The sequence below is a fragment of the Corynebacterium sp. c25Ua_47 genome (assembly GCF_039907205.1).
Classification (GTDB): Bacteria; Actinomycetota; Actinomycetes; order Mycobacteriales; family Mycobacteriaceae; genus Corynebacterium; species Corynebacterium hiratae.
In genome coordinates, this window is sequence record NZ_JASBOH010000005.1 from 1 (window position 1) to 56,562 (window position 56,562).

The window sequence follows — 56,562 nt, forward strand, 5'->3', positions numbered from 1 at the left end:
AGCACGCAGCGGCCATCAGGAAATGAGAAACTGGGTCGTCTCGGCTCTCCGCCCAACTTTGCAACAGCACCTATCATATATAGTACATGCCAGCTAAAGGCTTTCATCTTTACACAGCGTTGGATTTGTACTCGCGCAAGGTTGTGGGATGGACTGTCCAACACCGACAGGAAAAGACCATCGCTACACGCCTGATTGAACAAGTCATTGCTGACCAGGAGCTCAACGGTCACAGCGTTGAAGTCGTACACACCGACAACGGCAAAGTCATGACCTCACACATGATGAAGGACATGCTGGATGAACACGGCGTGCAGCTGTCATTAATTCGGCCGAATGTTTCGAATGACAACCCATTTGAAGAGTCATCACATCGCACAATCAAGCATCACCGCTATGCGTTAGAAACCTATGATGATATCCAGCATGCGCAGAAAGTCATCGGCAGGATTATCGACGAATACAATAACCGTGACCGCCACAGCGGGCTGAATGGATACACACCTAGTGAAGTGTATTCAGGCACGTGGCGTGACATCCTTGAGCATCGCCGAGCAAAGGAAACCGTCTACTACGCGACGCACCCGCACCGCAGACCCAGACCCCGGAAATCCGTCTACAAGCCACCACCTAAAACGGTAGAAATCAACAACGGCAAACCCCTAGCGCCCGAGACATCGAGCGCGTAAAGTAACAACCACGTCAAACAGGGGGATGTTCACAACTCAAAGGCAGGCGCCGATCGAGGGCAAAGGGACCAAAGTAAGAGGACCAAACTAGAAGGACCACCAAGCGAGCCTTTCCACATCCCCGGCCGGCTGGTTACTTATAGGCCGAGAAGCCCGTAATCTTCTTGCCCATGATGAGGGACTGCACAGTGTCGGTGCCCTCGTAAGTGTGCATGGCCTCGATGTCCGCGAAATGGCGAGCAATATCATTTTCCAGCAAAATGCCGACACCACCGAGCATGTCACGGGCGTCGGCGGCGATGCGGCGAGCAGCGCGGGTGTTGTGGAGCTTCGCCGCCGAAGCCTGTTCCGGTGCCAACGTGCCAGCATCCTCGCGCTGGGAGACCTCGCGGCAGGTCAGCATCATCTGGCTCAAATCGAGCACCATATTGGCCAAGCGCTGCTGAATAATCTGCGCCTTCGCCAACTCCCGACCAAATTGCACTCGCTCCAGCACATACGAGCGGGCAATCTCGTAGCAGGCCACCGCGGAGCCAAGCGCCATCCAGGACACACCAATGCGAGTCGCAGTCAGAACACGCGACACATCCTTGAAGCTGCGGCAGCCCGGAAGCTGGTTGGCGGCGGGAATGCGGCAATCAGTCAAGGTGATGTGCGCCTGGTGGATGGCGCGCAGGGAAAGCTTTCCCTCAATGACAGTCGCCGAGTAGCCCTCCGTCTCCTGCGGCACGATGAAGCCACCCACGTTGCCATCCTCCATGCGCGCATAGATGATCGTGATGCCGCCGGAAGCGCCGTTGCCGATCCACTTCTTTTCGCCGTTGAGAACCCACTCATCGCCGTCACGCACCGCGGTGGTCTCCAAAGCGATGGAATCCGAACCGTGCGCGGGCTCGGTCAACCCGAAGGCACCCAACAAAGAGCAAGCAGCCATCTGCGGCAAGTACGAAGCCTGCTGTTCCGGAGAACCAAGCATCGAAATTGAGCGCATGGCCAGCCCCGCCTGCACCGCAATCACCGTGCCCATCGAAGCATCGGCACGCGTGACTTCCATGAGCGTCAAGCCAGCGCCAAGCGTGGACATCTGTTCATGGCCTTCCACCGAAAGCCCATCGGTCATCACGTCCAGCTCCCCCAGACGCTGAACCAAGTCCAGCGGATACTCCGCGGCCTGCCAGTGCCGGTTAATCACCGGGTAGGAGTAGTCGCGGAACTGCGCCGCGCGCTTCCACCCCGCAGCATCGGCCTCAGAAAGGCTGTCAAAGACACCCAGGAAATCAGTGGTGGACTCGAAGAGGTTGTGGGACATGGTCAATTCTCCAACTAACAGGCAATACGAATGGCGATTAGCGTTAATTGTGACCTGACTCTCCCCAGGCTGTCAAGTGTCTCATCACAACGCGCGGCACAGCCGGGATTCGGAACGATAACCAGACTTCAGGGCCAGTATCTCCCCCAGCCAACCTTCACCCTGCCCCCGCAGGTATACTAACCGCCATTAGCTCATTGAGGAGGACGCCCGCCATGGCCAACCAGAGACGCCGCGACCAAATCGCCGCCGCCGCACTCGACCTCTTTGACCAGCGCGGTTACCACGCCACCGGCATGGAGGACATCGCCAAAGCCGTCGGCATGCGCGCCTCCAGCCTGTACAACCACTTCTCCTCCAAACAGGAGCTCCTCGCCGAAGTCACCATCACCGCCATGGAGGACCTCCTTCGCGCCAACGCCGCCTGCCTCGCCGGGCTGAAAGACCCCCGCGACAAGCTCGTCGCCACCATGAAAGCCCACGTCATTTACCACGCCACCCACGCCCGGCGCGTCCGCGTGGTCAACAACGAGCTCACCAACCTCGAAGAGCCCCACAAATCCGTCGTCCTGCAACTGCGCCGCGATTATGTCGCCCGCTGGATGGCCGTGGTCAACGAGGGCAACTTCCACGCCGAAAACCTCAAAATCGCCTGCTGGGCGCTCATCGACATGGGCATCGGCGTCGCCCAATGGTTTAGCCCCGACGGTGACTACACCGCCGAGGCTTTAGGTGACATGTACGGCCAGTTCGCCCTGCGCCAACTTACCTAAGAACTCACCTAGGGCGCGCAGCCAATCTGCTGCTCTTCCTCGCGCCCATCCGGGTACTGCACGCGCACGCGGGAGTACACCTCAGCGTGGTAGCCACAGGCCACGCGCTTGTCGACGACCACCTTCACCCGATCCTCATTGAACGTGCCTTCCGCGCAATTGGGGTCACAGTCATTCTCGACGGCCACGCCGTCTGCCTCCGCGGAATCGTCTCCCCAGCGCTGCCAGTCCAACTCGTTGACCAGGTAGTTATTATCCGCACAGGCCAGCGAGATACGGTCCGGGCCCTCCAGCCCCGTCACGGACACGCAGTCCAAGATGGCGGTGGCGTCGATGGTGGTTTCCACGTCCGGCCCTACCAGGCCGACTACGCGCACGAGCTGGCCGGTGGCGGGCAGGACGGAGAAGGAGACGCGGTCGGAATCGCGAATCACGGTCACCAGCTGGTCCTCGCCTTCGCCCTCGACGGTGCCGACCTCGTTGCCGTCGGCTTCCGCCAGCATGTCATAGGCAATCTTTTGCTGCTCGCTGCTCAAGCCCGGCTGGAGCAGCAGCTCCAGCGCGCCCAGCGCGCGGTTCGGGAAGGAATCCGCCAGCTTCTCCAGCCCGGCGCGGTCGGACGCGATGACGAGGTCCTCCGGATTAATGGAAGGCTGCGGGTCAAAACCCGGCACTTCGCCCTGCGAGGAGACCTCCACGGCTCCCCCGGCATCCACCGCGTACTCGGTGATTGCCGTGGCATCGCCGAGCGTATCGACGCGCTTCATGTATTCCTTCGCGGTCACGCCCTTATCCACGGCATCGGGCTGGGTTGCGGCTGCCTCGCCGGCCTGGGTCAGAATCTCCGCGGCCGAGGCCACGGGTTCCGAATTATTGAGCAGCGGGAAGGCACCACCGATGAGCGCAAGCACCGCGACGGAAGCCGCCGCTATTGTCCACGTGGGCCGGCCCTTCGTTATCTTTGCGAGGGTCTCTTCGGAGCGGGCGAGGGAGGCGTCGTCAAGCGCTGTGTCAGGAACGGGGTTGGCGGCGCGGAGCATATCGAGAGAGCTAGGCATCGGTTTCTCCTGTGAGTTCGGAAAGGTGGGTACGCGCGCGGTGCAGGCGAACGCGCACGTTATTGCGGGAAATGCCGAGGACCTCGGCGATATCGGGGTGGTCGAGTCCCTCCCAGGCGTGGAGCGTGAGAATCTCGCGCTCCGCGTGCGGAAGCTGCATCAGCGCGCGAGTGATGTCGAGGTTGGCATCGACGGCGTCATAGCCGGCATAGGATTCCAGCTCATGATCATCGAGGTTCTCCGTCTCCCGCCGGGTGCGGTAAAACTCGCGCATCACGTTGCGGGCGATGCCATAGAGCCACGGCAGCGGCATGCCGCGCAAGGAGTCGAAGCCGGACCAGGCCCGCTCGAAGACGTCGGCAGCCAGCTCTTCGGCGTGGCTCGGTGGGACGCGGCGGCGCAGATACGCCAGCACCGCCGGGTAATGCTCGCGAAACAGGCGGGAAAACTCCCGCTTGCGCGAACCAGGCAAGGTAAGGACAGACACTAATAAAACTCCAGAATGCTAATGGGCTCACTGAGTATGTTGCACTAGACGCCCGAGCGTTACAGGGAAGCGGTGAAATGGTTTACTAAAGGGGATGGAACCACTCGAGCTCTCCGCCCTGACGGGCACGCAATCGCGCACCTACGGCACGCGCAAGATCACCAAAGACATGATCTCAGCACCCGTGCATGTGGCTATTGCGCTGTGGGATGAGCGCTGGGATTCCGCCGAAAACGGTACTGTCGACGGCTGGGTCATCGCCGTCAACACCAAGAAGACGCGCTTCGTGCGCAAGGGCCAGATTAAAAAGGGCGACATCGTTGAGGTGGCCGTCCGCGAATTCGAAAAGGCCACCAAGAATATCCGGGGCCGCAAGTGGATAGTCACCGGCCGCCGGCAAGCGGCGCTGCGGGCGGCGCTGGAAAAGCGCGGCTATACCGTGACGGGGAGTTTTGCGGAGGAGAATAGGGCGTCGAAAAGCGCCAGCTCCGTGCGGCGCAAGCAGGCCGGGATCACCGCGCGCCGCGCGAAGAAGGAAGGCGAGGCCCCACGCAAAAAGCAAGTAGTAAAGGTGGAGACGCCGAAGGCGCACTGGTGGCCGAACTTCTCGACGGCCTCCTCGTGGCCCGAAGGCGCCACCGTGCGCATCGCCACGGATGCCTCCTCGGACACGGTGTTTAAGGGCTCCATGTGCTTCGTGGCCAGCAACGGTGACTACCGGCTGCGCACGCGCAAGACGACAGCCAGCACCGACGAGCTTGAGCTCGAATCCTTAACGCTCGCACTGAAGTACCTGCTCAAAGTCGGCGCAACCAAGGCGATCATCGAGTCAGACTCCGTCGCCGCATTGGAGGCAGTGGAGCAGATCCGGAAGAAGGGCTCGAAGGCAGTGCGCTCCCGCGGCGTGTGGCGGGGGCTGTCTTCCGGCTCGCGCTCGCGCTTCCAGCAGGCGTGGCATGACGTGGAAGGAGTCTGCGAGGTGACCATCCGCCGCGTGTTGGGGCATGCGGGCGACCCGCTGAACCGGGCTGCGGATCAGATTGCGTACATGGGCCTGCGGGCGATTGCGCATCCAATGAAGCAATCCCAGGCAACGCTCAAGGAAGGAGTCACGAAGGCGTTGGCCAAGCTCTAATTCGGGCTTTGGTTCACTGGTGACATAGGCTAAGCCACATGAGCAATCCCTTTGACTCCAACCCTTTTGAGGAGCCGGACAAGCCTCTCCCCGGCCGTGGGTCGAATCCTTTCGCGGAACCCGCGCGCGAGTCAGACGCGAAGCCTTCGGCGAACCCTTTCGTTGACTCGTATGAGGATCCGAGTGTGGAGCCCTTTGCTGAACCTATCGCAGAGCCCTTTGCCGAGCCGGAGCGCGCCTACACCCCAGCTCCCCTGCCTGACCATGCCCCTGCGCAACAGCCAATGGAAGGCACGATCCACAGCTTCTCCTTTTTCAAGGGGCTGTTGAGTCTGTTCTCGCTCCTCGTAGGCTTCACCGGAATTACTGACGGCGATGTAGCAATGGGCATCGGCTTCGCCCTGCCCGGCGCCTGGTACTTCCTCAAGTCACTACAGCAGAAGGCCAACCCAACCACGCCGCAAAAGCGCCACTGGTTTGTCATTTGGCTAATCGCCATCGTGCTCATGTTCTTCGGCGCCTAAGCCACAAGCCGCCACCGCGCAACCACCCGCCGCCACACGATGCGCAGCAGCGAATGCGGAGTCGCCACCACCTCGCGCAGGTAATTCCATGGGCGGTCTTTCCGCGGGGTGCCAACACTATGCATGCGGACCCGTATCCCCAGGTGCCAGGCCCACAGGCGGGTGCGCAGCACGTGGAAGTCATTGGTCACGACGCGGAAATAATCATAGTCCGGGCACAGCGCGTGGGCGCGCTCAAGGTTTTCGTTAGTGCTGGTAGCCAGCGGCTCCACACGAATCCGCTCCGGGTCCACGCCCCGCTCGATGAGGTAGCGCGCCATCGGCTCCGCCTCCCCGTAACCGGACACGATGATCGGCTCCTCCGGCAGCACGCGCGCCAGCACCACCGCGCGGTCCAAGCGGCTGCGCAGCAACGAGCCGGGCTCGCCACCCTCCACGCGCGCGCCCAACACCAGAAGCGGAAACTGCATGCCCGCTAGCTTAGCGTGCATACTGGTCAGCATGAGCATGTGCGTAGTCGGTTCCATCAACGCTGACCTCGTGGTCCACACCGCGCGGCACCCGCAGCCGGGCGAGACTCTGCTGGGCAGCGGCGGCACCATCACCGCGGGCGGCAAGGGAGCGAACCAGGCGGTCGCTGCCGCCCGTCTGGGTGCTCAGGTCAGCTTCGTCGGCGCGGTGGGCAGCGATGCCTACGCCACGCCCGCGATGCACTACTTGCAGGCCAGCGGCGTGGACCTCACGCACGTCGAAGCCAGCGAGGAGGTGACGGGCTTGGCGGTCATCACCGTGGATAAGCAGGGAGAAAACACCATCATCGTGGTGCCGGGGGCCAATGCGCTTGTCGACGCTCCCTTCGTCACCACCCACTCCTCCCCCATCACCGAATCGGAACTCATTCTGCTCCAAGGCGAGGTTCCGGCGGAGGGTTGTGCCAAGGCTATCGAGCTGGCGAAGGGGCGGGTCGTGGTCAACCTCGCGCCGGTCATCGAGGTTGAAAAGGAAGCGCTCCTGCGTGCCGATCCGCTGCTAGCCAACGAGCACGAGGCCGGGCTCATCCTGGAGCAGTTGGGATTGAGCAGCGAGGGCGCGCCGGAGGAGCTGGCGCGGCGCCTCACGGAGGCCGGCTTTGCCTCGGTGGTCCTCACGCTGGGTGCGCGGGGAGCGCTCGTGGCCGAAGGCGCTGAGCTTGTCAACGTCCCCTCCCCGCAGGTCACCGCCATCGATACGACCGGCGCGGGTGACGCCTTCGCCGGCGCGCTGTGCGCGAGACTACTCCACGGCGACGACCTCGTGGAGGCCGCCACCTTTGCCGCACGAGTTGGGGCTTACGCCGTCACCGGAGAAGGCGCGCAGGCCTCCTACCCCGATCTCAAGAGCAAGCTTCCCAGCTAATTACTCCCCGAGGAGCTGGGAGCGCAGGTTCTCGTCCTTCTTCTCCACCTCGGCGGCCATGTTCTCTTGGTAGGCCACCATCTTGTCCACCAGTGCCGGGTCACCCGCGGAGAGAATGCGCACGGCAAGCAGGCCGGCATTCTTCGCTCCCCCGATGGAGACGGTGGCCACCGGCACGCCGCCCGGCATCTGCACGATGGAGAGCAGCGAATCGAGCCCATCAAGATCCTTCAACGCGCGCGGGATGCCGATCACCGGAAGCGGCGTGGCCGCGGCGACCATGCCCGGCAGGTGAGCTGCGCCACCGGCGCAGGCGATGATGGCCTTGAGGCCGCGCTCGTGCGCGGACTTGGCATAAGCCAGCATCTTTTCCGGGGTGCGGTGCGCGCTGACAACGCCTACCTCGAAGGGCACGCCGAACTCGGCGAGCACCTCTGCGGCGGGCTTGACGGTGGGCCAATCGGAATCAGAGCCCATGATCAGGCCGACGAGTGGTTCCATAAAACTCTCCTTAGTAAATAGGTTTCAAGCTCGCTGCGGGCTTAAGCCCACTGCGCGTGGACGAGGAAGTGGGCGGCATCGTGGGCGATGCGGCGGGTTTCCGCCACATCCACACCGACAACATTGACGTGGCCAATCTTGCGGCCCGGCTTGTGGTCCTTTCCATAGAGGTGGACCTTCGCCTCTGGGTAGCGCTCCATCACTTCGCGAACGCGCTGCGGCATGGGCATCTGCGGATCTTCTTCGGCGCCCAGCACATTAGCCATCACCGTGACCGGAGCCAGGGCTGCGGTAGAGCCCAGCGGCAAGTCCAGCACGGCACGCAGGTGCTGCTCAAACTGGGAGGTCACGCAGCCATCCTGAGTCCAGTGGCCGGTATTGTGCGGGCGCATGGCCAGCTCGTTGACGGCGATATCCTCCTCAACAACCGCGCCCGGCGCGCCGGAGGCGGAAGCAATGATGGAGCCGGCGTCTTGCTGCGTGGCGAAGGCAAAGAGCTCCACCGCCAGCACGCCGGTAACGCCAAGTTCGGTGGCCGCCTTGATGCCCACCTGCATGGCGCGCTCGGTCAACTCCGGCGAAAGGTTCGGGGCGGGAGCAAAAGCCTCGGCACAGATGCCGTCCCGCTGCACGGACTCGGTGACCGGCCAGACCTTCACCTCGCCGGAGGGACGGCGGGCGACGAGCACGGACAGCTCGCGGGTGAGGTTGACCTTTTCTTCGGCCATGAGCGGGGTATCGGCCGCAAGCAGCTTAGCGACGAGCGGCTCCAGCTCCTCCGCGGACGGGAACCACACACCATGGCCGTCGTAGCCGCCGCGGCGGGCTTTGAGGCACACGGAACCGTCGACAAGCGCGGCGAAATCCCGCGCATCCTCCACCGATTCGATGGCGGCAAAGCGCGGCACTGGGGCGCCCAGCTCGGCCAGTTTCTGGCGCATGAGCAGCTTGTCCTGCGCGTAGAGGAGGGCGGAAGGCTGGGGCTGGACGTTGCGGCCGTCGGCGATGAGCGCCTGCACGTGCTCGGTGGGAACGTGCTCGTGCTCAAAGGTGATTGCATCCGCGCCGTCTGCGGCGGCGGTGAGCACATCGAGATCGTGATAGTCACCGAGAACGACGTCCGGAATCACCTGGGCGGCGGACTTATCCGGCGCGGAGGCTAGCACGCGCAGGTGGATGTCGAGCTCGGCGGCGGCCGGCTGCATCATGCGCGCAAGCTGGCCGTCTCCATAAACAGTAACGAGGGGTTTGTGTTGTTCACTCACTCTTCCAATACTAGCCTTGGGGCCATGATCGTCCGGCATACCATCTTTCAGAACTCCCTCATGACCGCCCTGTTGGATGGCATTTACGACGGCGAAATGACCATCGGTGAGCTCTTGGGCAAGGGCAATTTCGGTATTGGAACCTTCGATGCGCTGGACGGAGAGATGATCATCCTCGACGGGGTGTGCTACCAGCTGCGCGGCGATGGCACCGCAACGGTCGCTGACCTAGACCAGGGCACGCCCTTTGCGGTGGCCACTAACTTTGTCCCCCGTATTAAGGTGGCCGCGCCCAAGGGTCTGAGGCGCGAGGAGCTTTCGGCATTCATCGATGAGGTGGAGCCTTCCGCCAACTTCATGTACGCGGTGCGCATCTCTGGGCGGTTCAGCAACGTGGTGACCCGCACGGTGGTCAAGCAGAGCAAGCCCTACCCGCCGATGGCGCAGGCGGTGGGCGGTGACAAGGAGCTGCGCTTTGACGACGTCGAGGGCGTCATCGGCGGTTTCCGCACGCCGGTCTTTGAGAAGGGAATCTCCGTTCCCGGCTGCCACGTGCACTTCATCGACGCTGCGCGTACTTCCGGAGGGCACGTGCTGGACTACACGGTGGATGAGGCCACCATTGAGCTCTGCCCCGGCACGGACCTCGATCTGCGTCTGCCGCTGACCCACGAGTTCCGCTCCGCCAACTTGGCGCCCGAGGATTTGGACCAGCAGCTGCATACGACGGAGATTAAGGACTAGCCCCAGACCGGTTGCTCGTTGAGGATGTCCTCGACTCGTTTGGCTTTGGGGATGGAGGGGAAATACATCGGCTTGTCATAGCCGTGAAGTGCCAGCGAGAGCCCACCGCGGCGGCGGCGCGCACCGCGGATATCGGTGAGCGGGATCGAATCAACGCGCTTGCCTTCGCGGGCGATGACGCGCAGGTTGGTCACTATGAAACGCTTGCGGCGGGCTTTGATGAGGGGCAGGACAAAGCGCCAGACGGCAAGCAAGGCCCATATAGCTACCAGGCCATTGCGAAGCGCTAGGTCAATGCCGTTGTAGTCACACCAGCCGATGGCGATCCAGCACACCCCAGTAATCACGACGAGCTCTAGAAAAGGAAAGAGCAGCGTGCGAAACGGGGCGGTCATGTCAGCGCGAACAACTTCGCCGCGGCCCATCTGCATGAGGTTCATGGGGCTCATGGTACCTTCCTGCTCTCGCTGCCCAGCTGAGAAGACGTCACGTCCCAGGCCTTGCAAGCCCAGCCAAGGCTTCGCACATGGCATTTCCTAAAAGGCGTCAGTCAAAAGGCGTCTTTGCCCCCGAAAACGCCATGTGGAGGCGTCCAAAAGGTGTCTTTGACCCCAAAGACGCCTTTTGACTAATGCCTTCTGACAGATGCCTTTTGAATAGCGCCATGTGTCGAGCACGGCGCCTTCTATGAAGGCCTCGCCGGTCGACGCTTGGATGTCCCAGCGCGGGCGATTATTTATCAGCCGGGCGCAGGTGGATGACATCACCGGCGGAGTAGTACTCGCCGCCGACGTTGATGCGGCCGTCGTCAGCCACGCCCTCGACGGTGCCGATCACATCGCCCGTCGGGGCTTCGAGGCGAACCTCTTGGCCAATGGAAGAACACACCTTGCGGTAATCAGCCATGAGCTGTGGGTCCTGCTGCTCCCACTGGGTGATGCGGCGGCGCAGGTTCTTCAGAACGGTGATGGCCAGCTCAGTGCGGTCGGTATCAAGGCCTTCGAGCGCAAGCGAAGTCGCGGCCTCGATGGGCAGTTCCTCGCGGGTCAGGGTGACATTGATGCCCATGCCCACGACCACGCGTGCTGAAGGCGGGTTAGCGGCTTGAGTCTTGGGCGCGACCTCAGCCTTATTGATCTCGGCCTTGTTGATTTCCGCTTTGTTGATCTCGGCCTTGTTGATTTCGGCCTTGTTGACCTCCGCCTTCGAGACTTCAGTCTTCGGAGCGGACTTGAAAGCCTCCCCCACCGGGCCGGCTTCCGCGAGGATGCCACACAGCTTCTTGCCATCGATGTGCACGTCATTGGGCCACTTGAGCACCGCTCCCTCGACAGAGTCGGTCACGGACAAGCCGGCAGCCAGGGGCAGGGTGCCAAGGTGCTCTAGCGACTCCGGGAGGATCAGTGCGGAGAAGATTAGCTGCGACCCCGCCGGGCTCACCCACTGGCGGCCCAAGCGGCCCTTGCCGGCCACCTGTTCGTCGGCAAGCAGTACGGTGCCATCAGCCACCTTCTCCGCCTGCATGAGATCGGTATTGGTGGAGCCAGTGGACTCGGTGTAATCGATGACAGCGAAGTCTTCACGTAGCGCCTCGCGGATGCGGTCCATATCAAGTGCAGTCATGCACCCTAGGTTACCCGCCGGGCAGTGGCCTTCTAGACGTAACTAAAAGTAATCCGGATTGGCCAGAATTGTGTGTGCGGTGGCCTCGTCGAGACAGGTGGTCAAGACCGCTTGCGGCAAAGCATGGGTTACCTGTTCAGGCGTAACGGAGATCTGCCGAGAATCCGCTAGGAAGGACACAGTGTCCTCAACCAGCTTGTCGTAATCTGCGCGTTCCTTCGCGCCGAGGCTATCTGGTTTACCTTCAGTCGCCAGCACGTAGCGGATCTCCGGGGCAACCCACTTACACACCCACTCGCCGTATTCTTGCGCTTCCGAATCCGAGAGGTCCAACCCCATCCGTTTCATGCTGGCACGCATGGTGGCGCGATCAACCTTGCCGTTGTCCACCAGTTGTGAGCGGACCTTTGATGAGTCCACGGTGTCGGCGAAAATAGCGCGGAACACGGTATCGCGCTGGGCCGCGGAAGGCGAAGTGGACTGCGTCGAAGACGCGTCAGCGGTCCCAGTGGAAACAGTTGTTAGCGGCGTGAAAGTCTCTGCGGATTCCGTACTAGAGCAACCAACCAAGAGCACTGCGAGGAGTGGGGCGAACTTCTTCATAGCGAATTCCAGCCTAATCCACGTGCCGCTGGGTGCTAGTGTGTGTCCATGGCAAAGGTCACTTTTGAGAACGTCGGCATCACCTATCCCCGCGCCGAGAACCCCACGGTCAAAGACCTCAATCTCGAGATTGCGGATGGCGAGTTTCTAGTCCTCGTTGGACCGTCCGGCTGCGGTAAGTCCACCACCCTGCGCGCCCTCGCGGGACTCGAGCCGGTCTCCAGCGGCCGCATCCTCATCGACGGCAAAGACGTCACGGGGCTGGAGCCCGGCGAGCGCGATATCGCCATGGTCTTCCAGAATTATGCGCTTTACCCGCACCTCACCGTGGCCCAGAACATGGGTTTTTCCCTCAAGCTGGCCAAGATGCCCAAGGCAGACATCAAAGCCAAGGTCGAGGAAGCCGCCAAGACCCTCGGGCTCACGGAGTACCTGCAGCGCAAGCCCAAGGACCTGTCCGGTGGTCAGCGCCAGCGCGTGGCCATGGGCCGCGCCATCGTGCGCGAGCCGAAGGCCTTCCTCATGGATGAGCCCCTGTCCAACCTCGATGCCAAGCTGCGCGTACAAACCCGCGCGGAGCTGGCCAGCCTCCAGCAGCGCCTCGGCACCACCACCGTCTACGTCACCCACGACCAGGTCGAGGCCATGACCATGGGAGACCGCGTCGCCGTGCTCAAAGACGGCGAACTGCAGCAGGTCGCCCCACCGCGCGAGCTTTACGACGCCCCCGCTAACGAGTTCGTCGCCGGCTTCATCGGCTCCCCCTCGATGAATATCTTTGACTACAACGGCGGACGCGTCGGCGTTCGCCCCGAGAAGCTATTCATTAATAAGGGGCCGGTGGGCTTCCAAGGAACAGTGGAGTTCGTGGAGGAGCTGGGCTCGGAATCCTTCGTCTACGTCATGGTGGGTGAGCAGCGCTTCGTTGCCCGCGCCAGCGATAACGTTCCGCAGCGCGGCGACACCGTCGTCCTCACCTTCAACCCCCGCGAGGCCCACCACTTCGATCCGGAAACCGGCCAGCGCATCGAGGCTTAGGCAGTAGCGTTAACAGGGGTAGCTTCACCCCCGTTTGAAGTGAATTAAAAGCCAAAACCACGTGCCTTGTGGGGATGATCCCCTATTTTGAAGTCATCAGAAGTTTTCCGAAAGGTGAATACTCCATGAAGAAGCCGTTTCTCCCTAGCTCGCTGCGTTCTGTCCGCCGCGGCGTAGTCGTCACCACCGCTGCCCTCGCGTTAACCTTGGCAGGTTGCTCGTCGGGCGACGAGGGGTCGTCGTCAAGCGCTGGCTCCGATGCCTCCTCAACCGATGGTGGCGGCCGCGGGCCCATCACCTTTGCCATGGGCAAGAACGACACCGACAAGATCACCCCCATCATCGAGGCATGGAACGCCGAGCACCCGGACGAGAAGGTCGAGCTCAAGGAGCTCGCCGGCGAGGCCGACGCTCAGCGCGAAACCCTCGTGCAGTCCCTGCAGGCGGGCAACTCCGACTACGATGTCATGGCGCTCGACGTGGTCTGGACCGCGGACTTTGCTGCAAACCAGTGGCTGGCACCGCTGACCGGTGACCTGGAGGTTGATACCTCTGGCCTGCTGGAGCCCACCGTGGAGTCCGCGACCTACAACGACACCCTCTACGCCCTGCCGCAGAACACCAACGGCCAGCTGCTCTTCCGCAACACCGAGTTGGCGGATAAGGCTCCGGAGAAGTTCGAGGACATCGCGTCTGCCTGCGAGGCCATCAAGGACGATAGCTCCTGCCTGACCACCCAGCTCAAGCAGTACGAGGGCCTCACCGTCAACACCGCCGGCTTCATCGAGGGCTGGGGCGGCTCCATCTTGGATGACGAGGGCAACGTGACCGTTGACGCGGACAAGTCCAAGGAAGGCCTGCAGGCGCTTGTCGACGCCTACGAAGACGGCACCATCTCCAAGGACTCCACCGCCACGACGGAGGAGGAGACCAACTTGGCCTTCACCGAGGGCAAGACCGCATTCGCCATCAACTGGCCGTACATGTACACCAATGCCGAAGAGGCTGGCGTCAAGTTCGAGGTCCAGCCGCTGGTGGGCAAGGACGGCGTCGGTGTCTCCACGCTCGGCGGCTACAACAACGGCATCAACATCAATTCCGAGCACAAGGCTACGGCCCTGGACTTCATGAAGTTCATCATCAACGAGGAGAACCAGAAGTCCTTCGCTGAGGCTTCCTTCCCGCCGGTGCTGGCTTCCATCTACGACGATGAGTCCCTGGTGGAGGAGTTCCCCTACCTCCCGGCCCTGAAGGAATCTCTGGAGAACGCCGCACCGCGTCCGGTTTCCCCGTTCTACACCGCCATCTCCAAGGCCGTGCAGGATAACGCTTACGCGGCATTGACCGCGGGCAAGTCCGTCGACGACGCAACGAAGGACATGAAGGCAGCCATCGAGGCAGCCGCGCAGGGTTAATGCTCCCAGCGTGAATGGGGCGCGAGTAAGTCCACGAGACTTGCCCGCGCCTCTTTCTTTGATCTGGGTCTCGTGCACAGAGGATGTCTCAGCCACCCGCTATGATTTTCCCCAACCCCCGATAAACCCCTCTCCCCTATTAATCAGAAAGGCAGGCACCGCATGGCTGGAGCACCGGCTACCGCGCAGCCCCGCAGACAGTATCTGCGCGTCGCTGCGCTCATCGCACCGGCGCTGATAGCGCTGGCCGTGGTCATCGGCTATCCCATCGTGCGCGCTGTGATGTTGTCCTTCCAGGGCAACAAGCGGCTTAACCCGACCACGGGTGTATTCGAGGAAGGCTCATTCGCAGGCCTCGAGAACTACCTGTACTGGCTCACCAATAAATGCATGTCTGCCACCGGCCAGGCCACCACATGCCCGGACGGCGTCATCGCCACTGATTTCTGGCCGGCGCTCAAGATCACGCTCTTCTTCACCGTGGTCACGGTGGCACTGGAGACGATCTTGGGCATGTTCATGGCGCTGGTGATGAACGGCGAGTACCGCGGGCGCGGCCTCGTGCGCGCGGCCGTGCTGGTGCCTTGGGCCATTCCCACCGCGGTGACGGCGAAGCTGTGGCAGTTCATGTTCGCGCCGGACGGCATCATCAACGCGCTCATCGGCTCGAACATCGCGTGGACCACGGACCCGTTTTATGCCCGCCTCGCGGTCATCATCGCCGATGTGTGGAAGACCGCCCCGTTCATGGCGCTGCTCATCCTGGCCGGTCTGCAGATGATTCCGCGCGATGTCTATGACGCCGCCCGCGTCGACGGCGCCTCGCGCATCCAAACCTTCTTCACCATTACCCTGCCGCTGGTACGCCCAGCGCTCATGGTGGCCATCCTCTTCCGCACGCTGGACGCGCTGCGCATGTACGACCTGCCGGTCATCATGATCTCCGCCTCCTCCAACTCCCCGACGGCCACCATTTCCCAGTTGGTGGTGGAGGACATGCGCCAGGGCCACTTCAACTCTGCCTCCGCGCTATCCACCCTCATCTTCCTGCTCATCTTCACCGTCGCGTTCATCCTCGTTCGCTTCCTCGGCGCTGATGTGTCCGGTACTGCTCGCCAGAAGAAGGAGAAGAAGTCATGAAAAAGATCGGACACTACCTTGGCATCCTCTTCATCATGTTCTGGGGGCTCGCGCCCTTCTACTGGATGGTCGTCACCGCCCTGCGGCACAAGTCCCATACTTTCGACACCACCCCGTGGCCCACGCACGTAACCCTGGATAACTTCCGGGACGCCCTAGCCACGGACAAGGGCAATGACTTCCTCAATGCGCTGGGGAACTCTTTGATCATTTCCTTGGTCACGACCGCGGTGGCGGTCCTTATCGGTGTGTTTACCGCCTACGCCTTGGCACGCTACGACTTCCCCGGCAAAGGTATTGTCACCGGCATCATTCTGGCTGCCTCGATGTTCCCGGCCATCGCGTTGGTGACCCCGCTGTTCCAGCTCTTTGGAAACCTCGAATGGATCGGCACCTACCGCGCGATGATCATCCCGAACATCTCCTTCGCGCTACCGCTGACGGTCTATACGCTGCTGAGCTTCTTCCGCCAGCTTCCCTGGGAGTTGGAGGAGGCCGCCCGCGTGGACGGTGCTTCCCGCGGCCAGGCCTTCCGCCTCGTGCTCCTGCCCTTGGCCGCGCCGGCGCTGTTTACCACCGCCATCATCGCCTTCATCACGACGTGGAACGAATTCATGTTGGCCAAGCAGCTATCCACCACCGCTACTGAGCCGGTGACCGTGGCCATCGCGCGCTTCTCGGGCCCCTCGGCCTTCGAGTACCCCTACGCCGCCACCATGGCCGCGGGCGCGCTGGTGACGATTCCGCTGATCATCATGGTGCTCATCTTCCAGCACCGCATCGTTGCCGGCCTCACCGCCGGCGGTGTTAAGGCCTAATGCGCCGCGCTCTGCTGTGGGACACCGCGCTGGGATTCGTTGGTTTCTTTGCGTTCCTGGCGCTGGTGCAGGCAGTCCTCAACCTTTTTCACCCCTCCCCCGCAATCTGGCCGGGGCTCCTCGCAGGCACGCTGTGCCTGGCCGAGTTTCTGCTGTGGCGGGCTAAACGGAAGGATCTCCGATGACCTGGCACGATAACGCCATTTTCTACCAGGCCCTCGTGGGCTCGTACAAGGACACCCGCGGCGAAGGCGTCGGCACGCTGCGCGGCGTTATTGAGAAGTTGGATTACCTCAAGTGGCTCGGCGTGGACTGCCTGTGGCTTTCCCCGTTTTATGCCTCCCCGCTGCGCGATGATGGCTATGACATTGCCGATTACTACTCCATCCACCCGGATTACGGCACGATGGAGGACTTCGAGGAGCTCGTCGCCGAGCTCCACGCGCGCGGCATGAGGCTGATGACGGACTTGGCGTTCAACCACACTTCCACCGATCACCCGTGGTTCCAGGCCTCGCGCACCGATCCGGAAGGGCCGTACGGTGATTACTACGTGTGGGGCGATGATCCCCTGCGCTACCCAGAGATCCGCATCATTTTCACCGATACGGAAACCTCGAATTGGGCGTGGGATCCGGAGCGCAAGCAGTACTACTTCCACCGCTTTTACTCGCACCAGCCGGACCTGAACTATGACAACCCGAAGGTCCACGAGGAAGTGTTCAAGATCCTCTCCTTCTGGCTGGACAAGGGCGTGGACGGCTTCCGCCTCGATGCCATTGCATACCTCTACGAGCGCGATGGGCTGGGCGGCGAGTCCCTGCCGGAAACAGTCGAGTTTGTGGAAAGAATCCGCGCTTTCATTGACGAGAACTATCCCGAGGCCATCATGATCGCGGAGGCCAACCAGCCGCCGCAAGACACCATGGAGTTCTACGGCACGGGCAATCGCTTCCACATGGTGTTCAACTTCCCCGTCATGCCGCGGCTCTACCAGGCCCTTGCACTGGGTGACGCCACACCGGTCTACGAGATCATGGCGGAGCTTCCGGAGCTGCCCCAGGGATGCCAGTGGGGCACCTTCCTGCGCAATCACGACGAGCTAACGCTGGAGATGGTCAACGAGGACCAGCGCGCCATCATGTACGAGCACTTTCTGCCGGATGATCAGATGCGCGCTCACGTGGGTATCGCGCGGCGGCTCGCCCCGCTGTTGGGCAACGACTACCGCAAGATTGAGCTCTTCTATTCCCTCCTCATGACGCTACCGGGCGCGCCTTTCTTGTATTACGGCGATGAGATTGGCATGAACGACGCCCCCGAGCTGCCCGACCGCGATGCTGTCCGCACCCCTATGCAGTGGGAGCCGGGCGAGGGCGCAGGTTTCAGTACATCCGCTCAGACGCGCCGCCCCATCGTTGGCGGGATTGGTATTTCGGTGGAGGAGCAGCTTGCCGACGACTCCTCGATCCTCCACCGCATTCGCAGCCTCATCCAGCAACGCAAGGCGCATCCGGAACTCGGCACCGCGCCTTTCGAGGCGGTGGAGACCGGCCACGCGGGCGTGCTGGGATTCCAGCGCGGTGAATTATTGTGCTTGCACAACTTCACCGAAGAAGCCGTAGACTTAGGACCAGTCGAACTGGGACCCTTCGGTTATGCCTGGCTTCCGGTGGAGGCTTAACGGTCTTTTAACGAAAACGGTAAACAGAACATGAACAGTCGATGTATTGTGCTGTAACTTTTGAGGTTTTTTAGCGTTTTATGACCAATTAAAGATACATAATGCCTGTTTGCCGAGGTCACCGGCCTTTAGCGCACAATTGGCACCATTACCTTTCGGGACTATCGTCAACCGCGGTTAGCTCGCAGTCGTCGCGCCACCCCTTTGGCCCCGACACGCTGACCCCTCTTTGCAGATTATTGCCCTAGTCCTGAAAGGGATCACGCTCGTGTCAGCGACTCTTATCATCTTGGCCATCGTGGTCATCACGGCACTGGCCTTCGACTTCACCAACGGTTTCCACGACACAGCCAACGCTATGGCGACGTCGATTGCCACCGGCGCACTGAAGCCGTTCACCGCCGTTGCCATTTCCGCCCTCCTCAACCTCATCGGCGCATTCCTCTCCGTCAATGTGGCCGCCACCGTGGCCAAGGGAATCGTCAACCTTGACCAGTACGATGTCTCCGTCCCCGCCGACGGCGACGCCCTGCTCATGGTCGTCTTCACCGGCCTCATCGGCGGCATCACCTGGAACCTATTTACCTGGCTCCTTGGTATGCCGTCTTCATCCTCCCACGCCCTCTTTGGTGGCCTCATCGGCGCTGCCTTCGCAGCCCTGGGCACCGGCGGCGTGGCGTGGTCCTCCATTGCCGGCAAGATCATCATCCCGGCTATTGCCTCCCCACTCATCGCCGCTCTGGTTTCCGCCTGCGGTACCGCCCTGGTGTACTGGGTGACCAACACCATCCCGAGCAAGGTCAAAAACGAGCACTTCCGCCACGGCCAGATCGTGACCGCCTGCCTCGTATCCCTGGCCCACGGCACCGGTGACGCACAGAAGACGATGGGCGTTATCTTCCTTGCCCTCGTTGCCGCTGGCGAGGCCAACTCCGATTCCCGCATCCCGACCTGGGTCATCGTGGCCTGTGCCGTCGCGATTGCCGCCGGCACCATGTCGGGCGGCTGGCGCGTCATCCGCACCCTGGGCAAGGGGCTGGTTGAGATTGAGTCCCCGCAGGGCATGGCCGCTGAGGCCACCTCCGCCGCCATCATCCTAACCTCCGCCACCGGCGGTATGGCGCTGTCCACCACCCACGTGTCCACCGGTTCCATCCTGGGTACCGGCCTGGGCCGCAAGGGGGCGAAGGTTCGCTGGGGCGTCGCCATGCGCATGGTGGCCGCGTGGCTCATCACCCTTCCGTGCGCCGCCTTCGTCGGCTTCGTTACATGGTGGATTGCCAACGGCGTTGGCGCAGCCACCAACACCATGGTGGGTGCCATCGTTGACCTGATCATCCTGCTGGGAATGGTCGCCCTCATCCTCCTGCGCGCTCGCCGCAACCCGGTTGACGCTAATAACGTCAACGACGACTGGGACGAGGACTCCGAGTCCGTCGACTCCTCGATGTCTCACCGCGAAAAGGTCGCCGCAGGCGTTTCGACCGGCAACGCCCCCGGCGCCGCAGACGCCGTCAATGATGTGGTCAAGTCCCACACCGCCAACAAGGACAACTAAGGATTCCAATCATGACCGCAATGGAAATCGTCACCGCCCTCATCCGTGTGGCTGCACTAGCTCTCGCCTTCGGCGCGGGCATCCCGCTCCTCTTCGCTTTGGGCATGCGCTGTATGACCGGCGACCCCATCCGCAACGCCGAAGGCGTCGTCGTTGATGACACCGCAGCCTCACCCCAAATGAAGATGCTTGGCTGGACGGTATACGCCGTTCTTGGCTTCGTCATCCTTATCGCTATCACATGGATTGCAAAGGACTCCATCGCCCACTACTTCGGCTGGGAGCCTTTTGCCGGAATCGCTGGCGGACACTAAGCCCCTAACACCCCTCCCACCGACAGCACCGACAGCCCCGTCGCCCTACACGGCGGGGCTGTCTTTTTGTCTTTATTAATTCTCCCCCGCGGTGGGAAGCTCATGAGTGTCCCTGGTCACACATCAGCCAAGGTAAACAAAAAGTTAACTTAACTTGAAATCTATGTAGCGTTTTGGGCGTTTACGCGATATAGTTGGTGAATCCCAACGGTACGGTACCCCGTACCTTTACTACGAGAGGCAAAAAAGGGGCGAGCAAGAATGAATACTATTTCCGGCTTTATTTCCACCATTGCTAACACATTCAAGACCGCCACCGGCACCGGTCTTGACACCATTACCGCTGCACCCATTGCAGCACAGGTGGCAGAAGATCTACTCAAGCACGATCTCATTCCGGCAACCCATACCGACATCGAGGAAAGCTTCGCCGCCCTCACGGGCGACTTCCCCCGGGAAGGCGACCTTGCCGAGGTAGAACTTTTCCTCGACAGCTTCGGATGGCTTGCATAAAATCCTTCACCAAACCCCGTCCCCATGGGCGGGGTTTTCTCATGCGACCACCCTTCAAACGGCGCATTTCGCGCCCACTACACTGTCAGCCATGCACCCAACACGCCGTTTGCGAGGATTCCCTCATCTTTTCCACCGCCCCTCACCTGCCCGAACGTAAAATGTGAGCGAAATCACCCGTGCGCCGCTATACATTCCTATACAAAACTTCTCTACACTGCCAAACATGACTATTTCCTCACATTTGTCGGAGCTTGACTCCCTGAGCGCCGACACCACCGCAGGCAAGATCGCTGAACTGAAGAGGCGTCGCGAAGCAGCGGCGCAGCCCATGGGCGAGAAAGCCCACGAAAAGGTCCACGCCCAAGGCCGCCTCACCGCACGTGAGCGCTTGGACTATCTCCTCGACGAGGGCTCCTTCGTCGAGACCGATATGCTCGCCGTGCACCGCACCACGGACTTCGGCATGGGCAAGAAGCGCCCACTGACCGATGGCATCGTCACCGGCTGGGGCACCATCGACGGCCGCGAGGTCTGCATTTTCTCCCAGGACGGAACCGTCTTTGGTGGCGCACTCGGTGAGGTCTACGGCGAGAAGATGATCAAGATCATGGAGCTGTCCATCACCACCGGCCGCCCGCTAATCGGCCTATACGAGGGTGCCGGCGCCCGCATCCAGGACGGCGCCGTGTCCCTGGACTGGATTGCCAAGACCTTCTACCAGAACGTCAAGGCTTCCGGCATCGTCCCGCAGATCTCCGTCATCATGGGCGCGTGCGCCGGCGGCAACGCCTACTCCCCTGCCCTGACTGATTTCGTGGTGATGGTGGACAAGAAGTCCAAGATGTTCGTCACCGGACCAGACGTCATCAAGACCGTCACCGGCGAAGAAGTCAGTCAAGAAGAACTCGGCGGCGCGGGCGTCCACATGCACAAAGCAGGAACCTCGCACTACACCGCCGCCAGCGACGAGGAAGCCCTGGATTGGGTCCACGACTTGCTGACCTACCTTCCCTCCAATAACCGCCAGCTGACCCCGGTTGAGCCCTACGAAGACCTGGGCGAAGAAACCGCCGACGACCTCATGCTGGATGAGATCATCCCGGATTCCCCAAACCAGCCCTATGACGTCAAGGAGGTCATCGAGGCCCTCACCGATGACGGTGACTTCCTGGAGATCCAGGCCGACCGCGCCGATAACGTGGTCACCGCCTTCGGACGCATCGAGGGCCGCACTGTTGGTTTCGTTGCCAACCAGCCCCAGGTCTTCGCCGGCTGCCTCGACATCGATTCTTCCGAGAAGGCCGCCCGCTTCGTGCGCACCTGCGATGCCTTCAACATCCCCATCATCATGCTTGTCGACGTCCCCGGCTTCCTCCCCGGCGCAGACCAAGAACACGACGGCATCCTGCGCCGCGGCGCCAAGCTGCTCTACGCCTACGCCGAAGCCACCGTTCCCAAGATCACCGTCACCCTGCGCAAGGCATACGGCGGCGCCTACTGCGTGATGGGCTCCAAGGGGCTGGGCGCGGACATCAACCTGGCATGGCCCACCGCCCAGATCGCGGTCATGGGTGCAGCAGGTGCCGTCGGTTTTATCTATCGCAAAGAGATCAAGGCAGCCCATGAGAAAGGCCTCGACGTGACGGAACTGACCAAATCCTTCGAGCGCGAATACGAAGATCACATGCTCAACCCGTATAAGGCAGCAGAGCGCGGGCTTATCGACGCCGTCATTCTCCCCTCCGAAACCCGTAGTGCAATCGCTAAAAACCTGCGCTTCTTCACGGACAAGAATGTCGCGCGCCCATCGCGCAAGCACGGAAACATCCCGCTCTAGGCCGTGCTCGGATCGAGCACAGATTAGTGCAGCAGAAGCACTGTATTACACTAGTGTTCCATGACTGACTTGAAGACGACCGCTGGCAAGATCGAGGACCTGAGCGCCAAGCTCACCGAGTCCCGGGCGCCGCAGGGAGAAGTCCCGGCAGCCCGCAGCGCCATCGAGGCGCTCTTTGACGCCGGCTCCTTCGTGGAGACCGACGCCCTTGCTCGCCACCGCTCCACCGAGTTCGGCCGCGAGCACATCCGCCCCTACACCGATGGTGTCGTCACCGGCTTCGGCACCGTGGATGGCCGCAAGGTCTGCGCCTATGCGCAGGACGCCTCATTGTTCGACGGCACCATGGGCGAGGTCTATGGCGAAAAGGTCACCAAGCTCTACGACCTGGCCATTAAGACCGGCGTGCCCATCGTCGCGCTCGTTGCCAGCGATAAGCCCCGCGCCCAGGAGGGCATCGTCTCCTCCGCCATGCAGGCCCGCATCCTCGCCCGCGCCACCACCGCCTCCGGCCTCATCCCGCAGATCACGGCGGTTTACGCGGAGTCCAAGGAGGCCTCGCTCGTGGCCGCGTTGTCCGATGTGGTCATCGCTCCCGACGGCGACGTGCAGGCGGACGGGGAGCACGAGGTGAGCGTCGCCAAGCGCGTGCTCTCCTATCTGCCCTCCAATAACCGTGCCGCGGCGCCCCGCACCGAGGCCACCATCGTTGCGGGGTCGGTGGAAGAGAACATCAGCGAGGCCGACCACGCGCTCGATACCCTCGTGGGCGATGACGGCACCGTGGATCTCGCCGACGTGGTCACCGCTACCTGTGAGGATGTTTTCGAGCTCGGCGCCCGGGTGCGCGGGGTCTTCACCGGCTTCGGCCGCGTGGAGGGACGCACGGTGGGCATCATCGCCAACCGCGACTCTCTCGATGCCGCAGCCGCCGCCAAGGCCGCGCGTTTCATTCGCCTGTGCGATGCCTTCAACACCCCCATCGTCGAGTTCGTCGACTCCCCGGCTCTGGATGTGGAGAAGGCAGCGTTGGCCAAGCTCGTGCATGCTTATGCTGCGGCGAGCGTGGGCAAGATCAGCGTGATCGTGCGCCGCGCGCACGGCACCGGCTACATCGCTTTCGGTTCCAAGGAGCTCGGTGCGGACCTGTCCTATGCGTGGCCGACGGCCGAGATCGCCGTGGCCGATGCCCCTGAACTGGCCGCTGAGCTGGAGCTGAGTGAGGACGAGGCCGCAGCCTACCTCACCCCGTACCAAGCCGCTGAGCGCGGTCTCGTCGATTCCGTTATTACCCCGGCAGCCACGCGCGGTTCCCTCATTGAGGGACTGCGCCTGCTGGATCGCAAGATTATTCCGACCCTGCCGAAGAAACACGGCAATATCGTTTTGTAGAGGTTTCCCCATGACCGCTTCCCTGTTTACCGTTCTCAACGGCAACCCCACCGACGCTGAGGTGGCGGCCCTGACCACGGTGCTCAGCCAGCTCGACTCCGAGGCGCGTGCCAAGGCCGCCGATACCCGCTCCGAGCGCGACCTGTGGGGCCAGCCGGGCGACGTGTTTAACCCGTCCGCCTTCCGCAACGTCCGCTACTACTAAGCACATGCGCCTGGTTCTGGCTTCTCAGTCCCCGTCCCGCCTGTCCATCCTGCGGGGTGCGGGCGTGGAACCCGTCATTGCCCCGGCCCACGTGGATGAGCGGGCCATCGAGGAGCGCCTGGCGGGTGCTGAGCCCGCCGAGATCGTCTGCGCACTCGCCACGGCCAAGGCAGAGGCCATTGCCCCGGACTATCCCGAGGACGTCGTGGTGGGCGGGGATTCCATGCTGCTTCTCGACGGCTCCCTCCAAGGCAAACCCCACACCCCCGAGGCCACCGTAGAGCGCTGGCACGCGCAGGCAGGACGCGCCGCGGAGCTCATCACCGGCCACTGCGTGCTGCGCGGCGAGGAGCGCTTCGTGGAGGCCTCGCGCACGACGGTGCACTTTGCGGAAGCTACTGCCGCCGATATCGAGGCCTATGCCCGCACCGGCGAGCCGCTGGAATGCGCCGGCGCCTTTACCTTGGAGGCCCTTGGCGGCTGGTTCATCGACCGCATTGAGGGCGATCCTTCCTCCGTCATCGGGCTTTCGCTGCCGGTGCTGCGCCGCGCGCTGTATTCCTTTGGGCTCAACGTTTCTGACTTCTGGGCCCAGTCCTAATTCGGGGCGAGCCCTTCTAGTTGCGGGTGAATCCATCCAGCTGCGGGCGAACCTTTCTAGGTTCGCCCCCTCGCTGCCACATGGCTAGAGTGGGACGGCATGGAAATGAAAGATATGCTCGCTCCCCCGCCCATCAAGCTGCCGGCCGATCCGGGTGCTGACAGCACCTCCGATCTCACCGCGGGAATCGTGGCCCATCCGGATTCCGCGCTGCTGTGGGCGCTGCTGGCGGAGCAAGAACTAGACAAGCACAAGGGCGCTGAGCCCACCGCTTTCATCACCGCCTACGCCTATGCGCGCACCGGCTACCACCGCAGCCTCGACCGCCTGCGCGGCAATGGTTGGAAGGGCTGGGGCCCTGTCCCCTTCTCCCACGAACCCAACCAAGGCGTGCTGCGCGCGATTGCCGCACTGGGCCATGCTGCGAAGGCCATCGGTGAGGACGCGGAGTATGACCGCATCCGCCAGATGCTTTCCGACGCCGACCCCGAGTCCGTCGCCACGCTGCTGGACTAAGCAGCCAGTAGCGCCGTTGCGCGCTGGCCCGCCTCCCCCCGGTCCGCCACGTGGTTCTAGTCAACTGGTTCTACTCAAAAGGTTTAGCTGGGGGCAGGTGAACCATCCAGGTGCCCAAAGAAGGTTTGTTTGGGGCACATGAACCTTCTGAGCCGAACCATATGACTGGAACCATCCGTGGCAGCTAGCGGACCTCTCAGACGGGCACGGCGCATTACGTACAAAAATCCCGCGGACCTCGAATACTGAGGCCGCGGGATTAATCTGTCTGCTCTAAAGCAGCGCAGGGATTGGTATGCGATTAAGCCTTGTCGCCGTCTGCCTTAGCAACAAGATCACCGGTGTTCTGCGCGGTGCGGATGTTCGCCACGAAGAACTCCAGGATCAAACGGAATTGGATGACATAGAGAAGGAACGCGATTCCACCGCCGATCACGGCACCGAGGAACGCGACGATTCCGATGCCAAAGCCCTCAGCGAAAAACGCGAAGGAGAAGAGGATCGCTCCTACCCAGCAGACTGCTGACAAAATGACGAGCAGCATGTAGATGAAGGAGGAGAACTTCAGGGTGACAAAACTGCTGAAGGAGAAATCAAACAGCGCCTTGAAGAAGCCCGTGCTCTTAGAAGAACCACCGTTCTGTGCGGCCTGCTGCGGGTACTGATTGTTCTGCGGAGAGGCAGCAAAGGGCGAGTTCTGCTGGCCGAATCCCTGCTGCTCCTGTGCCCCGAAGCCCTGCTGGCCCTGGGAGCCGAAGCCCTGGTTCTGCTGCTGGTAGCTACCAAAACCGGACGTGGAGTTGGAGTGAGAAGCCTGGGCGCCGAAGCCATCACCAGACTGCTGCCCAAAACCCTGGCTCTGGTTGGGTTCTGCCTGCGCAGTGCCGCCAAAGCCGTCGTTGCCAAAGCCGCTGTTGCCGTAACCGTGGTTGCCGTAGCCCTGATTCGAGTTCGTCGACTCAGCGGAGTGCTCGGCACCAGCACTGCTATCGGAGTTGTAGGAAGCGTAGGAGGCACCAAAAGAGTCGTGGTTAGCGCGGGTGTCATGGCTTTCAGACTTGTTGTCAGATGACTCCGTGTTGGCAGAACCAGAGGCGGACTCAGACGCAGCAAAGCTGGAGCCAAAAGTGCTGTCCTTGGCCTCACCTTCAGACTCCGGCTGCGAATTCTGGGAAGACGCGCTTCCGAACGAGGAGGTCTCAGCGGAGCTCTCGGAGTAATCGCCGTAGCCAGCCTGGCCGCCCCAGCCGAAGTTGGAGTTCTGTCCCTGGCTGTTCCACCCAGAAGCAGAATTATCGCTGCCGGACTGGGAGCTACCGTAGCCGCCAAAGCTACCGAAGCTGTTGTTCCCAGCGTTGTCGCTGTGGGAACCGTGAGCGTTGTAGTCGCCAGCGTTGTTATCGCTCTTGTCGCCGTTCTCACCAAACTGGTTGGGGTTCGTCATAGCTTTTAGACCTTTCGGAGAATCATTGATTTTCGCAGTGCGCTACAGCACGATACTGTCATAAATTTTTTACCCCACCGAACGTACCTGAGATCTTGCTCACCGGCAGCGCGAGTTAGGCAAATGCACCCCAGAAAACGACAGTTTCCCCCGCCACGGCAGGGGAAACTCAACAGGATTAGTGCGAAATAAATCGCTTAAGCGTGCTTGGCCTCCACGCGCTTGATGGCCTCAGCAGCCACCTTCTCCTGGATGCCCATGTCCAGCTCAGAGGTGAAGCCCACGCAGGAGCAGTTGATCTCACCAAGGACGTAGGTGTCTTCGCCGTTTTCGCCGTCAGCCAGCATGAAGTCCGCGGTCCAGATCAGCGGGATGTTGTCACCGCCGAGCTTCTCTGCGATGACCGGGCGAACGTCAGCGAACATATCGACGAGCTCCTGCCACTCCTCCGGCTTTTGGTAGGTGTACTTGGCGCCGGAGAACAGGGTGGCGGAGAAGGCGTCGCCGCCCTCGGCCGGCTTCTTGTGCACCACGAAGACCGGGTCCGGGCCCACGAGAAGAATACGAATCTCACCCTCGACGATGCGCGGCATGAAGCGCATGTCCACGAGCATGCCGTTGTCACCCACGATGTACTGATCACAGAAGTCCATGAACTCGCCAAGCTCGCGCTCCTCGGTGTGGTTGTCCACAGCCTCGGTGCACTTGATCTTGGTGTCGAGTGACAGAGCCGTGCCCGGCTCGACGGACTCGGCCAGCTTCTCGTCGGCAAGGCGCACGCGCCAGATGCCGGAGCCGGTGGAGCCGCGGTTCTGCTTAAGCACGCGCTCGCCGTAGGACAGGGAGGTCGGGAAGGTGTTGTGGAAGGACTCAACGTCGTAGTAGGCGGCGGTATCGGACGGGACCAGGTCGGTGTCGTTGAGCTTGACCAGGGCATCCTTGGCGCCGTAGGCCATCATCTCGTACGGGGTGGACATGCCGACCAGGCCAGCGTCGGACAGCTTGGAGAGCAGGTCAAAGTAGCCCTTTTCACCGCCCGGGATGTTGCCCGGGTTCACGCGGGAGATGTAGGCATCAAAATTCTCGGATACATACTCGAAGAGCTTCTCGGACCACTCAGGGCGGTAGAACACGACCTCTGCATGCCAGCCTGCATCCTTGATGCAGTCGACGATTGGCATGGTGTCCTTACGGTGTCCGTTGATCTGCTTATCGGATCCGCCCTCAACCTCGAAGACGACGATTGCTTTGTGCACAGTGATTCCCTTCCACTAGGGGGTTAGTGAGTGTCACTTCTTAAAATAACCCAGGTTGGACCCTCGCGCTCACCTAGAAAAGCACCCCCGAAAAGGCATAAAAAGCAAGCGTACCGCACTTTTTGGCCGCTGACCTGCACGCTTGTTATAACCAGTGAACGTGCAGCAGCGCTAACTGCAGAAGAAATGTATCCAACACCACAAATACGCCTCCCTCGTGACCACATGTCCGCCCAGCACGCTAGAGTTGAACCGAACGTTCCCCCTCAACGAGAAAGGCAGGTGGACCGTGGCCGAATTCGACCCGAATCCCCCTTTCCAGGAATACGCGCACCCTGAGCGCCTCGTGTCCGCACCGTGGCTGTCCGCGCGACTGGGCATCAACGGCCTCCACGTCATCGAGGTTGATGAGGACTCACTCCTCTACGACATCGGCCACATCCCCACCGCGATCCGCATCAACGTCCAAACTGAGCTGCTCGACAGCACAGCGAGGGACATTATCAGCGCAGAGGATTTCACCGCACTCCTCCGCTCCAAGGGTATTGAGCGCGACGACACCGTCGTCCTCTACGGCGACAAGTCCAACTGGTGGGCTGCTTTCGCGCTGTGGGTCTTCGAGCTCTACGGCCACGAGGACGTGCGGCTTCTCGACGGTGGACGGGACGCCTGGATGTCCGAAGAACGCGACACCTCCTTCATGGTCCCCGAGCCTTCTGCTTCCTCCTACCCGGAGGTTTCCCGCGAGGAATCCTCGCGCATTTTCGTCGACGAGCTGCGTGACTCCTCCGCCACGGTGGTTGACACCCGCAGCCCAGAGGAGTTCTGTGGCGAGGCCGCCCACAAGACCGGGGCCGGTGAGTCCGCCTACGGCACCACAATGACCCACGGCCACATTCCCGGCGCCATCAACCTCGAGTGGGACCGCGCGATTTACCCGAACGGCTGCTTCCGCGCGCTGAGCGAGTTGAAGGTCAACTACGGCGAGCTCGAGCCAGCAACGGAGACCGTCCTTTACTCCCACGTCGGAGCCCAGGCTGCGCACACCTGGTTCGTCCTCAAGTACCTGCTCGGATTCGAGGCACCCCGTGTCTACGACGGCTCGTGGGCAGAATGGGGCAACATGGTTCGCATGCCCGTTGAGCGCTAGCAACACGCCGATATAAGCCCGCATCCGCGCTGGTGCGGGTTTATTTTTTGACACGAAACCAAGATGTGAAGGTATCCTCATGTTTTGGTGTGCAAGAATAGTACGCAGTCCTATCACAAATCATGGAGGAGGGTTCCTGCCGTGGCAGTTGAAACCAAGAACATCACCAAGGTCCTCGTGGCCAACCGCGGTGAGATTGCGGTCCGTGTTATCCGCGCGGCTCGCGACGCCAACATTGCATCCGTAGCGGTCTACGCCGAGCCCGATGCCGATGCCCCATTCGTCACGCTTGCCGACGAAGCCTTTGCACTCGGCGGCCAGACTTCCGCGGAGTCATACCTCGACTTCGGCAAGATTCTCGACGCCGCCTCCAAATCCGGCGCCGACGCTATCCACCCCGGCTACGGCTTCCTCTCCGAGAACGCCGAGTTTGCTCAGGCCGTCATCGACGCCGGCCTGATCTGGATCGGCCCATCCCCGGAATCCATCGCGGAACTGGGTGACAAGGTCACCGCCCGCCACATCGCAGAGCGCGCTGATGCTCCTATGGCACCGGGCACCAAGGATCCCGTCGCCAGTGCAGAAGAAGTCGAAGCCTTCGCCGATGAGCACGGCCTCCCCGTTGCCATCAAGGCCGCCTTCGGCGGCGGTGGCCGCGGCATGAAGGTCGCGCACACCCGCGAGGAGATCAAGGACCTCTTCGAATCCGCCACCCGCGAGGCCGTTACCGCTTTCGGCCGCGGAGAGTGCTTCGTCGAGCGCTACCTGGATAAGGCCCGCCACGTCGAGGCCCAGGTCCTCGCCGACCAGCACGGCAACGTCGTCGTCATGGGCACCCGTGACTGCTCCCTGCAGCGCCGCTTCCAGAAGCTCGTCGAGGAGGCTCCTGCCCCCTTCCTTACCGATGAGCAGCGTGCTTCCATCCATGAATCCGCCAAGCGCATCTGCCGCGAGGCCGGCTACTACGGCGCCGGTACCGTGGAGTACCTCGTAGGTGCGGACGGACTCATCTCCTTCCTCGAGGTCAACACCCGCCTCCAGGTGGAGCACCCCGTTACTGAGGAGACCACCGGCTTCGACCTGGTGCGCGAGCAGTTCCGCATTGCTGAGGGGCGTGAGCTCTCCATCTCCGAGGATCCCGCCCCGCGCGGCCACGCGATCGAGTTCCGCATCAACGGCGAGGACGCCGCCGCGGGCTTCATGCCGGCTCCTGGAACCGTCGTCACCTACTCCGAGCCTTCCGGTCCGGGTGTGCGCATGGATTCCGGCGTGCGCGAAGGTTCCGTTATTGGCGGCCAGTTCGACTCCATGCTGGCCAAGCTCATCGTCTGGGGACCGGATCGTGCCACCGCCATCGCGCGCGCACGCCGCGCCCTGGCTGAGTACCGCATCGAGGGCCTGCCCACCGTTATCCCCTTCCACCAGGCCATCCTCACCGATCCCGCCTTCACCGCCGAGGACGGCAACTTCACGGTCTACACCAAGTGGATCGAGGAAGAGTGGGTCAACGAGCTTCCCGCATACACCGACCCCGCCGAAGCACCCGAGGACGAGGAACAGGAAGCTTCCCAGAAGTTCGTCGTCGAGGTGGGCGGCCGCCGCATCGAGGTGGCTTTGCCGGGCAACCTGCTCTTGGGCGGTGGTAGCAAGCGCAAGAAGTCGAAGAAGCGTCGTGGCAAGGGAGCGTCGGCAAGCGTGTCCGGTGACACCGTGACCGCACCGATGCAGGGCAGCGTCATCAAGGTCGCCGTCGAGGAAGGCCAGGAAGTGGAAGAGGGCGAGGTCGTCGTCGTCCTCGAGGCCATGAAGATGGAAAACCCCGTCAAGGCCCACAAGTCCGGCACCGTGGCCGACCTCAAGGTATCCACCGGCACGCAGATCAACAAGGGCGAGCCGATTCTGGAGATCAAGTAGTTCGCTAACGCTTCCCTGCCGACAGAGAGCAGTACAAAACTGCTAGAAACCTTGCCTCGATTAGCACAGTTAATTACTCTATGAGGTGATACCCCGGTGGAGCTCTGCTCTGGGTCACTGACCTGCTGAGTACTACTTACCGGGGTGCTGACTTGTCGCTCCGGGGGGATGCAGCAGTGGCGCATCAGGATAGCCAGTGGATTACGCAATGGCTCTCAACACCGCGCTGGGAGCCATTTCTTCATGCTGCTCATCAAGACGGCGAAGCCGCATTAGCACTATATGAATGGAACATCAGCGTCGCGATGGCATTTCTCCACGACGCCTCACACGCCGAAGTTCTGCTCAGAAACTCTTATAACACTGTTTTGGAACGGTGGTGGCTGGGGGACCAGCATTGGCTTATAGATCCCAAGTCACCAGTGAATGCACCTCTCCACCGAATGCGCGACGGAGTACAAATAGATTCGAACGATAAGAACCGGCAATCAATAGCGGAAGCTCTGCGACGCAATCATACGAAGCATGTCAGTCCAGGAGCTTTAGTCGCCGAGCTCCCCTTTGGATTCTGGCGCCACTTAACAGACGCAGCTCATGAGCAATTGTTGTGGATTCCTGCGCTGCACAAGGCATTTGAGCCGCACACACGCCGCAAGGAAGTCGAACAACATCTAGCGCGAATCAATCGCGTCAGAAACCGCGCGGCCCACAATGAGCCATTCATAAGCTCACGACGTCGCAGGGAGGCTATTCACGCCTTCCGCTCGATCTTGAAAGTCGAGGAGTTACTGAACCCGCGAGTTACACGCCACACCACCGCCACGAGTACTCTTCTCTGGACCATAGAGAATCCACCAACGCCCCTCGAGCCACTCTGTGAGTAGCTAAATTCAGAGATCAAGTAGCCTCGAAAGGCATGAGCGTTAACGATTCCGAGTTCGGCGTACGGTTGGCCAAGGAGCACGACCGTACCTACCTCTCCCGTCTCCTTTTCCTCGCCGATGTCCTCGGTGACGAGGACGCCCATATCGGGGATTTCCACACACCTGACGTGGGAATGTACGTCGATGAATGGTCCCCGCACGTCGACGGCGGCGTCATCGCAGTCTCCAGCCACCGCGTTCCCGTCGGTGGTGCGTGGCTGCGCTATTACACCACTGAAGCGAAGGGCGCTGCCTACACCGGCAACCCCGAGGCAGATCCTTTTGATGAGTCCCAGTGGGCCACCGACCTAGATCCGGAGGAAATCCCCGAGCTCTTCATTGCTGTGGAGTCCCGCTACAGGGGCCTCGGCGCTGGACGACGCCTCCTGCGCAACACCTGCGACCTGGCCGAAGCCCAAGAGGCTCCTGCGGTATCGCTGTGGATTGAGCCGGAGAACAGCGGTGCCCGCAAGCTATATGAATCCGAGGGCTTCGTCGACATCGACATCCCGGGCCGCCCGGATGCCCACGTAATGCTCAAGCGCTTCTAGTACGCAAAGCGACAAAAAGTATCGACTATACTCGACAGTTCCTCGGTTTCTTCGAAAGGTGTCGACTATACTCGACACCTTCGTCGGCGCGCCGACGGCAGCGCCAAGAGCGACATTGCTCACCCGCCTATAACCTAGGTCGGGTCACAACGACCGTTTCCGTAGAACGCTGCACGTATCTTCGCGAAACGCGACTAGCTTCTTCGCTCCCCTAACACATCGCTCCCCTAACAACGCGCAACGTCTGCATGCCTCCATCGAGATGCTGGAGGCATCTGACAAAAGGCGCCTGGCAAAAGGCATCAGTCAAAAGGCGTTTTCACGGCTAAAAACGCCTTTTACTCAGGGCAGATGGCGTTTTTAGACCCAAAGATGCCTTCTACCAGATGCCTTTTGCGAGACACCCTCCTGACTTAGGCCAATGCAGTGCGGAAAAATCCTACCCCACCGCCGAAAACCACCGGTGAGCAGCGCCAAGAATGACGCTGCTCACCCATCCACGACCTAAGTCGACTTTTAGTTGATAACGGCGATGAGATCGCCGCCCTCAACCTTGGTGGCGACGCCAATGGCGACGCGCTCGATGGTGCCATCCTTGGTGGCGGAGATGGAGGCTTCCATCTTCATGGCCTCGATGACGGCGATCTGGTCGCCGGCCTTGACCTCGTCGCCAGGCTTGGCGGTCGGGTTCACCACGCCGGCAAACGGTGCGGCCACGTGGCCTTCGTTGGACGGGTCAGCCTTTTCCACGGTGGCGACGGTGGACTCGACGTTGTTGTCGCGCACCTTGAGCGGGCGGATCTGGCCGTTGACGTTGAGCACAACGTTGCGGATGCCCTTCTCGTCCGGCTCACCCATCGCGTCAAGACGCAAGGTAATGGGCTTGAGATCTGCACGGTCGTTGGAGCCCTCCGGGAAGTGGTGAACAATGTAGTCCTTACCTTCTTCCAGACCGTAGAAGAAGACGGTGTCCGTCAGCGCCTCGGTGTTGCCGTAGGTGCGGCGGAACTCGTTGAACTCTTCGAACTGCTTCGGGAAGAGCAGGCGGTTGAGGGAAGCACGGCGCTCGGTGGAATCATCCGAAGTCAGGTGTGCCTTCTCCTCTTCAGGGACGGGCTTGACGGTGACGTCGCCAGGCGCGCGGCCCTCCAGGACCTTGTCGCGCAGCGGCGGCCAGCCACCCGGAGGCGTACCGAGCTCACCGCGCAGGAAGGCGATGACGGAATCCGGGATGTCGTACTTGGTGGGGTTGGCCTCGAAGTCAGCTGGGTCCACGCCAGCACCCACGAGGTGCAGGGCGAGGTCACCAACCACCTTGGAGGACGGGGTCACCTTGGTCGGGCGGCCGAGCATCTCATTCACCGCAGCGTAGGTGTCCTCGATGATTTCGAAGCGGTCCTCCAAGCCCAGCGCGGTAGCCTGTGCGCGCAGGTTGGACAGCTGTCCACCCGGAATCTCGTGGCGGTACACGCGGCCGGTCGGGCCAGGAATTCCCTTCTCGAACGGATGGTAGAGCTGACGCACTGCCTCCCAGTAGGGCTCCAAGTCGGAGACTGCCTTGAGGGAGATACCGGTGTCACGCGAAGAGTTCGAGAACGCCGCGATGATGGCGGACAGCGAAGGCTGAGAGGTGGTTCCCGCCAGCGGTGCGGAGGCGCCGTCGACGATGTCGGCACCAGAAAGCGCTGCCGCGTAGTAGGTAGCCAACTGGCCACCGGCGGTGTCGTGCGTGTGCACGTGAACCGGCAGGTCGAATTCCTTGCGCAGAGCCATAACCAGCTTGGATGCGGACTCCGGACGCAGCAGGCCCGCCATGTCCTTGATAGCCAGGACGTGGGCACCGGTGTTGACGATCTCTTCGGCCAGCTTGAGGTAGTAATCCAGCGTGTAGAGCTTCTCATCCGGGGAGCACATGTCACCGGAGTAGGCCATGGCAACCTCGGCCACGGTGGTGTTGGTCTCCAGGACGGCGTCGATAGCCGGGCGCATCTGGGTGACGTCGTTCAGCGCATCAAAGATGCGGAAGACATCCACGCCGGACTTGGCAGCCTCCTGCACGAAGCCGGTGCACACATCGTTGGAGTACGGCGAATAACCCACGGTATTGCGGCCGCGCAGCAGCATCTGGATGTTCTGGTTTGGCATAGCCTCGCGCAGCAGGTCCAGGCGGACCCACGGGTCCTCCTTGAGGAAGCGCATGGCCACGTCGTAGGTGGCGCCACCCCATGCCTCCACGGAGTAGAGTTCCGGGGTCATGCGGGCCACGGCTTCCGCCGCGGTGACCAGAGCAGTGCCGCGTACGCGGGTGGCCAGCAGGGACTGGTGAGCATCGCGGAAGGTGGTATCGGTGACGGCCAAGGCGTCCTGCTTGCGGATCTTCTCCGCCCACTTCTTCGGGCCCAGCTCCAGCAAGTCGTCACGGGAACCGCGCGGCAGCTCGGAGTTAAAGTCCAGATCCGGCAGCTTATCGAAGGGACGCAGGGTGGTCGGGCGCTCGCCATTCGGCTTGTTGACAGTCACGTCCGCGATGTAGTCGATGATGCGGCCAGATTCGTCCACGGCCGGCGGGGCCTTCAGCAGGTCCGGGTGCTCCGGAATGAAGCTGGTGTCCACGCGGGTGTTGACGAAGTCCGGCTCACGCAGCAGGGCGCGCAGGAAGCCAATGTTGGTGGCCACGCCGGCCACGGTGAACTCGTTAAGCGCACGCTGGGCGCGGGATACCGCCTGCTCGAAGGTGGCACCACGGCAGGTCATCTTCACCAGCAGGGAGTCGAAGTTCGGGGAAATCTCCGCACCGACGGCCGTTGCACCGTCGAGACGCACGCCCGCGCCGCCCGGCGAGCGGTACTGGGTCAGCGTGCCGGTATCCGGGCGGAAGCCGTTGGAGGGGTCCTCAGTGGTGATACGGCACTGCAGCGCCGCACCGGTGATGTGGATATCCTCCTGCTTGAGGCCCAGCTCCTCTAGGGAGAGGCCCGCGGCAATCTGCATCTGGGACTTCACGATGTCAACGCCCGTGACCTCCTCGGTCACGGTGTGCTCGACCTGCACGCGCGGGTTCATCTCGATGAAGACGTGGTTGCCCTTTTCATCGACGAGGAACTCGACGGTACCGGCGCCTTCGTAGTTAATGTGCTCGCAGAACTTCACGGCGTCGGCGCAGATGCGGTCACGCAGCTCCGGGTCCAGCGTCGGCGCCGGAGCGATCTCCACGACCTTCTGGTGGCGGCGCTGCACGGAGCAGTCGCGCTCATACAGGTGCATGACGTTGCCCTGGGAGTCAGCCAGAATCTGCACCTCGATGTGCTGCGGGCGAATGACCGCGGTCTCAAGGTAGACGTGGCCGTCACCGAAGGCGGCCTCTGCCTCGCGCGACGCCTCAGCGCACTTGGTCTTCAGCTCGGCCTCGTTCTCGATGAAGCGCATGCCGCGGCCACCGCCGCCGGCCACTGCCTTCACGAAGACGGGGAACTCAAAGTCCTTGGCGTATTCCGCCAGTTCGTCGACGTCCGTCGAGGGCTTCGAGTCCTTCAGAGTCGGCAAACCCGCCTCCTCGGCTGCGGCCACTGCGGCGGCCTTGTCACCGGTCAGGTCCAAGGTCTCCGCGGTGGGGCCGATGAACTTAATGCCGTTGTCACGGCACGCGCGGGCCAAATCAGCACGCTCCGAAAGGAAGCCATAACCCGGGTAAATGGCGTCCGCACCGGACTTCTTGGCGGCGCGAATAACCTCATCGATATCGAGATAAGCCTTAACCGGCTGACCCTCAGTACCAATGCGCACGGCCTCGTCCGCGAAGGCGCGGTGGAAGGAGTTGCGGTCTTCCTTGGGGTAAATTGCAACGGTCTTGGAACCGACCTCAAAGGCGGCGCGGAAGGCACGCACGGCAATCTCACCGCGGTTGGCCACCAAGATCTTAGAGAAGGACTTGTGGGCGGTATCAGACACTAGGAGTGATCCTTTCAGATAGGAACAATACGAAGACAAGGATAGTGTCCGAGGCGACAACGCGGGCGAGAATCGACATATAGGTCAACAGATTTCAATTAGGTTCTCGCCAGAATTCTAGGCACACCCCTAGATGGCTCGCCCCCCCTTCATGCGCAGCTACCCTTCCCCCTTTAAACATGCAGCGGCCAAATAGGAAAGGATTTACTTCGCTTTTAAAAAAAATATAAACCTATTGACATGTTCCACCCCCTGTTTCTATCCTTCAATCAGGTTCATAACAACCAACTTCATCTTTCATCCCAAAGGCCTCACGGTGAAGATAGAAACGAGCACATGAACTCAGTCACCATATCTAGGGTCCACAAGTATTTGGGCGAGGGCGCCCAGCGCACGCATGTTCTCAAAGGCACAAGCCTAGAGGTTGATGAAGGTGAGTTTCTCGGGATTTCAGGAAAGAGCGGCTCCGGTAAAACCACTCTCCTGCGCGCGATCGCGGGGCTTCTCCCCACTGATGAGGGCTCAATCTCGGTCTTCGATACCTGTGTATCCACCGCTGATCCCAAGGAACTACTTGCCTTGCGCCGCAACACAATCGGCTTCGTCCACCAAGACGACCTATTAATGAATGAACTCACCGCGCTCGAAAATGTCATGCTTGTGCTTGCCGCAGCGGGTGTCGATGAGACGACGGCGCACGATAAGGCTTCCGAGGCATTAGCCCAAGTAGGACTTGCAGGACTCGCTCAACGATTTCCCGCAGAGATGTCGCGCGGCCAGTGCCAAAGAGTAGGAATCGCCCGAGCGCTCTCCGGGAACCGACGAATTCTCTTGGCTGATGAGCCGTCCGCTGCGCTCGATTCCGAGAACTCCCATAGCATTTTTCAACTATTCAAAAAGCTCGCATCAACCGGCACAACCGTGATAGCGACCAGCCACGATCCCATCATGCTGGACTATTGCGGCACGGCCTACACGCTGATCGACGGCCAGCTTGGGAAAGCAGCCCCGCATGCTCAATGAACTAATCACGAAAGTCGTGCATTCATCGAAACGGTATCGTTTCGGCGCAGCAGCAATCGCAGTGTGCTTAGGACTTTTCGCATTTGCTGTCTCGGCCGATCTCTTCATGACGTTGTCCCCGCAGCAAAAGGCGCAGTCAGAATTGGGAAACAACGCCGTGCGGGTGGACGTGCCTGTGTACACGCGGGCGGGCGTGGTTGAACAGACGCTGCCGCAACTTGATTCCCCAGAGAGGGGCTTTACTACCCAACTCGAGACTTACGATCTCTATGTCGATAGCAATCCTTCCACTTCCCTTGTCTACAAGGAGTCTCACTGGGAAGAGCAAGCTCCCGATTTTGGGTTGGCATTGGTTCAGGGCCAGTGGCCTAGTGATCCTGGCGAGGTAGTAGTCACCGAAGACGTGAACCTCAACGTCGGAGAGCACACAACTGCATTCAACGGCACTCTACCGCTCCGCATCGTTGGCGTTGTATCGAATTCCTTCCACAGCCAGGAGAAAGCGGTGTACGGCGCATCGGGAACATGGAACACCATCGACGCCGACGCTTATTCCATGACCTCCGCTTCGGTCCGGCCGATTGTTTTCGGTTCCGAAGGAAAGACTCCTGCAGCCCTCACCGAGTTCATTAGGAGTCAGATCGGGGATGCAGACCTCGTCGATCACGCCGCGCTTGACGACGCTTTCTCGACCTCGCTCCTCACCCGAGAAAGCTTGCTCGCAACGCCGCCTTCAGGATTCGCCGATAGCTATTCCTTCTTCTTCGGCCTGTTTGCCGTTGTCATACCGTGTGCTTTGATCTTCTTTTTGTGGCGAGTCACGTACCTAGTTCTTCACCCGTTGAACCGGCGGTTCTTCGAGCTAGGAATCTCCCCCTTCCTGTTGTGGAAGTCCAGCACATCCACCCTGCTTCGTTCAGCCCTGATGTACTCCGTCTTAGGCCTCGTTGTAGGTGCAGGCCTGGCGCAATGTGCGCGCCCTTTCATTTCTGGACTTGCAGGGTTGCCTGATCCTGGAGTCCTCATTCCGTGGAAATGGTTAGTGCTTCTTCTCGCTAGCTCGCTAGCAGCACTCCTGATTGGCGGTATTGCCACCGCGCCGTCGACCCAGCCGCATCCGTTCTGGAAAGATATCCCGCTGCCGGCCCTATCGGCATCATTCTTGCGTTGGAGTGCTATTGCTATAGTCCTTGTGGCCGCACTCTTTACGGTCGCTTCAGCACTGCTGGGGCCAGACGTGTTCGAAACCTGGGCGCCATTGCCAACCGTGGCATTGTGCATCGTCTTTTCTCTTTTTCTCGCCCGCTGTCCGCGAACCAGCCGGCCCTACACTCCAACAGGCGTGGCCCTGAGATTTGCAGAGAAGCACCGGCAGCTTATTGGCACGGGTCTGACGTTGTTGGTCCTGTGCATGGGAACCGCCGTGTTTAGCAGTTCGATGTCAGCCAGCTTCACAGCCAGTGAGAATGACAGTTTGACGTCAACGATCGCCCCAAACCAGGCACACATTTTAGAGAAGACAGATAGCGGGCTTTCCACGCGTGCCGAATCCGTCCAGCACGTAGCCACTGTGTTGGGGGTGCCCGCCCCAGTTCGTGTTTCTTATGTCCAAGCCACACTGGACATGCCCACGGAGATGTCGGGGACCTTTGGCGTACTGAGCGTCGAATCCGTTCATGACGTAGAGCAACTCTTAGACCGAGAGCTTACTGCCTCAGAAAAAGAAGTCCTTAAGACTGGGGCATTAGTCCGCGATCACAGATTCATCGACCAAGACCACGTTTCAATCAGCACAAGCAAGAATTCAGGCCACTCATCACTTTCAGCACTGAGTATGGACTTCGGGCCACACTGGGAGAAGCTAGCTGGAGGATTTATCCTCGCATCCACGGCGCAAAAACTAGATGCACCGGCAGGTAGTACACAATGGGTCTTTACGGGTCTCCAGGAAGACCAAGAAAAGCGCTTTCTTGATAGCGCTGCACAAGCCCATATCCCCCACGAGCTCGTACTACTGCCGCTGATTCAAACCTCTTCGACACCGCGGGCATTCTATATCAGTTTGGCAGCCGCGCTGCTCAGCGCGTTAGCCGTAACCTTTGTTTTCTCGCGGCAACTTGCTCGCGCTACCGAAGCAATCGAGACCACCTTCAAAGTACTAGGCCTCGATTCTTCCTGGCACCTAAGAATCGTTGTACTCACGACGGCCACACTGACATGTGTTGCGATCATTTCTGGCTGTCTCGCTGGAATCCTCCCACTCGCCGGAATGGTCTACGCAATAGGAGATGGCCTCACTTTTGCCATCGATTGGAATGCACTTCTTGTTGCCGCAGGCGCAATAGCATTAGGCGCTGCATGTGGCGTCGGCATGACATGCCTTCGCCACGTGCAGCGCCCGTCGTCAAGCGCAACCGCTAATTAGATCTGCTTCGGCGGAACGGAGCGCTGCTCCTTACCGTTGTAGGCAGACAGCGGGCGGATGAGGGAGTTGTTCTCGTTCTGCTCCACGATGTGCGCGGTCCAGCCGGTGATGCGGGCCATCACGAAGATCGGGGTGAAGAACTCGATGTCGAAGCCCAGGATGTGGTACGCGGGACCAGCCGGGAAGTCCAGGTTCGGCTGAATCTTAATGGAGGTGTTCTCGTACATGGTCTTCGCCATGTTTTCGTACATCTCCACCCACTGCTCCTGGCCGTGGTCCTTAGCCAGCTCGCGGAAGGCAGCCTCCATGGTCGGAACACGGGAGTCACCGTTCTTGTACACGCGGTGACCGAAGCCCATGACAAGCTCCTTGTTCTTGAGCTTGTTCAGGGTCCACTCCTCTGCCTTGGCCGGGTCACCGACTTCAAGGAAGTTCTTCATGACGGCCTCGTTAGCGCCACCGTGCAGCGGGCCCTTGAGGGCGCCGATGGCGGCGGTAACAGCGGAGTAGGTATCGGACATCGTCGAGGTCACCACGCGGGCCGCGAAGGTGGAAGCGTTGAAGGAGTGCTCCGCGTAGAGGATGAGGGACTTATCAAAGGCCTCGATATCGGAGCGCGAGAGGGCCGGCGAGCCTTCCTCCTCGCCAAAGACCATCCACAGGAAGTTCTCCGCAAAGCCCTTCTTGCGGGAAGGCTCGATGTAGCCCTCACCGCGGCGGCGACGGATGTCGAGTGCGACGATGGTCGGCAGCTTCGCCATGAGCTCCAGGGCGGTGCGGCGAATGTGCTCGGAATCCTTGGTGTATTCCTCCGGGTCCTGGGAACCGATGAAGGAGACTGCGGTGCGCAGAACGTCCATCGGGTGGCAGGACTTCGGCATGGAGGTGATCAGGTCGATGAGGTGGCGGTCCAGGTGGCGCAGCGCCTTCTCACGAGCGGAGAAGCGGACCAGCTCATCCTGGGTCGGCAGCTCGCCGTTCCACAGCAGGTAAGCAACTTCCTCGAAGGAGCAGTAGCGGGCCAGCTCCTGGACCGGGTAACCGCGGTAGGTCAGGGAGTTGGTCTCCGGGACAACCTTGGACACGGCGGTCTCGTCGACGACAACGCCGTACAGGCCCTTGCGGATTTCTGGGGTTTCAGACATGGTGTTTTCTCCTTAAGCGGGGGGCCTAGCGTGTGGGCTAGGCCGGGGGTTTAGTCAAAGGTTTAGTCAAAGGTGGGCTTGTAGCTGTCCTTGGAGTATGTGAACACGCTCTGGTCAAAGGCGTTGTACTCGTCATAGCGCACCAGCTCGTAGAGGCGGGAGCGATGCTGCATGCGGTCGAGCCACTCCTCGGATTGCAGGCCGGTTTCCTGCATATCGCGGAGGAACTCTTCGGTAGCACCCATAGCCACGCGCAGGGTAGACACCGGCCAGATGACGGCGTTATAGCCCAAGTCTTCGATGCGCTTGGCGGATAGCAGCTCGGTCTTGCCGAACTCTGTCATGTTGGCCAGCAGCGGGGTGTCCACGGCGGCTCGGAACTTTTCAAAGTCCTCCGGCGAGTACAGGGCCTCGGTGAAGATGAGGTCCGCACCGGCGTCGGCATAGGCCTTGGCACGCTCGATGGCTTCATCGATGCCGTGGATGCCGGCGGCATCGGTACGCGCACAGATGATGAAATTCTCATCGCGGCGCTCGTTGACGGCGGCGGTGATGCGGCGAACCATAAGATCCGTCGGCACCACTTCCTTGCCATCGAGGTGGCCGCAGCGCTTCGGGTTGACCTGGTCTTCCAGGTGGCAGCCGGCCAAGCCGGCGTCCTCCAGCGCGGCAACCGTGCGGGCGGCGGACATGGGCTCGCCGAAGCCAGTGTCGGCGTCGACAAGCACCGGCAAGTCCGTGGCACGGGCGATGTGCCCGGCGCGCTGCGCCACCTCAGTGAGGGTGGTGAGACCAATGTCCGGCAGACCCAGGTCATTGGCCAGCACCGCGCCGGAGACGTACACGCCGCCGAAGCCGCCGATGTCCTGGATGAGCCGCGCGGTCAAAGGATTGAAAGCGCCCGGCAGCGTGGTGATTTCCGGTGCGTTCAGCGCCTCGCGGAAGCTCTTGCGCTTGTCTGCATTGCTGATTGTGGAGCCAAATAGGCCAGCCATTTAGAACAGTCCCTTCGGGGTCTCGGGTGCGGTAGCGATGGCCTCGTCGGTGAGGCGAACGTTGAGCTCGTTGAGGTCGGTGAGGTTCTCCAGGTTCTGGGCGGCAGCGAGGAAGCGCTCCTGCTCCTCCTCCGAGACCTTGCCGGCGGCGAGCTTCTTGAACTTGTTGATGTATTCCTCGCGGCCAAAGGGGCGGGCGCCGAGCGGGTGGGCGTCGGCCACCGCGCGCTCATCCTCAATCACGGTGCCGTCCTTGAAGGTGATGACGGCCTTGCCGCCGAAAGCCTTCTCATCCAGGTCGTTGGAGTGGTAGCGGCGGGTCCACTCCGGGTCCTCGACGGTGGAGATCTTGTGCCACAGGTCGATGGTGTCCTGGCGGTGCTTGCGCTCATCGGAGTAGGAGGTCTCGTAGTCCCACTCGCCGTCCTGCAGTGCCACGGCGAAGATGTACATGATGGAGTGATCCAAAGTCTCGCGGGAGGCGTTCGGGTCCATCTTCTGCGGGTCGTTGGCGCCGGTGCCGATGACGTAGTGCGTGTGGTGTGAGGTATGGAGGACAATGGACTCAATATCCTCGGTCTTCAGGCCCTTTTCCGCGAGGGTCTTCTTGAGGGCAAAGGCCATATCAATTGGGGCCTGCGCCTGGTACTCCGCGGAGTGCTCCTTGGTGTAGGTGTCCAGGATGGCGCGCTTTTCCTCACCCTCCGCCGGCAGCGGAACGGTATAGGTGCGCTCCGGGGAGTGGAGCATCCAGGCAATGAAGCCGTCCTCGCCTTCCCAAATCGGGGCCGGGGCACCCTCGCCGCGCATGGAGCGGTCTACTGCTTCGATGCCCATCTTGCCGGCAAAGGCCGGTGCATAAGCCTTCCAAGAGGAAATGAGACCCTTGCGGGACTGGCGGGTAGCGGTGGTGGTGTGCAACGCCTGGCCGATGGCCTGGTAGATGGTCTCGACGTCGAGGTTCAGCATGGTGCCGAGGCCTGCGGCGACGGAGGGGCCGAGGTGCGCCACGTGGTCGATCTTCCACTCGTGGAGGCAGATACCCTTGACCAGGTTGACCTGGATTTCATAACCGGTAGCCAGGCCGCGGATGAGGTCCTTGCCGGTCAGCCCCTTGTGCTGTGCCACGGCCAGAATCGGCGGGATGTTATCGCCCGGGTGGGAGTAATCGGCGGCGAGGAAGGTGTCGTGGTAGTCCAGCTCGCGCACGGCAGTGCCGTTGGCTAGGGCTGCCCACTCGGCGGAGTATGCGCCGTCCACGCCGAAGATGGTGGCGCCTCCTTCCTGCACCGGGTGAGCCTGCGCAATGACGCGGGCGGAGGTAACCGGGCGGCGGGTGGCGGAAGCGACGGCCACGGAGGCGTTATCGATGATGCGGTTGATGATCATCTCGGTGGTCTCGGCCGGAACCTCGACGGGATCGGCGGCTACCTTGGCGATCTTGTAGGCGAGGTGCTCTTCGATGGGGAAGTTCTCGGCGGACTTGTGGGTACGTACTTCGTGGTTAATCAAAGGGGTTCTCCTCCTGAACAAGAACAACGATTGCGATAGGCATCACACTAACCTCAGCCCGTGCGCCCTGCCACATGTGTAAACTGTGACTATCTGTTGCAGGGATTTGCGTTACTTGCAAAACTTGTGGAATCCCCAGGCAGGAAGGCTTTTTAGGAGGAAACAGACGGTGACCAAGCACTACGCGGGGGCGAGAATCCACGCATTACGCAAGGAACGCCACCTCACGCAAGCCGCCATGGCGAAGCAGCTGGGGCTATCCACCAGCTACCTCAACCAGTTGGAAAATGACCAGCGCCCCCTCACCGTCACCGTCCTCATGCAGCTGACCCAACGCTTCGGCGTTGATGCCACCTACTTCGCTGGGGACCGTGACCTGCGTGCGCTCGCCGAGCTGCGCCAGCTCTTCCCCGAGGCATCTGAGGCAACTCTTACCGATCTCAGCGGGCGCTTCCCCGAACTTCTGCCCCGACTTGTCGACGCCGCCGCGCACACCCCCGCCGAACCCGGCCCCTTCGAAGCGGTCCGCGACTTCTTTTACGACGCGCACAACTACGTCCACAGTCTCGACATCGCCGCCGAGGAGCTTTCCGATTCGCTCGGGGACCGAGTTCTGCGCCGCGGGCGCTTGGCTTCCGTCCTGCAAGACGAGTTCGGTGTTACGACGCGATTTTCCTCCTCGTCCCCGCGCCGACGTACCTTCCATAACCGGGAGCTGCACCTGCGCGCGGGCCTTACGGAATCCCAGCTGGTTTTTGAGATGGCCCTTCAGTACTGCCTGCTGGCCTACCCGGAGCACTGCGCGGAACTCGTCGCCGAATTACCCGGCGAGGAAGCACAGACTATTGGCACTCTGGGCCTCGCGCAGTACTTTGCCGCCGCCGTGACCATGCCTTATACCCAATTCCTCGCCACCGCGGAGGAAACGCGCTATGACATCGACGTCATCGCGACGGCCTTTGGCACTGGTTTCGAAACCACCGCGCAGCGCTTGGCGACGTTACAGCGACCCGGCCACCAAGGTGTTCCCTTCTCCTTCATCCGCACCGACCGCGCGGGCAATATCTCCAAGCGCCAGTCCTCCACCGCTTTCCACTTCGCCCGCAGCGGCGGCTCCTGCCCATTGTGGGTGGTGCACCGCGCGTTTGAAACGCCCAACCGCATCACGCGCCAGGTGGCCTCGATGCCCGATGACCACACCTACTTATGGATCGCGCGCTTCGTCCAAGGACAAGCTCAGGCTTGGGGCACGCCGCGCAAGGAATTCGTCGTGGGTTTAGGCTGCGATATCGCACAAGCGGATCGCGTGGTCTACGCGGACGCGCTCAACCTCTCCCCTTCCGAGGCGACCCCCATCGGCCCCGGCTGCGCCGCCTGCCCGCGCCCGGCGTGCCCGCAGCGCGCCTTCCCGCAGGCAGGCCGGCCCGTCAGCCTCGACCTCAATGCCACGCCGGTGACGGCATACGCCACCTCGTAGTTCTCTCATTTTCGCCTAGGCTTTCGAATCTCTTGCGGCGATGTCCGGTGGGCTTGCCACTATAGGACGTGTTCGGCACCACGCCGAGTTCTCTTCACTCACCTATGCAGGAGGTTCTCTCATGTCCAACCCTTATGCAGCTCCCCAGTTCTCCCCGGAGCCAACCCCAGAGCAGGCAGCGCCGAAGAAAAAGAAGAAAGGCGGCTGCCTCAAGTGGGGCGCGGGTGCAATCGCGGTATTGGTGCTCGGCAGCGCCGCACTCAATGCGGGTTCTGACGGCGATGACCCGACCAACACCGCCGCATCGGAGCCAAGCACAAGCATCACGGCCGTCGATATCAACAACGCCGCAGCTGACGTGGAGTCCGCCGCAGGCGATACTGGCAGCGATGACAGCGCCGTGCCCACAGAGCACAAGAATGCTCTGCGCGCGGCGAAGCGCTATGTGGACTTTTCTGCCTTCTCCGAGGCTAAGCTCTATGACCAGCTCACGAGCGAATACGGCTCGCAATTCTCCCCGGAGGCGGCGCAATACGCCATGGATCAGCTCGATGTGGACTGGAACGCCGAGGCTCTCGAGTCCGCCGAACACTACGTGGACTTCGCCGCTTTTTCCAAGGCCAAGCTCTATGACCAGCTGACCTCCGAGTACGGAGAGAAGTTCACACCGGAACAGGCGCAGTACGCCGTCGACACGGTAAATGCTGATTGGATGGCCGAAGCCGTCGAGGCAGCGGAAAACTACCAGGAGATGATGCCGATGTCCGGCCCGGCGCTGCTCGATCAGCTCACCAGCGAGTACGGCGAGAAGTTCACCATGGAAGAAGCCCAGCATGCCGTGAGCACACTGGGCTTATAAATCCGAGCCGAAGCTAAACCAGAGCCGGGTCTGATTTACTCGCGGTCGCTATTCAAGGTCGTCGTGGGCGACAAGGCGGCGGGCCGCCTCCGTGATCGTGCCAGACAGCGACGGGTAGACCGCGAAGGAATCCGCCAGCTGGTTCACCGTGAGCTGGTTGGTCACCGCCACGGCGATGGGCAGGATGAGCTCGGACGCAGTCGGAGCGACGATGACGCCGCCGATGACACGGCCGGAGGTAGCGCGGCAGAAGAGCTTAACGAAGCCATGCTGCAGGGAGCGCATCTTGGCACGTGGGTTGGTGTTCAGCGGCATCATGACGGTGCGGGCAGCGACCTCACCGGCCTCAATCTCTGCCTGGGTGAAGCCCACGGCAGCGATCTCTGGGCGGGTAAACACGGCGGTTGCCACGGTCTTCAAGCGCAGCGGGGACACACCCTCACCCAGGGAGTGGTACATGGCGATGCGGCCCTGCATTGCCGCAACGGAAGCCAGCGGGAACAGATCGGAGCAATCACCGGCGGCATAGATGCCGGCGACGTTGGTGCGGGAGACACGGTCAACCTCAATGTGGCCGGACGGCGTGGTGGCCACACCAACGTGCTCCAAGCCGAGGTTTTTGGTGTTCGGGATGGAACCAATGGACATGATGACGTGGGAACCGTGGATCTCGCGGCCATCCTGAGTCTTGACCACGACGTTGCCATCTTCTGTGCGGGAGACGGTCTCCACGCGGCAGTTCTTCTCCAGCTCCACGCCGCGCTCAGCCAGGACGGTCTCGAGGACGTCGGCAGCGTCGGCGTCATCGTGCGGCAGAATGCGGTCGCGGGACGCCACCATGGTCACGCGCACTCCCATCTCCGCGAAAGCAGAAACGAACTCCGCACCGGTCACACCGGAGCCCACCACGATGAGGTGCTCCGGCTCCTCCTTGAGGTCATAGACCTGCTGCCAGGTGAGGATGCGCTCGCCGTCCGGCTGCGCGCCCGGCAGGATGCGCGGGGTGGCACCGGTAGCAACGAGGACGAGGTCCGCGTCGAGGGTCTCAGTGGTGCCATCAGTGTGGGTGACATCGATCTTGTGCGCTGCCCCCTTCACACCGTGCTGATCCTCGGAGAAGGCAGCGCGCCCATCGATGACCTTGACGCCGATCTTCTCTAGGCCCGCACGGACGTCACGGGACTGGTTAGCAGCCAGCGCCTGCACACGGCCGTTGAGGGCCTCCAGGCTCAGCTGCAGCGAGCCGAGCTGGTGGTTCAGGCCCATATCGTCCGCGCGGCGGAAGTCGGTACGAATGTTGGCGCCAGCGATGAAGGACTTCGAGGGCACGCAGTCCAAGAGAACGGAGGAGCCACCCGGGCCCTGTTCCTCAACCAACGTAATGTGCGCGCCGTACTTGGCGCCGGCGGTCGCAGCCTCGTAGCCTGCGGGGCCACCGCCGATAATTACGATGCGGGGGGCTTCCTGTGACACTGTCGCTCCTTTTTTAAAATTCTGCCTATAAGAACTCTGGGAAATCCTTGTCACAGTGTAGTGCTTAGGCGCTTAATCCTCCACGTTGGCGAACTGTTCTGCTACGGAACCAAAGAGTTTGACTCCCACGCCGATGGCCCGCTCATCAGGCGCCAAATCCCCCATGTGGAGATCATGCTGCTCTCCTTCACCAGACCAGCAGCCCAAACGGGCCATGGAGCCGGGAACCTTCTCTAGGTACCAGGAGAAATCCTCGCCGCCCGAGGACTGCGGCGCCTGGACCACGGCTTGCGGGTCGATTGCCTGGGCAGCGCTGGCGAGGAGGGCGGTAGAGACGTCGTCGTTAAGCACGGGCGGAACCCCACGGTGATAGACCAACTCATGTTCCACGCCCAAGGGCGCTAGCACCTGCTCGACGAGCTCGGAGAAGAGCTGCTGCATGTCGCGCCAAATGCCAATGTCCGCCGTGCGCATCGTGCCGGATACAGAACCGGTCTCGGGTATCGCGTTCGGGGCATAACCCGAATTCACCTGGCCAAACACCAAAACGGTGCCGGTGCGCGGATCGACGCGGCGCGAGAGCAAGCCCGGCAGGTCCGTCAGCAGCTTGCCCAGGGCATAGACGACGTCTGCCGACAAGTGCGGGCGCGAGGTGTGCCCGCCCGGGCCGGAGACGTTGATTTCCACGACATCGGTGGCCGAGGTGATCGCCCCGGCGCGGACGCCGATGCGCCCGACGCGCAGCTTCGGTTCCACGTGGACGGCGAAGATGGAGTTCACACCTTCGAGCGCGCCCCACTCGATAACGTCGGTGGCACCGCCCACCCACACCTCTTCAGCGGGCTGGAAGATAACGCGAACACCGAAATCCAGCGGATGCTCGCGGTTGAGGTCCGCCAAGGCGCAGGCCGTAGCAAGGGCGATGGTGGTGTGCATGTCGTGCCCACACGCATGCATGACGCCGGGCACCTCGGAGGTGTATTCGAGGCCGGTGACCTCAGTGACGGGAAGCGCGTCGATGTCGGCGCGGAAGGCTAGACGCCCGAGTTCCGTATCGGGACCAATGTCCACCATGAGGCCGGTTTCGGGGAAAAGCTGCGGCTCCAAGCCGTACTCGCGCAGGGTGCGGGACAGGAAGCGGGTAGTTTCCACCTCGTTATTGGAGGTCTCCGGGTGGCGGTGGATATGGCGGCGCCACGCGATGACCTCCGCGCGGTGGTTGCTGAACCACTCACTGACGTAGTCCGAGATCACTGCTTCCTCCTCCGTGGTTTCCTATTGGGAAGAGTCTACAACTAGACCATGCGGTTCAGTTAGTCGGGCAGGTCACGCGCCAGATATACTGAGCGGTCTGCCCCGCCCGATGGTTTCGCTACAGGTCGATATTGCGGGGACCGTAAAGGCGATCGCCGGCATCGCCAAGGCCCGGGACGATGTAGGCGTCCTCGTTGAGGGAGGGATCAATCGCTGCGGTGACCAAGCGGACTGGCAGCCCCGAGTTGGCCAGTGCATCAACGCCCGGCTGCGCGGAGACCATGCAGATTGCCGTGATGTCGGTAGCGCCGCGATCTGCCAGGAGCTTCAGGGAGTGCAGGAGGGAACCACCCGTGGCCAGCATTGGATCAACCACGAAGACACTCCGACCGCTGAGATCCTCCGGCAGGGCTTCCAGGTAAGGCACCGGCTCGTGGGTTTCTTCATCGCGCGCCATGCCAATGAAGCCCACCTGGGCATCCGGGATCATGGACAGTGCCGGATCAATCATGCCCAGGCCAGCGCGGATAATGGGCACGATGATCGGAGGATCCTGCAGGCGAGTACCGTCGGCCATGGCGACGGGTGTGACGCACTCAAAGTGTTCAACGGGCAGGTCGCGCGCCGCCTCATAAACAAGCATGGTGCCCAGATCTCGCAAGGCAGCGCGGAAGGCGGCATTGTCGCTGCGGGCATCGCGCATGAGGGTCAGCCGGGATGTGGCGAGGGGGTGGTCTACTACGTGGATATCCATGTCCTTCACTGTATAAGAATTGGTCGGGAACCGATCAGCGGGCGGTGAAGTCTAATAAGGCATGACTAGCTTCGATACTTTCACCATTGATACTGAACACACTCGCCGCTTAGCCCACGAACTTGCCGCTGTCTCTCAGGACTCCCCCGCTCCTTCTCCCGAGCTACCGATAGAGCCGGTCGTGGACGGCTTTAGCAGTGCGTTCAACGCCGCCATGGAGAATCTCACAGCACGCCTTGCCCAGGTCAGGGCCGATGCCGGAGCGGTGGCAGAGTCCAGCTTCCGCATGGCGCGGGAAGCCGAGGAGACCGATAGTGGCCTCGCGAGCGCGTGTGGAGGTCTGTGATGTTGGAATCAGCGATAGCTCAGATTGCGCGGATGCAGCCGGCGCAGCTTCCCGACGTCTCCCTGCCCACTGTGCCCGATCTCACTGCCGCGGGACCCCTCGCGGAGATAGCGCACGGTGATCCGCGAGCGCTGTTGGACACCGCCCGCCAAGCCACTGAGGATCTCTCCACGGCCCGCTCCGCTCTGGCTTCCGCGCGCGGGCTGATTTCAGCGGCCGTCAGGGAACTCATCGGACTGGGCTTCGAGCTACTCCAGCGCGGTTTACCTATAGCTCTGGGGTTGCTCATTCCGAACCCGGCGGCACAGGCCGCGGCACGCTCAGCTTTGCAGGCTCTCGCTATGGAGTACGTCGGCAAGGCACTGCAGCGCTTGAAGCACTTAGCCGGCGAACTTCTGCAGGCGGCGGCTCCCCTCGTTCCCATCGGCCAGCGCGCGGTCCAGCCTTCGGTGCGTGGCCCCCAAGAAGAAAACATGGCGCGCCACGCGCTCGTCGCTCCGGCGGCGGAGAACGGGGCAACCACGCAGGGACAGGCCGCAGCACAAGCAGCGCTATCCCAGGTGGGGACTCCTTATGGGTGGGGAGGAACCGGCAACGGTAGTTTCGACTGCTCAGGACTCACCCAATGGGCCTGGCGCCAGGCCGGCGTGGAACTGCCGCGCACCGCTGAAAGCCAGACCGTGGGCCGACAGGTCAGCGCGGAGGAGCTGCAACCCGGTGACCTCATCGTGTGGGATGGGCACGTGGCGATGTACTCCGGCGACGGGCAGATGGTGGAGGCCGGAAGCCCCGTGCAAACCAATCCATTGCGCACCAACAACATGGGGATGGCTTTCAAAGGCTTCTGGAGGCCCACAGGGTAGACTGTTTCCCCATGAACACCCGCGCTATTGTCCCTATCCAACTCTCCCTTTCCGAGGGCGATTTTTATACCCTATGGGCGCCAAAGTGGCGCCAGAACGGCTCCGAGTGGCAGGCCTTTCTCGGTGATGACGAGTCTGTCCTGCTCTTTAAAACGGAAGCCGAAATGCTGTGCTTCCTTGAGTCGGGGACGAAGCATGACTTGCTCGATCACCCCAAGTGGGAAGTGTTCAACTCCCAAGCGGCGGACCGCGTGGTTCCTGAGAAGAAGCACGTGTACGACCTCGTCGGGATGCCGAAGTACCTCGCTGGCCGCCCGAGCCACGAGAACGTCTCCACGGTCGCGCGCTGCTTGGAGATTGCGCACTCGCTGGCAGAGGTCAGCGGCGCCGAGCACACCGTCATCTTTTTCGCTTCGCACTCCATCCTGCGCAACCCTGCCCGCGGTGCCGATCACTACGCCGGCGACCAGGGCATGAGCGAGTGGTCCGGCGTGGGCCGCGTTATCCACAGCAACTGGCGCGCAGTGATCGAAGACCTCGACAAGGTGGTCAAGGTCGTTCCTTCTTCTGATTTCACCCAGGATGCAACCACGAGCGCCGCCACCCGCATTTCCTCCGCCACCGAAGCGGCGGAGGAAGCACGCAAAAAGGCCGAAGAAGAGCGCAAGGCCGCCGCACAATCGGCAGATCCTTATGACAGCTCCCCGTGGGCAGCCGCAGGCATCGACCCGGTAAAGATCACCGCCGACCAAAGGACTGTCTACACCCTGCGCACCTACCTCGACGGCAAGCCAGTGTTCCTGGGCAAGTGGGGCGAGATCTTCACCTTCCCCAGCTCCAAGGTGCTCGTGCGCTGGATCATGGAAAATGACGACCACGACTTGGCCAAGGTCTCCACCTGGGAAGAGGTCGTTGCCGCGGCGAACGCTGGTGAGCTGGAAGTCACGGTCCACCCGGATAACCAGTACAACTTCAACGGCATCGTGCGTGACATTGAAAAGGGCCCGGAGGCGGTCGATACGGATCAGATGGGTCGCTGCTACGAGGTCTGCGCTGATGCCGCCGACTGGTCCGGGGATGACTCCATCAACTCCTACATGCTGCAGAACCCGCGATTCCAGGACTACCTGGGCTACATGCTCGGCTCCACCGAGCACGCAGGCTACGTTCCCTCCAAGCCCTACACCGAGCACGCGGAGTCCTGGAAGGGCCTAGAGGAGATGCTGACGAAGCGCTTCTCCCGCTTTTAGTTTCTAGTCGGAGGACTCAGTCTCTTCTTCCGCTTCTTCTTCTGTCTCGGAAGCGTCCTCCGCGAATTCCGGATCCGCCAGTTCCTCATAGGCGGGCAGAATTTCCTGCTCGATGAGGCGCTGGCGGTCTTCTTCACTGGCAAAAGAGTTCTCAATCGCCTTGATAGTGAGATCGAAGAACTCCTCCAACCCATAGCCAAAGGTCTCGCTCAGGGCCAAGAAGACGTCGCTGAGTTTCTCGCCCGCCACCGAGCAGGTAAATCCGAGCTGTTGCAGCAGCGGCAGAGGGTGATCAGCCAGCTCCTCTATCGGCATTTCCTCCAACGGCGCGAAGGTCAGCGCGATGTGGCGATCCCGCACCCACGCGGATGCCTTGCCAGGGCGAACGCCGTCGAGATCAGCGCTGAAGTCATCGACGAGATCAGTGGCGTGCACAAGGCGTGTCGCACCCGCCTGCACAGCCGCCACGGCATCCTCATAGGAGGCAACGTCCCGCTCCCACGGGATGAAATCTGCGCGGAGCTTCTCAGCCGCAGACAACTTTGTCAGCGCAGCACCGGCAACGCCTTCGCCTACATCCCAGCTATTGGCATCGCCCTCAACGATGAGGCGAGCATCAATTCCGGGAACGTCGAGTCCTTCCTGCACGGCGGCGAGGGCCTCGGCCGCGTCGAAGGGGAAGACGCTGGGGCGCAGGCGGAGCTCGGCGTAGACCACGTGGTCGTCGGCAAGCGCCTGCACAACAGCGTGCGTGGCCGCGCGGAGCTCCTCTGGGGTGGAAGCATCCGTGGGCAACGGCGCGAAGAGCGTCACCTTGGGCAGGCCGACGAAAATCTCGGCGCCGGAGTCTTTATTTTCGGGGCTAATCAGAGGTGCGTCATGCATGAGGATCATCCTAGGACGGGGTCTAGGATTAAGCACGCTATGAAACATGTCCCCGCGATCCTCACTGCCCTCGCCCTAGCCGCCACCCCGCCGGCGTTCGCAGAGGAGGAAGAGTCAACGTCGCCCACGCGCACCACCGCGCCGGATACCGACTCCTGCCCGCACTCCCTCGTTCCCGAGGAACCATCCACCACCTCCGAGCGTCTCTCCCCCGGCCAAGTCGCGCCCACTCCCCTTCCCGCTGTTGCAGGCGCTGCGTGCGGCGTGACCGCCCCGCGCGGTTTTCGGGTCAATAAGGACGTCGTGGCCTCGGCGTGGATGGTCAGTGACCTGGACACCGGCGAAATCATCGCCATGAAGGACCCCAATGGGCGCTACCGCCCCGCCTCCATCATCAAGGCGCTGCTGGCGCTCGTGGTCATCGAGGAACTCCCCCTCGACCAGCGCATCACCGCCACGCTTGACGACGCCTCCATCGAGGGCTCCGCCGTAGGCCTCGGCCCTGATGGAGTCTACACCGTAGAGCAGCTTCTGCAGGGCCTTCTCATGGCTTCCGGCAACGACGCCGCGCACGCCCTCGCCCAGGCCATTGGCGGGGACGATGAAGCATTGGCAAAGGTCAATGCGAAGGCACAGGAGATTGGCACGCGCTCGACGGTAGCGGCGAGCTACTCGGGCTTGGACGCGGCAGGTATGTCGACGTCCGCGGCGGATATCTCGCTGATTTACCGCACGGCTTTTGCCAACGACACCTTCGCGCGCATCGTCGACACCGAGCACGTGGAGTTTCCCGGCTGGGGTGACATGCCTGGCTATGAGCTGTGGAACGACAATGGGCTGTTCCTCAACGACCCGGATGGCATCGGCGGCAAGACGGGCTATACCGAGGACGCACACCATACCTTCGTCGGCGCGATCAACCGCGATGGGCGCCGCCTCCAGGCGGTTCTCCTCGATACGACCGTCGAGCATGGGTTCCGCGCCTGGGAGCAGGCGCAGATGCTTCTCGACGAAGCCTCCGACGTCCGCTCTGGCGATGGCGTCGGGCACTTAGATGACTTCGCAGCTGGAAAGGAAGAGCCCGCGGAGTCTGCGGTTACGAGCCCGGCTCCCACCACCCCGGCTGCGCCCGCCACCGCGGAGGTGGCTGCGGAGTCTTCGTCCTTCGAAGGCTCGCAGGGCTGGATTGGCTGGATGGTGGCGGGGCTCGTCGCGCTCCTCGTCGTAGTGGTTGCTACTTTTTCACTACTTCGGCGTTAGCCATGATGTCGTGCTGGCCGCGTAGATTGTTCTTGGCCCCAATCGTGGTCACCACGTAGAGGGCACCGAAGAAGGCGATCAGCGGCCCGATGAGCGGCACGAGGGAGGCCACGCGCCACCAGTTGCGCCTAATGCTCTGCTGCCAGGTGAGCTTCTCGTGCGTCGTGACATCACACACGGTGTACCCGCCGATGAGCTTCGCGGGTGTTGCGCCAGCGAGGACCTCGAAACAGATGTAGTAAGCCACCGTGAAAATGCTGGAGATGCTGACGATCCACACCGAATTATCATCCGGGTTGGTAAAGCCAAAGCCGACGATGAAGGACACCACGAGGGCCGCGAGGAAGTAGTCAATGATGGCCATGAGCACGCGGTTGCCGGGAGAGGCGCGCCGCGCATCATCGCGGGGCGGAGTTGACGTTGGGGCGTGCGCGCTCTCACCCCACCGGCCGGTAGTCGCGTAATCCTCCAGCTGCGCCCACGTGAGCTGGGCGCCGGACTCGACCTTTTGGTCATAGCTTGCGCGGGAAGCGGGCTCGCACAGAATGCGGGAGGCAACGGCAAGCTCCTCGCGCTCTGGGGCTTCGGGGAGGTAGCCGAGGCCTTCGAGGTGAGCGTCGGCAGCCGCCAGCTGCACGCCCAGTTCTCGTGAGGTCGCGCGCGAATCGAGTCTGAAGTGCTCGTACAGGTTCGGGGCAAAAGACGCTGGTAGCATCGGCCTACTTTCGGCGCAGCAGGGCCCAGGCACCAGCTGCGGCTGCGCCCAGGGCGGCACCGGCGCCCAAGGTCACGCCCGGGTTCGGGCCCTGGCGGATCTCGTTGCGGACGCGGATGACAGCCTGGTCTGGGACGGGCGGTACCAGCAGCTCGAGGGATTCTTCCGTAGTGGCCGTCCACGCGGAGACGTACAGCACGACGCGCCAGACCAAGTACATGACCACCATGAGGACGATTACGGGGCCGAACACGGCGCCTGCCGGGTTGCCCGCCGCGGAGGACATGATGACGGTGGACAGCTGCTTGATTACCTCAAAGAGCACCGCACCAATGGCCGCGCCCATCAGTCCCGACTTGGTGGGCACCTTGGTGCGCGGCAGGAAGGCCACCATCCACCAGAAGACGAGGAAGTTGGCGATAAGACCGATCACGATGCCGGCAACAACCAGCACTGCGCCCATGCCGGGGAAGGACTCGATGCCAACCCACTCGAAGATCTTCTGGGTCAGGCCCGAGGAACCCGCCGCCGTCACACCGAAGGCGATAACCATGGCCACGAGCAGGCCAATAAGGCCCAGCAGGTCGCTGAGCTTCTTGGTCACAAAGTTGCCCGGGGCGTCAGTCGGATCCTGCATCCACATCGCCGAAATACCAATCCGCAGGTTGTTCATCCAGCCCAGCCCGGACCACAGGGTAGTCAGGCCACCGATGCCGTACATCGCGCCACGCTGTTCAATCGCGGTATGCAGAATCTGCGTAATCGAATCCCCCAGATCACCAGACACGGAGTTCGCGATCTGCTCCTCCAGTTGCTGCATGAGATCGGGGCGATTGGCCAACACTGTGGCGATGGCTGCCACCGTGAGCATGAAGATGGGGAAGATAGCCAGAACCGAGAAATACGTAATGCCGGCCGCGAACTGGTTTCCGCCTTGGCTACCGTAGCGGTCCAGCATCTTCATGATGTGGTCGATAAAACCGGACTTCTCGCGGACTTTATCTACCGCGCCCGGCTCATCGGCATTAGCACGCTCGATGCCGTAGTCATCGGTCTTCTTCTCATCGGGTTGAGTCGTTGGCGCCACAGGCTTTCCCCTTTTTTATGAATTACAGAAATAAGTTACAGAGTCCTCTACACAGTCTTCATCATGCTAACCAACTCAGCCGCGGCGCGCGGGGAGGAAGCCCACCGCCTCGTAGACCTTGTCCACGAGCGGGGAGGCGATCTCCGTGGCGCGCTCGGCGCCCTGGGCCAAGATGCGCTCGAGCTCGCCGCGGTCTTCCATGAGCTCGTCGTAGCGTGCCTTCAGCGGAGTGGTGAAGGCCTCCAGCGCTTCTGCTGTGTCCACCTTCAGGTGGCCATAGCCCTGGCCCGCGTACTTGTCCACGAGGTTCGGGATGCTCTCACCGGTCAGCGCAGACTGGATAGCCAGCAGGTTGGACACGCCGGGCTGCTTCTCGCGGTCGAAGGCCACCACGCCGAGGTCATCGGTCACCGCGGACTTAATGCGCTTAGCGGAGGTCTTGGGAGCATCGAGCAGGTTCACGATGCCCTTCGGGTTTGCCCCCGACTTCGACATCTTGGACGTCGGCTCCTGCAGGTCATAAATCTTGGCCGAGCCCTCCGGAATGAAGGCCTCCGGCACGCGGAAGACCTCGCCGTACTTGTTGTTGAAGCGCTCCGCCAAGTTGCGGGTGAGCTCGAGGTGCTGGCGCTGGTCCTCCCCCACCGGCACGTAGTGCGGGGAATACAGGAGGATGTCCGCGGCCATCAGAACGGGGTAGGTAAACAGTCCCACGGACGTGCGGTCCTGGCCTTGCTTGAGGGACTTGTCCTTGAACTGGGTCATGCGGGAGGCCTCGCCGAAGCCGGTCAGGCACTGCAAAACCCACGTCAGCTCCGCGTGCGCGGGGACGTGGGATTGTACGAAGAGGGTCGATTTCGCCGGATCGATGCCCAATGCGATGAGCTGCGCGGCGCCCGCCACGGTGCGGTGG

General features: G+C 61.7%; 54 protein-coding genes (1 of these 54 only partly in view). 32 read left to right on the forward strand and 22 right to left on the reverse strand.

Translation table 11 applies throughout. From position 1 onward, the window contains the following. Positions 1–86: 86 nt before the first annotated feature. Positions 87–689 (forward strand): DDE-type integrase/transposase/recombinase, encoded by a 603-nt coding sequence (locus tag QKE52_RS05810; RefSeq protein ID WP_070523112.1) that lies wholly within the window; start codon positions 87–89, stop codon positions 687–689. 133 nt (positions 690–822) lie between these two features. Here the strand turns inward: QKE52_RS05810 and QKE52_RS05815 are convergent, their stop codons facing one another. Then, positions 823–1,998, reverse strand: coding sequence for an acyl-CoA dehydrogenase family protein (locus tag QKE52_RS05815; protein WP_070624316.1), 1,176 nt, complete (start codon positions 1,996–1,998; stop codon positions 823–825). A gap of 215 nt (positions 1,999–2,213) precedes the next feature. Between QKE52_RS05815 and QKE52_RS05820 the strand changes: the two genes are divergently transcribed. Then, positions 2,214–2,771: a TetR/AcrR family transcriptional regulator gene (locus QKE52_RS05820; RefSeq protein WP_070597170.1), complete on the forward strand. Its 558-nt coding sequence runs from the start codon at positions 2,214–2,216 to the stop codon at positions 2,769–2,771. Between the two features lie 8 nt (positions 2,772–2,779). Here QKE52_RS05820 and QKE52_RS05825 read toward each other — a convergent pair whose 3' ends face one another. Both QKE52_RS05825 and QKE52_RS05830 read right to left on the reverse strand, forming a co-directional pair. Next, entirely contained in the window at positions 2,780–3,829 is a 1,050-nt protein-coding gene (locus QKE52_RS05825) for a hypothetical protein (RefSeq protein ID WP_070521311.1), read from the reverse strand. Then, positions 3,822–4,316 carry a sigma-70 family RNA polymerase sigma factor gene (locus QKE52_RS05830; protein ID WP_070531030.1) on the reverse strand — a complete coding sequence of 165 codons (495 nt, stop codon included), beginning with the start codon at positions 4,314–4,316 and terminating at the stop codon, positions 3,822–3,824. Before QKE52_RS05830 ends, QKE52_RS05825 begins: the two co-directional genes overlap by 8 nt. A gap of 94 nt (positions 4,317–4,410) precedes the next feature. On the opposite strand from QKE52_RS05830, the gene QKE52_RS05835 reads away from it, so the two are divergent. Continuing rightward, on the forward strand, positions 4,411–5,451 hold the full coding sequence (locus tag QKE52_RS05835) for a ribonuclease HI (RefSeq protein WP_347948375.1): 1,041 nt from the start codon (positions 4,411–4,413) through the stop codon (positions 5,449–5,451). Between the two features lie 38 nt (positions 5,452–5,489). Continuing rightward, positions 5,490–5,975: a hypothetical protein gene (locus QKE52_RS05840; protein WP_101735905.1), complete on the forward strand. Its 486-nt coding sequence runs from the start codon at positions 5,490–5,492 to the stop codon at positions 5,973–5,975. Here the strand turns inward: QKE52_RS05840 and QKE52_RS05845 are convergent. Next, positions 5,972–6,445 (reverse strand): YdcF family protein, encoded by a 474-nt coding sequence (locus QKE52_RS05845; RefSeq protein WP_347948376.1) that lies wholly within the window; start codon positions 6,443–6,445, stop codon positions 5,972–5,974. The genes QKE52_RS05840 and QKE52_RS05845 overlap by 4 nt on opposite strands. A gap of 31 nt (positions 6,446–6,476) precedes the next feature. Between QKE52_RS05845 and QKE52_RS05850 the strand changes: the two genes are divergently transcribed. After that, a complete protein-coding gene (locus QKE52_RS05850; protein WP_070531036.1) occupies positions 6,477–7,370 on the forward strand; it encodes a ribokinase in 894 nt (297 codons plus the stop codon). On the opposite strand, the gene purE is transcribed toward QKE52_RS05850, so the two are convergent. Together purE and QKE52_RS05860 are read right to left on the reverse strand one after the other, a co-directional pair. Continuing rightward, on the reverse strand, positions 7,371–7,871 hold the full coding sequence (purE, locus tag QKE52_RS05855; protein ID WP_070531038.1) for a 5-(carboxyamino)imidazole ribonucleotide mutase: 501 nt from the start codon (positions 7,869–7,871) through the stop codon (positions 7,371–7,373). A gap of 41 nt (positions 7,872–7,912) precedes the next feature. Then, entirely contained in the window at positions 7,913–9,175 is a 1,263-nt protein-coding gene (locus QKE52_RS05860) for a 5-(carboxyamino)imidazole ribonucleotide synthase (protein ID WP_070531040.1), read from the reverse strand. On the opposite strand from QKE52_RS05860, the gene budA reads away from it, so the two are divergent. Then, on the forward strand, positions 9,161–9,880 hold the full coding sequence (budA, locus tag QKE52_RS05865; protein ID WP_154762641.1) for an acetolactate decarboxylase: 720 nt from the start codon (positions 9,161–9,163) through the stop codon (positions 9,878–9,880). The two genes, QKE52_RS05860 and budA, sit on opposite strands and share 15 nt — an antisense overlap. Here budA and QKE52_RS05870 read toward each other — a convergent pair. From QKE52_RS05870 to QKE52_RS05880, 3 genes are all read right to left on the reverse strand, one after another. Continuing rightward, positions 9,877–10,320 (reverse strand): hypothetical protein, encoded by a 444-nt coding sequence (locus tag QKE52_RS05870; RefSeq protein WP_347948377.1) that lies wholly within the window; start codon positions 10,318–10,320, stop codon positions 9,877–9,879. The two genes, budA and QKE52_RS05870, sit on opposite strands and share 4 nt — an antisense overlap. Positions 10,321–10,612: 292 nt before the next feature. Next, complete coding sequence (locus tag QKE52_RS05875; protein WP_269948367.1) at positions 10,613–11,503, reverse strand: biotin--[acetyl-CoA-carboxylase] ligase; 891 nt, start codon at positions 11,501–11,503, stop codon at positions 10,613–10,615. 42 nt (positions 11,504–11,545) lie between these two features. After that, entirely contained in the window at positions 11,546–12,106 is a 561-nt protein-coding gene (locus QKE52_RS05880) for a hypothetical protein (protein WP_101735897.1), read from the reverse strand. A 48-nt stretch (positions 12,107–12,154) separates the two neighbouring features. Between QKE52_RS05880 and QKE52_RS05885 the strand changes: the two genes are divergently transcribed. The 14 genes from QKE52_RS05885 to QKE52_RS05950 all read left to right on the forward strand — a co-directional run bounded on the left by QKE52_RS05885 (position 12,155) and on the right by QKE52_RS05950 (position 25,140). After that, entirely contained in the window at positions 12,155–13,144 is a 990-nt protein-coding gene (locus QKE52_RS05885; protein WP_143335836.1) for an ATP-binding cassette domain-containing protein, read from the forward strand. A gap of 125 nt (positions 13,145–13,269) precedes the next feature. Next, positions 13,270–14,559: an ABC transporter substrate-binding protein gene (locus QKE52_RS05890; RefSeq protein WP_269948369.1), complete on the forward strand. Its 1,290-nt coding sequence runs from the start codon at positions 13,270–13,272 to the stop codon at positions 14,557–14,559. Positions 14,560–14,721: 162 nt separating this feature from the next. After that, positions 14,722–15,699 (forward strand): sugar ABC transporter permease, encoded by a 978-nt coding sequence (locus QKE52_RS05895; RefSeq protein ID WP_070531051.1) that lies wholly within the window; start codon positions 14,722–14,724, stop codon positions 15,697–15,699. Further along, positions 15,696–16,517 carry a carbohydrate ABC transporter permease gene (locus QKE52_RS05900; RefSeq protein ID WP_070531054.1) on the forward strand — a complete coding sequence of 274 codons (822 nt, stop codon included), beginning with the start codon at positions 15,696–15,698 and terminating at the stop codon, positions 16,515–16,517. Before QKE52_RS05895 ends, QKE52_RS05900 begins: the two co-directional genes overlap by 4 nt. Continuing rightward, positions 16,517–16,702 (forward strand): hypothetical protein, encoded by a 186-nt coding sequence (locus tag QKE52_RS05905; protein ID WP_070531056.1) that lies wholly within the window; start codon positions 16,517–16,519, stop codon positions 16,700–16,702. The genes QKE52_RS05900 and QKE52_RS05905 overlap by 1 nt, the downstream gene beginning before the upstream one ends. Then, on the forward strand, positions 16,699–18,201 hold the full coding sequence (gene treS / locus QKE52_RS05910) for a maltose alpha-D-glucosyltransferase (protein WP_347948378.1): 1,503 nt from the start codon (positions 16,699–16,701) through the stop codon (positions 18,199–18,201). Before QKE52_RS05905 ends, treS begins: the two co-directional genes overlap by 4 nt. Before the next feature lie 268 nt (positions 18,202–18,469). After that, positions 18,470–19,759 (forward strand): inorganic phosphate transporter, encoded by a 1,290-nt coding sequence (locus QKE52_RS05915; RefSeq protein WP_070684030.1) that lies wholly within the window; start codon positions 18,470–18,472, stop codon positions 19,757–19,759. A gap of 11 nt (positions 19,760–19,770) precedes the next feature. Continuing rightward, the gene (locus QKE52_RS05920) at positions 19,771–20,073 is read left to right on the forward strand and encodes a hypothetical protein (RefSeq protein WP_070564892.1); all 303 of its coding nucleotides are present in this window, start codon (positions 19,771–19,773) and stop codon (positions 20,071–20,073) included. A gap of 261 nt (positions 20,074–20,334) precedes the next feature. After that, on the forward strand, positions 20,335–20,586 hold the full coding sequence (locus tag QKE52_RS05925) for a hypothetical protein (protein WP_070564895.1): 252 nt from the start codon (positions 20,335–20,337) through the stop codon (positions 20,584–20,586). Between the two features lie 226 nt (positions 20,587–20,812). After that, entirely contained in the window at positions 20,813–22,426 is a 1,614-nt protein-coding gene (locus QKE52_RS05930; RefSeq protein ID WP_070531065.1) for an acyl-CoA carboxylase subunit beta, read from the forward strand. A gap of 60 nt (positions 22,427–22,486) precedes the next feature. Further along, positions 22,487–23,818, forward strand: coding sequence for a carboxyl transferase domain-containing protein (locus QKE52_RS05935; protein WP_347948379.1), 1,332 nt, complete (start codon positions 22,487–22,489; stop codon positions 23,816–23,818). Between the two features lie 10 nt (positions 23,819–23,828). Further along, positions 23,829–24,023: an acyl-CoA carboxylase subunit epsilon gene (locus QKE52_RS05940; RefSeq protein ID WP_070528100.1), complete on the forward strand. Its 195-nt coding sequence runs from the start codon at positions 23,829–23,831 to the stop codon at positions 24,021–24,023. 4 nt (positions 24,024–24,027) lie between these two features. Further along, a complete protein-coding gene (locus tag QKE52_RS05945; RefSeq protein ID WP_101735889.1) occupies positions 24,028–24,624 on the forward strand; it encodes a nucleoside triphosphate pyrophosphatase in 597 nt (198 codons plus the stop codon). A 99-nt stretch (positions 24,625–24,723) separates the two neighbouring features. Continuing rightward, positions 24,724–25,140: a DUF3151 domain-containing protein gene (locus tag QKE52_RS05950; protein ID WP_347948380.1), complete on the forward strand. Its 417-nt coding sequence runs from the start codon at positions 24,724–24,726 to the stop codon at positions 25,138–25,140. A gap of 301 nt (positions 25,141–25,441) precedes the next feature. On the opposite strand, the gene QKE52_RS05955 is transcribed toward QKE52_RS05950, so the two are convergent. Further along, a complete protein-coding gene (locus tag QKE52_RS05955; RefSeq protein WP_347948381.1) occupies positions 25,442–26,584 on the reverse strand; it encodes a DUF4282 domain-containing protein in 1,143 nt (380 codons plus the stop codon). Positions 26,585–26,781: 197 nt separating this feature from the next. Continuing rightward, a complete protein-coding gene (locus QKE52_RS05960) occupies positions 26,782–27,840 on the reverse strand; it encodes a Cj0069 family protein (RefSeq protein ID WP_347948382.1) in 1,059 nt (352 codons plus the stop codon). Between the two features lie 289 nt (positions 27,841–28,129). Here QKE52_RS05960 and QKE52_RS05965 point away from each other — a divergent pair, with 289 nt between their 5' ends. The 4 genes from QKE52_RS05965 (at position 28,130) to QKE52_RS05980 (ending at position 32,378) form a co-directional block, all read left to right on the forward strand. Next, positions 28,130–28,990, forward strand: coding sequence for a sulfurtransferase (locus tag QKE52_RS05965; RefSeq protein WP_070680428.1), 861 nt, complete (start codon positions 28,130–28,132; stop codon positions 28,988–28,990). 141 nt (positions 28,991–29,131) lie between these two features. After that, a complete protein-coding gene (locus QKE52_RS05970; RefSeq protein WP_102234260.1) occupies positions 29,132–30,904 on the forward strand; it encodes a biotin carboxylase N-terminal domain-containing protein in 1,773 nt (590 codons plus the stop codon). Between the two features lie 176 nt (positions 30,905–31,080). Continuing rightward, positions 31,081–31,788 (forward strand): Abi family protein, encoded by a 708-nt coding sequence (locus QKE52_RS05975; RefSeq protein WP_158381210.1) that lies wholly within the window; start codon positions 31,081–31,083, stop codon positions 31,786–31,788. Positions 31,789–31,820: 32 nt separating this feature from the next. Then, positions 31,821–32,378 carry a GNAT family N-acetyltransferase gene (locus QKE52_RS05980; protein WP_347948383.1) on the forward strand — a complete coding sequence of 186 codons (558 nt, stop codon included), beginning with the start codon at positions 31,821–31,823 and terminating at the stop codon, positions 32,376–32,378. A 516-nt stretch (positions 32,379–32,894) separates the two neighbouring features. Here the strand turns inward: QKE52_RS05980 and QKE52_RS05985 are convergent. Further along, positions 32,895–36,326: a pyruvate carboxylase gene (locus tag QKE52_RS05985; protein ID WP_347948384.1), complete on the reverse strand. Its 3,432-nt coding sequence runs from the start codon at positions 36,324–36,326 to the stop codon at positions 32,895–32,897. Between the two features lie 336 nt (positions 36,327–36,662). Here QKE52_RS05985 and QKE52_RS05990 point away from each other — a divergent pair, with 336 nt between their 5' ends. Together QKE52_RS05990 and QKE52_RS05995 are read left to right on the forward strand one after the other, a co-directional pair. Further along, the gene (locus tag QKE52_RS05990; RefSeq protein WP_070516005.1) at positions 36,663–37,349 is read left to right on the forward strand and encodes an ABC transporter ATP-binding protein; all 687 of its coding nucleotides are present in this window, start codon (positions 36,663–36,665) and stop codon (positions 37,347–37,349) included. After that, complete coding sequence (locus QKE52_RS05995; protein ID WP_347948385.1) at positions 37,339–39,774, forward strand: hypothetical protein; 2,436 nt, start codon at positions 37,339–37,341, stop codon at positions 39,772–39,774. Before QKE52_RS05990 ends, QKE52_RS05995 begins: the two co-directional genes overlap by 11 nt. Here the strand turns inward: QKE52_RS05995 and QKE52_RS06000 are convergent. The 3 genes from QKE52_RS06000 to prpD form a co-directional block, all read right to left on the reverse strand. Continuing rightward, complete coding sequence (locus QKE52_RS06000) at positions 39,771–40,919, reverse strand: bifunctional 2-methylcitrate synthase/citrate synthase (protein ID WP_070597157.1); 1,149 nt, start codon at positions 40,917–40,919, stop codon at positions 39,771–39,773. The two genes, QKE52_RS05995 and QKE52_RS06000, sit on opposite strands and share 4 nt — an antisense overlap. A 62-nt stretch (positions 40,920–40,981) precedes the next feature. Further along, positions 40,982–41,914, reverse strand: coding sequence for a methylisocitrate lyase (gene prpB, locus QKE52_RS06005; RefSeq protein WP_049154346.1), 933 nt, complete (start codon positions 41,912–41,914; stop codon positions 40,982–40,984). Then, positions 41,915–43,426: a 2-methylcitrate dehydratase PrpD gene (gene prpD, locus QKE52_RS06010; RefSeq protein WP_046648358.1), complete on the reverse strand. Its 1,512-nt coding sequence runs from the start codon at positions 43,424–43,426 to the stop codon at positions 41,915–41,917. Positions 43,427–43,595: 169 nt separating this feature from the next. Here prpD and QKE52_RS06015 point away from each other — a divergent pair, with 169 nt between their 5' ends. Further along, positions 43,596–44,903, forward strand: coding sequence for a short-chain fatty acyl-CoA regulator family protein (locus QKE52_RS06015; RefSeq protein ID WP_070511454.1), 1,308 nt, complete (start codon positions 43,596–43,598; stop codon positions 44,901–44,903). 121 nt (positions 44,904–45,024) lie between these two features. Further along, positions 45,025–45,762 (forward strand): Ltp family lipoprotein, encoded by a 738-nt coding sequence (locus tag QKE52_RS06020; protein WP_049157264.1) that lies wholly within the window; start codon positions 45,025–45,027, stop codon positions 45,760–45,762. A 48-nt stretch (positions 45,763–45,810) separates the two neighbouring features. Here the strand turns inward: QKE52_RS06020 and QKE52_RS06025 are convergent, their stop codons facing one another. From QKE52_RS06025 to upp, 3 genes are all read right to left on the reverse strand, one after another. Beyond that, positions 45,811–47,235, reverse strand: a complete 1,425-nt coding sequence (locus tag QKE52_RS06025; protein WP_175974420.1) for an NAD(P)H-quinone dehydrogenase — start codon at positions 47,233–47,235, stop codon at positions 45,811–45,813. 72 nt (positions 47,236–47,307) lie between these two features. After that, positions 47,308–48,489, reverse strand: coding sequence for a M20 family metallopeptidase (locus QKE52_RS06030; protein ID WP_070754603.1), 1,182 nt, complete (start codon positions 48,487–48,489; stop codon positions 47,308–47,310). A gap of 118 nt (positions 48,490–48,607) precedes the next feature. Next, the gene (upp, locus tag QKE52_RS06035; RefSeq protein WP_347948386.1) at positions 48,608–49,243 is read right to left on the reverse strand and encodes a uracil phosphoribosyltransferase; all 636 of its coding nucleotides are present in this window, start codon (positions 49,241–49,243) and stop codon (positions 48,608–48,610) included. 61 nt (positions 49,244–49,304) lie between these two features. On the opposite strand from upp, the gene QKE52_RS06040 reads away from it, so the two are divergent. Genes QKE52_RS06040 through QKE52_RS06050 form a run of 3 tightly spaced genes read left to right on the forward strand, consistent with a single transcriptional unit; the run spans position 49,305 to position 51,702 of the window. Continuing rightward, on the forward strand, positions 49,305–49,589 hold the full coding sequence (locus QKE52_RS06040; protein WP_071410180.1) for a hypothetical protein: 285 nt from the start codon (positions 49,305–49,307) through the stop codon (positions 49,587–49,589). Beyond that, positions 49,589–50,452 carry a C40 family peptidase gene (locus tag QKE52_RS06045; RefSeq protein ID WP_347948387.1) on the forward strand — a complete coding sequence of 288 codons (864 nt, stop codon included), beginning with the start codon at positions 49,589–49,591 and terminating at the stop codon, positions 50,450–50,452. Before QKE52_RS06040 ends, QKE52_RS06045 begins: the two co-directional genes overlap by 1 nt. Before the next feature lie 11 nt (positions 50,453–50,463). Then, positions 50,464–51,702 carry a hypothetical protein gene (locus tag QKE52_RS06050; RefSeq protein WP_049157259.1) on the forward strand — a complete coding sequence of 413 codons (1,239 nt, stop codon included), beginning with the start codon at positions 50,464–50,466 and terminating at the stop codon, positions 51,700–51,702. A 3-nt stretch (positions 51,703–51,705) separates the two neighbouring features. Here QKE52_RS06050 and QKE52_RS06055 read toward each other — a convergent pair whose 3' ends face one another. Continuing rightward, entirely contained in the window at positions 51,706–52,587 is an 882-nt protein-coding gene (locus QKE52_RS06055; RefSeq protein ID WP_347948388.1) for an adenosine deaminase, read from the reverse strand. A 39-nt stretch (positions 52,588–52,626) separates the two neighbouring features. Here QKE52_RS06055 and QKE52_RS06060 point away from each other — a divergent pair, with 39 nt between their 5' ends. After that, a complete protein-coding gene (locus tag QKE52_RS06060; RefSeq protein ID WP_347948389.1) occupies positions 52,627–53,847 on the forward strand; it encodes a serine hydrolase in 1,221 nt (406 codons plus the stop codon). Here QKE52_RS06060 and QKE52_RS06065 read toward each other — a convergent pair. The 3 genes from QKE52_RS06065 to trpS form a co-directional block, all read right to left on the reverse strand. Next, entirely contained in the window at positions 53,822–54,562 is a 741-nt protein-coding gene (locus QKE52_RS06065; RefSeq protein ID WP_347948390.1) for an RDD family protein, read from the reverse strand. The genes QKE52_RS06060 and QKE52_RS06065 overlap by 26 nt on opposite strands. Before the next feature lie 4 nt (positions 54,563–54,566). Next, positions 54,567–55,649, reverse strand: a complete 1,083-nt coding sequence (locus QKE52_RS06070) for a YhjD/YihY/BrkB family envelope integrity protein (RefSeq protein WP_049157256.1) — start codon at positions 55,647–55,649, stop codon at positions 54,567–54,569. A gap of 75 nt (positions 55,650–55,724) precedes the next feature. After that, on the reverse strand, positions 55,725–56,562 hold the 3' portion of the coding sequence (gene trpS, locus QKE52_RS06075) for a tryptophan--tRNA ligase (RefSeq protein WP_070511442.1). Its footprint extends 197 nt past the window's final position; the window shows 838 of its 1,035 coding nt (coding positions 198–1,035); its start codon lies beyond the right edge, outside the window — the gene reads right to left on this strand; its stop codon occupies positions 55,725–55,727.

Coding starts and splice junctions, on each gene's coding strand:
- QKE52_RS05810 (WP_070523112.1), top strand. CDS start 87: ATGCCAGCTAAAGGCTTTCATCTTTACACAGCGTTGGATTTGTACTCG.
- QKE52_RS05815 (WP_070624316.1), bottom strand. CDS start 1,998: ATGTCCCACAACCTCTTCGAGTCCACCACTGATTTCCTGGGTGTCTTT.
- QKE52_RS05820 (WP_070597170.1), top strand. CDS start 2,214: ATGGCCAACCAGAGACGCCGCGACCAAATCGCCGCCGCCGCACTCGAC.
- QKE52_RS05825 (WP_070521311.1), bottom strand. CDS start 3,829: ATGCCTAGCTCTCTCGATATGCTCCGCGCCGCCAACCCCGTTCCTGAC.
- QKE52_RS05835 (WP_347948375.1), top strand. CDS start 4,411: ATGGAACCACTCGAGCTCTCCGCCCTGACGGGCACGCAATCGCGCACC.
- QKE52_RS05840 (WP_101735905.1), top strand. CDS start 5,490: ATGAGCAATCCCTTTGACTCCAACCCTTTTGAGGAGCCGGACAAGCCT.
- QKE52_RS05845 (WP_347948376.1), bottom strand. CDS start 6,445: ATGCAGTTTCCGCTTCTGGTGTTGGGCGCGCGCGTGGAGGGTGGCGAG.
- QKE52_RS05850 (WP_070531036.1), top strand. CDS start 6,477: ATGAGCATGTGCGTAGTCGGTTCCATCAACGCTGACCTCGTGGTCCAC.
- purE (WP_070531038.1), bottom strand. CDS start 7,871: ATGGAACCACTCGTCGGCCTGATCATGGGCTCTGATTCCGATTGGCCC.
- budA (WP_154762641.1), top strand. CDS start 9,161: ATGATCGTCCGGCATACCATCTTTCAGAACTCCCTCATGACCGCCCTG.
- QKE52_RS05860 (WP_070531040.1), bottom strand. CDS start 9,175: ATGCCGGACGATCATGGCCCCAAGGCTAGTATTGGAAGAGTGAGTGAA.
- QKE52_RS05870 (WP_347948377.1), bottom strand. CDS start 10,320: ATGAACCTCATGCAGATGGGCCGCGGCGAAGTTGTTCGCGCTGACATG.
- QKE52_RS05875 (WP_269948367.1), bottom strand. CDS start 11,503: ATGACTGCACTTGATATGGACCGCATCCGCGAGGCGCTACGTGAAGAC.
- QKE52_RS05880 (WP_101735897.1), bottom strand. CDS start 12,106: ATGAAGAAGTTCGCCCCACTCCTCGCAGTGCTCTTGGTTGGTTGCTCT.
- QKE52_RS05885 (WP_143335836.1), top strand. CDS start 12,155: ATGGCAAAGGTCACTTTTGAGAACGTCGGCATCACCTATCCCCGCGCC.
- QKE52_RS05890 (WP_269948369.1), top strand. CDS start 13,270: ATGAAGAAGCCGTTTCTCCCTAGCTCGCTGCGTTCTGTCCGCCGCGGC.
- QKE52_RS05895 (WP_070531051.1), top strand. CDS start 14,722: ATGGCTGGAGCACCGGCTACCGCGCAGCCCCGCAGACAGTATCTGCGC.
- QKE52_RS05900 (WP_070531054.1), top strand. CDS start 15,696: ATGAAAAAGATCGGACACTACCTTGGCATCCTCTTCATCATGTTCTGG.
- QKE52_RS05905 (WP_070531056.1), top strand. CDS start 16,517: ATGCGCCGCGCTCTGCTGTGGGACACCGCGCTGGGATTCGTTGGTTTC.
- treS (WP_347948378.1), top strand. CDS start 16,699: ATGACCTGGCACGATAACGCCATTTTCTACCAGGCCCTCGTGGGCTCG.
- QKE52_RS05920 (WP_070564892.1), top strand. CDS start 19,771: ATGACCGCAATGGAAATCGTCACCGCCCTCATCCGTGTGGCTGCACTA.
- QKE52_RS05925 (WP_070564895.1), top strand. CDS start 20,335: ATGAATACTATTTCCGGCTTTATTTCCACCATTGCTAACACATTCAAG.
- QKE52_RS05930 (WP_070531065.1), top strand. CDS start 20,813: ATGACTATTTCCTCACATTTGTCGGAGCTTGACTCCCTGAGCGCCGAC.
- QKE52_RS05935 (WP_347948379.1), top strand. CDS start 22,487: ATGACTGACTTGAAGACGACCGCTGGCAAGATCGAGGACCTGAGCGCC.
- QKE52_RS05940 (WP_070528100.1), top strand. CDS start 23,829: ATGACCGCTTCCCTGTTTACCGTTCTCAACGGCAACCCCACCGACGCT.
- QKE52_RS05945 (WP_101735889.1), top strand. CDS start 24,028: ATGCGCCTGGTTCTGGCTTCTCAGTCCCCGTCCCGCCTGTCCATCCTG.
- QKE52_RS05950 (WP_347948380.1), top strand. CDS start 24,724: ATGGAAATGAAAGATATGCTCGCTCCCCCGCCCATCAAGCTGCCGGCC.
- QKE52_RS05955 (WP_347948381.1), bottom strand. CDS start 26,584: ATGACGAACCCCAACCAGTTTGGTGAGAACGGCGACAAGAGCGATAAC.
- QKE52_RS05980 (WP_347948383.1), top strand. CDS start 31,821: ATGAGCGTTAACGATTCCGAGTTCGGCGTACGGTTGGCCAAGGAGCAC.
- QKE52_RS05990 (WP_070516005.1), top strand. CDS start 36,663: ATGAACTCAGTCACCATATCTAGGGTCCACAAGTATTTGGGCGAGGGC.
- QKE52_RS05995 (WP_347948385.1), top strand. CDS start 37,339: ATGCTCAATGAACTAATCACGAAAGTCGTGCATTCATCGAAACGGTAT.
- QKE52_RS06000 (WP_070597157.1), bottom strand. CDS start 40,919: ATGTCTGAAACCCCAGAAATCCGCAAGGGCCTGTACGGCGTTGTCGTC.
- prpB (WP_049154346.1), bottom strand. CDS start 41,914: ATGGCTGGCCTATTTGGCTCCACAATCAGCAATGCAGACAAGCGCAAG.
- QKE52_RS06020 (WP_049157264.1), top strand. CDS start 45,025: ATGTCCAACCCTTATGCAGCTCCCCAGTTCTCCCCGGAGCCAACCCCA.
- upp (WP_347948386.1), bottom strand. CDS start 49,243: ATGGATATCCACGTAGTAGACCACCCCCTCGCCACATCCCGGCTGACC.
- QKE52_RS06040 (WP_071410180.1), top strand. CDS start 49,305: ATGACTAGCTTCGATACTTTCACCATTGATACTGAACACACTCGCCGC.
- QKE52_RS06045 (WP_347948387.1), top strand. CDS start 49,589: ATGTTGGAATCAGCGATAGCTCAGATTGCGCGGATGCAGCCGGCGCAG.
- QKE52_RS06050 (WP_049157259.1), top strand. CDS start 50,464: ATGAACACCCGCGCTATTGTCCCTATCCAACTCTCCCTTTCCGAGGGC.
- QKE52_RS06055 (WP_347948388.1), bottom strand. CDS start 52,587: ATGCATGACGCACCTCTGATTAGCCCCGAAAATAAAGACTCCGGCGCC.
- QKE52_RS06060 (WP_347948389.1), top strand. CDS start 52,627: ATGAAACATGTCCCCGCGATCCTCACTGCCCTCGCCCTAGCCGCCACC.
- QKE52_RS06065 (WP_347948390.1), bottom strand. CDS start 54,562: ATGCTACCAGCGTCTTTTGCCCCGAACCTGTACGAGCACTTCAGACTC.